The following is a 56105-nucleotide window of genomic DNA, read 5'->3' as shown; positions in this document are numbered from 1 at the left end:
CCAATTACGCCCTGATGCTGAAGAGTCGTTTGTTGGGTCAAAACCCTTGTAACGTTGAAAAAATCTTCAAAGAACTCAAGCAGTTTGGCGGACACGGGCGCGCTGCGGGTGGGGTATGTGGGGTAGAAATGGCCTTGTGGGATTTGGCAGGCAAAGCCTATAACGTGCCTGTTTATCAGATGCTTGGCGGAAAGTACCGTGACGAAGTTCGCCTCTATGCCGATACGCCCGAAATCAGCGACCCTTCTACTTTTGCCAAAAAACTCAAAGAAACCCGTCTGGACAAAGGTTACACTTTCCTCAAGATGGACTTTGGAATTGGGCTGTTGGCGGGCAAACCTGGGATGCTCATTGGGGACAATGTTTGGAAACTTTCGCAGCGTGACAACAAGACCAAAACCGTAGGAAACTATGGCATGACGAAACACCCTTTCACTCGGATTCAAATTACGGACAAGGGCTTGGAATACATTGCCGAATACGTCAGCAAAATTCGGGAAGGGGTGGGGTATAACATTCCCGTATCGGCTGACCACTTCGGGCATTTTGACGTAAACACGGCCATTCGCTTGGGAAAAGCCGTTGAAAAGTACCAATTGGCGTGGCTCGAAGACTTGGTGCCGTGGTTTTATACCGACCAATGGAAACAAATTTCAGACGCCATCGAAACGCCTACCCTCACGGGTGAAGATATTTTCTTGAAAGAAGAGTTTATCAAACTCATTAATGCCAAAGCGGTGGATATGATTCACCCCGATTTGGCCTCGTCGGGTGGAATTTTGGAAACCAAAAAAATTGGAGACTACGCCGAAGAACATGGTATCCCGATGGCGATGCACTTTGCAGGTAGCCCGATTTCATTTATGGCCAACGTACACTGTGCTGCTGCTACCGAAAACTTCGTGGCATTGGAACACCACGGCGTGGACGTAGAAGGGTGGGAAGACATTGTAACGGGCAACAAACCTTTGGTTGTCAATGGATTTGCTCCTGTTCCTAACAAGCCTGGTTTAGGGGTAGAGCTCAATGAAGAAGTAGCGAAGAAGTTTTTGATAAAAGACCAAAAATGGTTTGCTCCCACCGACGAATGGAACGCCAAAGATTCGTGGGACAGAGATTGGAGCTAGTTTTGGAGTGTCGAGTGGGTGAGGGCAGAATGTCGAATCCGTGCTGAGGGTTTCGTTCCGTGCTGAGGGTTGCTCACAACCCGAATTTGTGTATCGAAGGTTGCTCACAACCTGAATTTGTGTGTTGAGGGTTGCTCACAACCTGAGTCAACCTAATTAAACGTCGGTCGTTAAAAACGGCTGACGTTTTTTTTGTTTCCAACTATTGGGCTTGTTTAGGCGTCATCGGTTAAAAAATTGTGAAACTAATGAAAAATGTTGGTTGGGTTTTCTTTCTTGTTTTGGGTGTTTTTTCGTGCAAAGAAAAACAGCTTACGCCCGAAGAAATACAGCCGTTGGTGGGAAAATGGAAACTCGATGCTATTGAGCCAGCGGGAGATGTAAGAAAATGGGAGTCTGTAGCTTCTAAAGATGGCTATGTATTTGAAATTCGCTACGACGGGGTTATTCTGGATGCCAACGGCTTGCCTGCTTGCTGCGTTCCAAGCTACTTGGTATATCAGGGCAACAAGTTTACCATTGAACCCAAAGAAAAACTTGCCCCTAATCCCTCGTGCGCGTTGGTGTTGTGCATGGCTTGTGATACGTGGTATTTGGAACTAGAAAACGGTCAGTTGATAACAAATGCCTGTAATTCGGGTGGGCGAAACCGTTTTACCCGACTCTGATTATTAGCGTATTGTTCTGTTTAATTGTCGTAGATGGCTCAAATAAAAAATTGTGAAACTGATGAAAAATGTTGTTTGGGTTTTCTTTCTTGTTTTGGGTGTTTTTTCGTGCAAAGAAAAACAGCTTACGCCCGAAGAAATACAGCCATTGGTGGGAAAATGGCGAGTGACTGCCATTGAGCGAGCCGACAAAAAGGAATGGGAATATGTTACCCAAAGCGGTCAACACCAATTCGAAATCCGCTATGATGGTGTCGTTCTTGATTCAAAGGGTTTATCTACGTGCTGTGGCCCGCTGTATCTTACTATAAACGGCAAAAAATTTAGCATTGTCCCCAAAGAAACAGTTCCAGACAACCCGATGTGCGCTTTGATTAATTGTGTTTATTGTGAAACATGGAACATGGATTTGCAAGACAACGTACTAACGATTAGTTATTGTAATGGATTAGCACGGGTTCGGTACGTCAAGATTTGAAAAATATAAAGTGTTGAATAGCAAATAAATGAATCGATGAAAGCGAAAGGGTTACTGCTTTTTTTAGTGATGGTGATAGCATGGTCGTGTGATGAAAAGCGTCTCGCTCCTGACGAAATAAAACCTGTAGTTGGCAAATGGATGCTCAATGCCGTAAAGCAAGGGGACGATGCAAAACAATGGGAGCCAATAGCCCCCAAAGATGCCACCGTATTTGAAATCCGCTACGATGGAGTCATTCTTGATGCCAATGGCTTGCCTGCTTGCTGCGTTCCAAGCTACTTGGTATATCAGGGCAACAAGTTTACCATTGAACCCAAAGAAAAACTTGCTCCTAATCCTTCGTGTGCATTGGTGCTGTGCTTGGCTTGTGATACGTGGTATTTGGAACTAGAAAACGGCCAGTTGATAACAAATGCCTGTAATTCGGGTGGTCGAAAACGTTTTACCCGACTCTGATTATCGGTTGACCTCATAAATAGCGTGTTAGCTAAGTTTGTTTAACGTTTTACCCGCCGATTGGCGCAGATTGAGAGCCGCAGATGTTCGCTGATTAATGGCTTCATGAAATCCTTTTTCGGAGGGTAAAATAATGCAATTATTTACTGAGCAATGGTAACTGCAAATGGGCTATTACTTATCGTAACATGAAGGATATGGGCAAATTATACTGGACCCGTACTTTTTTGCCACGATACACGCCTGGTTCCCATTTACCACTCATTTCTTTCACTATCCGTAGCGCTTCTTCGTCGCAGCCGCTTCCGATGCCTTTTAGTATTTCGTAATCACACAAAGAACCATCTTCACAAACGACAAACGTTAGATATACTTTTCCCGAGACATTTCTACGAGACGCTTCTGCGGGGTAGCGTAGGTTTTGGGATAAAAACTGACCCAAAGCAGGAACCCCTCCTTTAAATTGAGGATTTTTGCGAGCTTCCGTGTATGTTCGTACCTCGCCTTTGTCATAAATTGTGCCTTTGGTCAACACTCCTGCAGAGTAAAATTCGTCAATGTATAGCGTACTATCGGCCAGTTTTGAAACCCATCTTCCTTCTTTTTTGCCATTGACTAACTGCCCCTGACTCGTCGCTTCGTTCTCTTGTTTTACCGCCCAGCCGTTGCCATCTTTGACGTGTTGCTGTCCTGTTCTTGCCCAGAGGCCCACGATTCGTTCTTCCGTTTGCGTCATTGCTTGAGGACGTTCGCGTTGAATCACTTCCGCAATTTGGCCATTGTCATACCAGAGTACCAACATTTGGTTAGCGCCATCCGCCATTAGTTGTTCTTTCAATATTCCGCTGGGGTAATAGTGTACATGACTTACTTCTTGAAAACCTCCCCCTTGGAACTCTGTTGTCGAAAGCAACTGCCCATTGGTTTGAACTATCATTTCGGGCACGTACGAATTCCAGTTTTGGTCGCGAGCGGTGATACGGTACGCAGGCAACGAATCAATCTTATTTCCGTTTTCAACTTTGTACATCATCGGCTTTTTGGAATACGTTGCCGACATATACGGTTTCCACTCTTTTTTCTTGAATTCTTCAAAAACTACGTCCGCAGCTACTACCCCGTTGTTATCGACAGGAATCAAGCGGCGGAAGTGGTATTCCTTTGGTTCTTGGGTATATTGAAATTTGTCGTTGAAATAATCAACCAAGCTGTGCGAAGTGCTGTCGTAATTGGTGATAGGGTTATCGGGAAAAACGACCGAGTAATTAAACGCTTGTCGTACGGGTTTACTGTCTTTGACAGCTGGCTGCCACGCGCGGTACAGACCCACTACCCGCAATGCTTCTTGATCGGCTTGGGGCTGAAGTCCTCTAGTCACTTTTAACTCCGACACACTTCCGTCGGGTTCTATTACCCCGCTCAGAAATACGCGTCCTTTTATCCCCGCTGCGCGCGTGGCAAATGGCACTTGTAAATTGGCCTTGATGTATTCTTGAAACAATGGGATACCCCCTTGCGGAGTAGCGGCTTTATCGACTTCTTGGGCCTGAAAGATGGTTTGGGCGTTGGCTGCTAGGTTTACGAAGCATAGGAAGGCGAAGGCTATTTTTTTCATACGTTTGATGACTGTTTGAATGTAAAACTAACACAACAGTAATAATGTGCCAAATTTTTCTTGATGGAAGGTGTTTGGGGGTATGAGTAATTTATACTTTTATTGCGGTGATATTTACGGACTGGAGGTCCGTATCACCAACATTACCCATGAAAATCGGATTTGTCGTTTCTTTTTTTGATTTCCGCAACGATGTGCGGCGAGTTATTACGGAAGTTGCCCAACAACACGAAGTTACCATCTTTGGTCGTCCTGAGAACAAAGAGGAGATTTTACGTCACTTGCCTGCGGGCGTGAAGTTTCGACTTATCAATGAAAAAAAGGGAGGCTGGTGGAATAGCCTTTGGATAAAACTCTACATCCTTTTTCGACAAATCCCCGAAAGCCGTCACAATTTCTTTTTGATGGAGCTTTTTAAAGCATCGCTTGCTACGGACGCTGCTGTGCTGAAAAAAAACCACCAAATTTTGGCGTGGGTACGTCGGTTGCCCAAAATCATTTCCTACGATTTTTACTTGAACCGACTTCAGTACCGAGCCCAAACCGACCTCACGGGCATCGACCAATTTGTGTGTTTTACGGCCATTGCCGACGATTTTTTGATGGCGCGTTTGGTTCACGAAAACCACCCTGTGAAGGTCTATGTCTATAGCTGGGACCACGCCTGTAAACATACCTGTTTTTCGTCGCGCGCGACCTACGTGTGTTGGAACGAGCGCATCCGCGAAGATTTGATTCATCTACAACACGTATCGTCCTCGCGGGCAAGCGTGGTAGGAGCCAGTCAGTTTGCCTACATTGACGAATACCGCCAGGTAGCGGCTCAGTTGCCCCGTACGTACGATTTTCCTTATGTCTATGTCGGCTGTGCGATTGGCGTCGTGGACCTTGTTCGGGACGAAGTGAGTGTGGTCAAACAAGTGGCCGAAACCCTGCAACAAGCTCGCCCTGATTTGAAGCTGGTGGTTCGGCCGTATCCTGTGCAGGGCAATTGGGAATTATACGCACCGCTGCGCAGCCTGCCCAACGTGGTGATGGACGATGGGTTCCGAACGTTGGATTTGTCGGTCAAAGACAGTCATATTTTGGAGAAATTTGAGAAAATCGCTAATGCCGATGCCTTTTTTCACATGGGAACCACCATGGGCTTGGAGGCTTGTTTTACCGATACACCTTCGTTTATGCTCGACTTTGGCTATACCTCCACCGACGGCTTGAGTTTGTATGGTTTTATTCACCAATACCAAAACGACCGACATTTAATTGAACTCGCTCCTCAAAACGATGTACGTTCTACGGAGCAACTGGCAGACATCTTCAAAAACTTGTCTTCACCTACCTACCGAGCCCTTAATCGTTTGGTGCAAAACCAATACCAAATTAAGTCCTTTAAGGAGTTTGCAAATGACTTAATAGCTGTATAACTTTACTGACTATCAAACCTTAACCAATCATATGAACCTTCTGACTTTTTTTCGGACGTCGGCGTTTGTGGCGTTGACGACCGTAACGGTATTTGCCCAAACAGGCACCCAACAAAAACCCCCTTTACTGACTGCCGCTGCCCCTGAAACCGTTGGGATGTACAGCGAACGTCTCAATCGTATCGATGGCGTTTTGCAGTCATACATCGACAAAGGAGCATTTCCTGGCGTGGCAGCGATTGTGGTTAGAGACGGAAAAATCGTTTACCACAAAGCCTTTGGGAAAGCTGACCTCGATGCCAACAAGCCTTTGAGCAAAGATGCCATGTACCGCATCGCGTCCATGACCAAGGCCATCACGTCGCTGGCGGTGATGATGCTCCACGAAGAAGGCAAAATCATGCTCGACGACCCCATCAGCAAGTACATTCCTGAGTTTGCTAAGCCCGTCGTTATGGATCAATTTAACCCCAAAGACAGCACCTTCACGACTGTTCCTGCCAAACGCGAAATTTCGGTTCGGCATTTATTGTCGCACATGTCGGGGATTAATTACAACGCCATCGGGAGCGACGACCGCATCAAGGCCGTGTATTCAAAGGCGGGAATTGTGGATGCCTTTACGACTAAAAAACTGACCATTGGCGAAAACATCAAAAAATTAGCCAAGCTACCTCTCACGCATCAGCCAGGTGAAAAATGGACGTACGGCCTCAGCTCCGACGTGTTGGGGTACTTGGTAGAAGTGGTTTCTGGAGAAACGCTAGAACAGTATTTTCAAAAGCACATTTTTGAACCATTGGGCATGAAAGACACGCATTTTTATTTGCCCGATGCCAAAAAAGACCGCTTGGTTCCGATTTATTCCGAAACCAAAGAGAAAACCCTTGTTAAAGGCTCCCTCGATAACCTTGGAAGCGACCCCGACTACCCCATCAAAGGAGCTAAGTCGTATTTTTCAGGCGGAGGCGGGTTGACCAGCACGGCTTATGACTACGCGGTTTTCTTGCAAATGCTACTCAATGGAGGCACTTATAACGGCAAGCGCTTATTGAGTCGCCGAGGAGTAGAACTATTCACCAATACCAACCAAAGTGGTACGCTATTTCCCGACCCTCGTAATTATTTCAGCTTAGGTTTCAGTGTGATTAATGAAGCAGGGCGCGCCAACGATATTTACAGCAGCGTCGGCACATTTAGCTGGGGCGGGGCCTTCAGTACGCATTATTTTGCCGATCCCAAAGAGAAAATTTGTGCCGTATTAATGAAGCAAATGTGGCCTACCAGCATGGGCGGGGAACTCGACCGCAAGTTTGATTTAATGATTTATCAAGCACTAGACGATAAGTGAAATTGGCAAGGGGCAAGTGTGCAATAAGCAAGTTTGTATGGGGCAAAAGGCAAGCTTGCTTATACTGGCAAACTTGCCCTTTGCTAACTAGTTTTAGGGTGCTTTTTGTTGCCAGTGGTATTTCGCGGTTAACAGATAACAGATAACAATTAACTCTGCACAAGCATTTAAAACTCTTCTTCGCGTAAATCGGTGCGGGGAGTGTCTGTTTTGCCGATATTGTCGATGGCGTCGAGGATGCCTGAGCCTTCGCGGCGCTCGACTAAATTGTAGTATTGAAATACGATGGCGATTAGTACCAATGATCGTACCAGTCCACCTCCAACGGTGGCAATGACCCCGCTAATGGTCATCAATACTTCGGTGTTTGCCAACTTAACCTGCAACGAACTCATGATTGTCAGGATAAGAGTCGGAATTTGGAAAGCGTATCCAATGATGGATGACACAATGCCCATCACAAAGAGAAGTCCAAACGTGGACCACCATTTATCTTTGATGAGGTAAAAACAGCGACGGAAAGTATCACCCAAATCGAGGTTTTCGCGCATCAATATCATGGTCATGAGCGAAAGCGTAACGCCCAGATAAATGCCAGGAAGTAAGAAAAACACGATGCCCGCTACAACGGCGATACCCATCACAAAGTTGAAAATGAGCGCTTTGCCGATATAGCCTTTCAAACGATTCCAGACGATTTCGGGTGTGATGTTTCGATTTCCAGCTTCGTATTCCAAAAAATAAGCCCCAATGACGAGAGATGAAATAATGTTGGCCAAAATCAAAAAGAAGCTCAACAAAAACACGGTTCCTACCATTTGATAGATACCATCAAAAGAAGAAGAGCCACTTTCGAGTACGCTTTTTTGCATTTCTAAGATACCCGATTGGTAAGAGCCCATAAAAAAACCACCCACCAGCGAAAGAGGGCCTGCGATGTATAAAAGGCTAATGGCCAATGGTTTGAAGTTTTGAATAACAAAGTCGAACGTTGCGTTGATTTTTTGTCCAAAATCGCGTTGTTGGAGAAGGATAACAGGTGGTTTCATTTGTGCTGAGAGAGTTGTCGAGGATAAATTACAAAATACCAAACAATAAATACGGCCGAAACTAAAATAATGCTTCCGCTAACAAAAGCGGGCAAGGTGAGGCGTGTGACAAAACTTTCGAGAAAGCCTGCGGTGACAAAAATAGGTACCAGACCAATGACGATTTTTACCCCTTTTTTTGCACCTTGCTTGAAAGATTCGAGTCGGCTGTAGGTGCGTGGAAACAACAAACTGTGACCCATCACCAAGCCTGCCGCTCCTGCAATTACAATGGCCGAGATTTCGAGTGTCCCGTGAATCCAAATTTTTAGTACGGAGGTAAGCAGTAGCCCACGTTCAAAGAAAAAGAACTGAAAAGCACCAAGCATGACCCCATTTTTGAACAAAATGACAATGGTACCAAACGAGTAAACAATGCCTAATACAAAAGCTACGAAGGAAACCCGAATGTTGTTAAACGTAATTTGTAAAAACATACTCACTTGGCCCGTATGGCCATAAATGGCCAATGGGTCACCATTGTTGATGTTTTCGAGGGTTTGATTGACGTAAGCATCGCCCAAAATAAGCCGAACGAAGGTGTCATCGTTGGCCGCCGACACCCAACCCAACACGCAAGCACCCATGAAAAACACAAACGAATACAAGAGCTTAAACCGCGATTCGTACATGAGCAGTGGCAGCTCTTCGCGCCAAAAACGAGCAACACGGTTGCGGTCTTCGCGGCGGTTGGAATAAAGTTTTTGGTGAAACTGGGCCGTGATACCGTTGAGGTAACGCGTTACGTTTGCCTTGGGGTAAAACGTCCGAGCGTACGAAAGGTCGTCGGTCAGTTCGATAAACCGTTCGGTGAGTTGGTCGGGGTCGTGGGTGGGCGTCGATTCGTACGCTTGCCACTTTTCGGTATTACGTTTTACAAATACGGCTTCTTTCATGAAAAATGCGCAAATGAAGTAGTAACTAACTGCCTGATTTTTCTATTTTGCGCAAAAGTTAGGAAAAACTCCTCACTCATTCGCTAATTGTTTACACACTCTTTATAAAAATATGTCTGTCAGAATCCAAACCTCCCAAAATGTCGATTTAGAGTATGAGCCTGCGAGCATTGGTGAACGTATCGCTGCCAACCTTATCGACCGCCTTATTTACATTGGTTGGGTGATTGCTTGGATAGTCGCCTACGGTGCAATAGGCAGGGGGAGCGGCACAAGTACGTTTGTGATGATTGTAATCGTTGTTTTGCCAATCATGTTGTACCCCATTTTAACAGAATATTTTTTGAATGGTCAAACCCTCGGTAAACGCGCCATGCGAATCAGGGTCGTGTTGCTTGATGGAAGCCCTCCCACGTTGGGGGCGTATCTCTTGCGATGGTTGTTGATATTGGTCGATACCGAAATCTTGACGCCATTGGTGGCCATTATTACGATTGCAGCCAACGGAAAAGGACAACGAATTGGGGACATTGCGGCGGGGACAACCGTCGTCAAAACCACCAAGCGCGTTACCCTTAGTCAGGTGGTGTACCAAGACCTTCCTGACGACTACTTGGTGACCTATACCACTGCCAACCAACTCAAAGATACCGACATCGAAACCATTCGTCAGGTGTTGCGTACATCAAACGATGAATTGTTGGAACGGACTGCTGAAAAAGTAGCCGAAGTTTTGGAAATAACGTCTCCGTTAGAATACCGTACATTTTTGCTGACAGTAGTCAACGATTATGCACATTTGGCAAACAAAGAGGAACAGTAAAACGGTTTTTTAAAATACATTATGTACTTCAACATTGATGCCAAGCAGGCAAATCAGTACGATGCCATTGTGATTGGGTCGGGCATTTCGGGGGGCTGGGCGGCCAAAGAATTGTGCGAAAAGGGGTTGCGTACGTTGGTGCTCGACCGAGGGCGCAACGTTGATCACGTGACCGATTATCCCACGGCCATGAAAAACCCGTGGGAGTTGCCGCATCACAATCGACTGCCTCCGTCGTTTCGAGAAAAAAATCCGATTGTAAGCCGCTGTTATGCACTAGATGAAGCTACGCAACAGTTTTTTACCAAAGATGACGAACAACCTTACATCCAAGAAAAACCGTTTGATTGGATTCGGGCGTATCAGGTAGGAGGCAAGTCGCTGCTGTGGGCGCGGCAGGTGCAGCGCTGGGCTAAATACGATTTTGAAGGCCCCGCTCGCGACGGCTTTGCGGTGCCCTGGCCTGTCACTTACGACGAGCTCGCGCCTTGGTACAGCTACGTAGAGCGTTTTGCGGGAATTTCAGGAAATAAAGATGGGTTAGAAGGGTTGCCCGACGGCGAGTTTTTGCCTCCGTGGGAGCTCAATTGCGTAGAGAAACACCTGCAGCAGTCGTTCAAAAAACATTATACCGACCGTCATTTGATCATCGGTCGATGTGCGCATTTGACCAAACCGCAACCTTGGCATACGGCCTTGGGGCGGGGGCAGTGCCAAGCGCGGCATTTGTGCTACCGTGGCTGTCCGTTTGGGGCGTATTTTAGTTCGCAGTCGGCCACGTTGCCTGCTGCTCGCAAAACGGGGAAACTGACCATTCGTCCGCATTCGGTCGTGCATTCTATTATTTATGATGAAAAAGCAGGAAAGGCAAAAGGGGTGAGGATTGTAGATGCTAACACGCTCGAAACCATTGAGTATTACGCAAAAATTATTTTTCTAAATGCGTCGTGTTTGGCCTCAAATCAAATCTTGTTGAATTCTACCTCAAATCGTTTTTCCAATGGACTTGGCAACGACAACGGTATGTTGGGGCACCATGTAGCTTTTCATAATTACCGAGGCCATGTGTATGCCGACATCGACGGTTTTGAAGATAAATACTATTTCGGTCGCCGACCCACGTCGGGTTTTATGCCGAGGTATCAGAATGTGCACAAACAAGAAACCGACTTTTTGCGGGGTTACTTGGTAGCGATGAGTGCAGCAAGAGGTGGCTGGGGAAGCGCTGCTGGCGAAGAGGGTTTTGGGGTAGCTTGGAAAGAGGCCAATGCAAAACCTGGCCCTTGGCATTTGTCTGTGCAGATTCAGGCCGAAACCATTCCCAAGTACGAAAACCACGTGCGTTTGAGCCAAGATAAAAAAGATAAATACGGTATTCCGCAGTTAATTACGTCGATTGGCTACGATGATAACGATGAGAAAATACTGAAACATTTTTGGGAAACCAACGTTGAAATGCTAACCAAAGCAGGTTGCAAAAACATTCGGACGATTGATACCAAACAGTCGCCTGGATTAGATATTCACGAAATGGGCGGTATCCGAATGGGCGCCGATCCCAAGACGTCACTCGTGAACAAGTGGAATCAGCTTCATGCTTGCAAAAACGTGTTTGTGACCGACGGTGCTGCGATGACTTCGATTAGTACGCAAAATCCCTCGTTGACGTTTATGGCCTTCACGGCGCGAGCCGCAAATCATGCCGTTGCAGAATTAAAAAAGAAAAATTTATAAACCATCTCTTATGAAAACCATCTCTCGTTTTACCCTAATTGCAGCCCTACTGACGCTTTGGGTATGTAAAAGCTACGTGGTTTGGTCGCAAACTTCGACCGAAACTGCCGTTGCTACCATTGAAAAAGATCGTTTTGCTGCGCTGGTAAGCAAAGACTACGCTTATCTCGACAAAGTACTCGCCGAAGATTTATATTATTGTCACTCTAATGGGCTGATTGATACCAAAACGTCGTTTGTACAATCCATCAAAGACGGAAAACTTACCTATCAAGAAATGGTACCTGAAGATTTGAAGGTGCGTGTTTATGGTAAGACGGCTGTTATCACGGGTATGTGTGCGGCAAAAGTGCTGAGCAATGGCCAACAGCTCAACACACGCTTTCGATTTACGGACGTGTATGTAAAAAACAAAGCGGGGTGGCAAATGGTGAGCTGGCAGTCGCTGAGAATACCGTAATTTATTTTTTGAATAGATTACAACCCTAGCGCTGTGGTTTACGTCTTTATTGAAACCCAGGTCAGACGATAGTCAGACCGAAACTGAAAATAAAAAGCGACTACTAGTCGAACCAACGACGTCTGACTACCGTCTGACGTTGCAAATAGGTCAGACGATAGTCAGACCGAAACCGAAAATAAAGAGCGACCAATAGCCGAACCAACGACGTCTGACTACCGTCTGACGTTGTAAATAGGTCAGACGGTAGTCAGACCGAAACCGAAAATGAAGAGCGACCAATAGCCGAACCAATGACGTCTGACTACCGTCTGACGTTGCAAATAGGTCAGACGGTAGTCAGACCGAAACCGAAAATGAAGAGCGACCAATAGCTGAACCAACGACGTCTGACTACCGTCTGACGTTGCAAATAGGTCAGACGATAGTCAGACCGAAACCGAAAATAAAGAGCGACTACTAGTCGAACCAACGACGTCTGACTACCGTCTGACGTTCAAAATAGGCGGTTAAACGTAGCTTTTACCGCAAAAACTTGCAGATTTTTCAAAAAAAACTGATATTCGAGCGCAATATTTAAGCTTTGGCTTAGGTTTTGTATGTATTGAGGTAGAAAGACAATGTTGTTTTAACACATAGCAAAGAAAACATGACACGCATTTGTACATTCGTAGGAGCTGTAGTGGTAGGAATTTTCCTGATGTCGGGGTGTAAACCTGGTGCCAAACCCCTTAGTGAAATCATCGGAAGAGTGTGGAGCGCTCAGACCGTAAAAGAAGGTTCTACGACAGTTTATACCAAAGGAGGAGCTAGTAATGCGAAAGCAGGCTATGTCAACTTCCGCTTGGATTTGAGCAGCCCAACGGCAGCGACTTACAAAGAATTTGACGGAAATACTTTTACAGGTCAGTGGGAAGTACAAGAAAGCGCAGCTGGAAATACCCTGACACTTAAAAGTTTGACACCTCAACCTACAGGGACTTCGGGCACGATTCAGTTTACGATTAATTCTGCTTCTGAAACAGAATTGGTACTTACTCGCACGACTGCCAGCCAAAAAACGGGCGGAACAATCAACAACTACGCCTTGGTATCTCCTTAGGATTTGAAAGAAACATTCGTTAAGCCGCACTGAAAGTGCGGCTTTTTTTGTATTGACGCATCCACAACGCTCTCTTTTACGTAGATGTAGCTACATATATTTTACTACCCTACTTAATTGAAAACTTATGAGAAAAGTGTTACTTCTGGCACTGCTGTGCCTGACAAGCAGCGCCTACGCCCAACTAAGTCTGACCGACACGCTGTTGGTGGACATCAAAGACAGCTTACAATCTCCCGTTCTACTTCCGCAAAAAATGATTTTCACCCAAAAAATGCTTTGGGGACATCATGGTTTGATGCGCCACTGGATGCCGCTCAACCGCCAAAATCGCCAGCAAGAATTTAAAATCCGACGGACTATGTTTAATATCCACCAAGCGGCGGGTTTACTGACCTTTGCGGGGATGGTGGCACAAGGAGTGGTAGGAGGAAAAATGTACAAAAACTACAGTGACGACCTCCGCGCTACCCACCGCGCCCTTGCCAAAGGCGTGAATATTGGTTATACTCTCACGGCAACGATGGCGCTTACTGCTCCTTCGGCTATCGTCCATCGAAAAGGGTTTAGTAGCGCCAAAGTGCATCGAATGTTGGCCATGGTGCATTTATTGGGCATGATAGGTACCAACGTTCTAGGCCACCAAATTTCCAAAAATCCTGAGCTAAAACCCTATCACCGCGCGGTGGCCTACACTACCGTGGGAGCTTTCACAGCCAGTATTCTGGTTTTTCAGTTCCGCTGATTGGTTTTATTGTATCTCTCCTAACCATGTAAATTAGTATGAAAAAGATCATATTTTATGCCTTGGCAGCTATGGCCGTGCTGTCGGGTTTTGCCTTTGGGCCTAAAACACTCAAACGTAAATTATTCAGTAATAAAGCTAGCTCATGGATTAGCTACGAAGGGAAACATCCATTACACTCGTGGAAGGCTGTATGCCGCGAAGTGGACTGCGTGGTGACGTACGACGAAGACGAGGCGAAACTCGAAACGGTCGCCATTAGTGCCAAAGTAATGGCGTTCGACAGTCGAAATACCAACCGCGACTCGCACGCCTTGGAAGCGCTGGAAGCACTGACGTACCCTAAAATCAATTTTACCAGCGCCCAGCTCTCGCGAAATGAATCGAATTTAATCATCAATGGAAGTCTCAACTTTCATGGCGTGACCAAACCGATGAGCATCACGACAAAAACCTACACTGAAGGAAATACGATTCGGGTAGAGGGAGCTTTTCCCGTAAAGCTATCGGAGTTTAAGGTTGAGCGGCCGTCGTTGCTCTTTGTAAAGGTTGAGGACGAAATCACCATTCATTTTTCGTTTACTTTTCGGACGCAGTAGCGGATAAATTGAAATAAAAAGTTGTCAAAGCAAGATTTTTTGATGTCGTCTGCTAACAAGCGGGCGACATTTTCTATTTTTGTTCGACACTTTCGTTTCGTCAACACTAATTAAAAACCTAACAGTCACCCATGTCCAAATCCTTTCTAGTCTTGGCGTTATTGTCCGCCACAGCTTCTGCTCAAATGATATACCCAACCACCCGCAAAGTAGATCACGTGGATGAATACCACGGAACTAAAGTAGCCGACGCCTACCGCTGGCTCGAAGACGACCGCTCGGCCGAAACAGGCGCGTGGGTCAAAGCCCAAAACGAGGTGACGTTTGCGTATTTGAATAAAATTCCGTTCAAAGGGAAGATATTCAGTGATTTAGAAAAAGCCTATAATTACCCTAAGTATTCGGCTCCCCGCAAAAAAGGCGAGTATTTTTATTTCTACAAAAACGACGGTTTGCAAAATCAGTCGGTGTTGTATCGCCAAAAAGGGCTTAATGGAACGCCTGAATTGGTCATGGATCCCAACAAGCTTTCAGCCGATGGTACGACGCGCTTGACGGTTTTTAATTTATCCAAAAATGGAAATTATGCCGTTTGTGGCTTCTCAAAAGGAGGCTCAGATTGGCAAGAATACCAAATCATGGACATGAAAACCCTCCAAATGCTTTCTGATAAGATTGAATGGGTAAAAGTATCGGGGGCTTCTTGGCAGGGCGATGGCTTCTACTACAGCCGTTATCCCAAACCTGAAGGAAGCGCTTTGGCGGCCAAAAATGAAAACCACCAAGTGTTTTACCACAAAGTAGGAACCGCACAAGCTGCCGATGAATTGGTGTATGAAGACAAAGTAAATTTACAGCGTTTTCATGGGGTGTATGTGAGTGAAGATGAGCAATTTGCCTTCTTAAATCTCTCAGACCGTGGAAAAGGAAAAGACGGAAATGCGTTGTTTTATCGTGCCAAAGGCCAAAAGGAATTTACGCCGATTGTAAGCGAAATTACCAATTTTAGTTACAGCGTGGTTGACAACGTAGCGGGCGGATTTTTGATTAATACCAACGAAAATGCACCCAACGAAAAAGTAATGCTTTACGAAACCGCCACCAAAAAGTGGAAACCGTTTTTGCCCGAAAAACCTGAACCATTGACGGGTGTTGGTACGGCAGGTGGTAAGTTGTTTGCATTGTATTCAAAAGATGTCACAACGCGGGTATATGTCTATAACATGAAAGGCCAATTGGAAAACGAAGTTCCGTTGCCAGGCTTAGGTTCGGCAGGTGGTTTTGGGGGTGAAAACGACGACAAGTTTGTGTTTTATACCTACACTTCGTTTAATTATCCTCCTACGATTTTCCGCTACGACATTGCCACCAAGAAAAGCACGGTATTCCGCGAGCCTGAGGTAAGTTTCAAACCTACTGACTACGAAACCAAACAAGTATTTTATACCAGCAAAGACGGTACTAAAGTGCCGATGTTTATCACCTACAAGAAAGGGTTAAAATTGGATGGTACTAATCCTACGGTTTTGTACGGTTACGGTGGCTTTAACATTAGCTTGACGCCCTCATTTAGTCCAACGCGAATGCCGTTTTTGGACCAAGGCGGGGTGTATGCTCAAGCCAACTTACGCGGAGGAAGCGAGTACGGTGAAGAGTGGCACAAGCAAGGAATGAAACTCAAAAAGCAAAACGTATTCGATGATTTCATCGCGGCGGCTGAGTTTCTTATCAAAGAAAAATATACTTCTTCGGCGCGTTTGGCGCTTCAAGGGGGCTCCAATGGGGGCTTGCTGGTAGGAGCTGTGATTAACCAACGTCCAGACTTGTGCAAAGTGGCGTTTCCTGCGGTGGGAGTAATGGACATGCTCCGTTTCCATAAGTTTACCATTGGTTGGAACTGGATTGCCGATTATGGCAGCAGCGACAATGCCGAAGAATTCAAAGCGTTGTATGCGTATTCACCTTTGCACAACATCAAAACAGGAGTGAATTATCCTGCCACGCTCGTAACTACTGCCGACCACGACGACCGAGTAGTACCCGCTCACTCGTTTAAGTACGCCGCCGAATTGCAAGAAAAAGCGGGAAAAAGCAGCACCAATCCGTTATTGATTCGGGTGGATGTGAACAGCGGCCACGGGGCAAGTAACACCAAAAAAGCGCTTGAAACTACTGCCGATACGTACGCGTTTATGTTCCAAAACATGGGACTTACGTGGAAGTAAATGTAGTTGATAGTCCATGGTCGATGGTTAATAGGGTAGGGAAATTATTAACTATTGACCATGGACTTTTATAAAAAACTTCAAACCAAATAGAATCATGGCTACTGGATTTTTTAATGTACCAGCCCCCAAAAACGAACCTATAAAGTCGTATGCGCCCAATTCGTCTGAAAAAGCAGCCTTAAAAGCTGCTTTGGCAGATGCACGGAGCAAGCAAATTGATATTCCGATGTACATTGGAAGTGAGGAAATTATGACGGATGAAAAATACGCCGTAACTCCCCCTCACGACCACCAGCACGTTTTAGGGTATTATTCGTTGGGTGATGCGTCGCACGTGCAAAAGGCGATTGAGGCTGCTTTGGGTGCGCGCGAAAAATGGGCCAACTTGAGCTGGGAACACCGTGCTAGTATTTTCTTAAAAGCGGCAGATTTGTTGGCAGGCCCTTACCGCGCGGAAATCAACGCGGCAACCATGCTTGGACAATCAAAAAATGCGTACCAAGCCGAGATTGATTCGGCCTGCGAAATGATTGATTTTCTTCGCTTTAACGTTTATTACGCTTCTCAAATTTATAAAGAACAACCACAGTCGTCGGATGGCATCTGGAATCGCCTAGAACACCGTCCACTCGAAGGCTTTGTGTTTGCGTTGACTCCGTTCAACTTTACGGCGATTGCTGGAAACTTACCTACGTCGGCCGCATTGATGGGCAACGTGTGCGTGTGGAAACCCGCCTTGACGCAAGTATATGCGGCCAATGTTTTGATGAAAGTATTCAAAGAAGCAGGTATCCCCGACGGGGTCATCAACCTCATTTACGTGGATGGCCCCGTGGTGGGCGATGTGATTTTTAGTCACCCCGATTTTGCAGGAATCCACTTTACGGGAAGTACAAAAGTGTTTCAGCACATTTGGAAAACCATTGGCGATAACCTCCCGCGTTACAAATCGTTTCCAAGAATTGTGGGCGAAACGGGAGGAAAAGACTTTGTGGTAGCCCATTCGTCGGCTGATGCCAAGGCGGTGGCAGTAGGATTGGTGCGTGGAGCGTTTGAGTACCAAGGCCAAAAATGTTCGGCTGCGTCGCGGGCGTATTTGCCTTCAAATCTGTGGGAAAGCATCAAAAACTACATGGTGGAAGACCTTGCCACGATAAAAATGGGCGGAACCGAAGATTTCTCCAATTTTGTGAATGCCGTAATTGACGAAAAATCGTTTGATAAAATTGCCACTTACATCGCCAACGCTAAAAACGACCCTCGGGTGACGGTCATTGCGGGCGGCAATTGTGATAAATCGAAGGGGTATTTTGTTGAACCCACGGTACTTCTAACCACTGACCCGAACTACACGACCATGTGCGAAGAAATCTTTGGCCCCGTGTTGACCATTTATGTCTATGAGCCAGAGAAATTTGAAGAGACATTGGCATTGGTAGATGCCACATCGCCGTACGCGTTGACGGGTTCTATTTTTGCCCAAGACCGCTACGCGATTGAGTTAGCCAGCAAGAAATTGGTAAATGCTGCGGGTAATTTTTACATCAACGATAAGCCAACGGGCGCCGTGGTAGGACAGCAGCCGTTTGGTGGAGCGAGAGCGTCAGGCACCAACGACAAAGCAGGTTCTATCCTCAACTTGTTGCGTTGGGTATCGCCTCGTACGATTAAAGAAACCTTTGTGTCGCCTATCGACTACCGCTATCCTTTCTTAGGAGAAGCTTAAAAATAAGTGGTCGGGGTTGCTAAATATGTGCCTGTGGTTGCTCACAACCCCAGGCTTCGTGGGTCGGGTTGTGAGCAACCCGCCCACACTACCCGACCCACGTTAGTTAGTCCATTTTCTTCTCTTTAAGCAGTTTCTCGTACTCCCGCTCAGTCGCTTTTCTGGCGTCGAATGAAAAGTAGGCAACGATGCCGTGAACGGCTAAGCCCAATCCCCACGATAGCCATAGCTCTATAGGAAGCTTACCGTCAGAAAATAAACAAAGAGCTGAAATAAACGTATTTACAATAAGGTAAACAAACGCGTGCGTCTGGAAACCTACCCGACGGCGAGCAGCTTTCATCAAAAATTCATCGTAGTTGTTTTGATTGGCGGAAGTCATGTTAGTGTTCATGGTTGTAAGGATGTTTATAGTTTAGATGATTAACGAGTTTGTGTTTTCTGGCTGTTTTGATGATTCAAAGGTACAGCACCAGAAAGAACTCTCTAGTCCTTTCCCGATGAAGCGTAGGTTTGGGCAGATGGAGTTTTTTGTTGAATGGATGAAGGGATATTACCAAAAAAGCCTCAAGACTTGGTCCTGAGGCTTTTTTGTAATAGAGTGGTTTTTCAGATTAAGGAACGTCATTCAATAACCTAACTAACTCAACATCTGAAATATCTGACTGTTCTGATTTGTCATAAATTGCGTTTTGCTTCTCGCTCAAAGTTTTTGATCGTTTCTACCTGATAGCTCATAGCTCTTGCAGAAATTGACGAGCTGGACGGCTTTTCGTTTCCCCTTTCTCCACGCTTCGTACTTCCTTAATACCCTCGCGAATGTTTTCTAGTACCTGCTCGTCGCTATCCTCATCGGGGTGAACTTCTTTCATTTTTACAAAGGGTAGATTCTGAAGAAGTTCTTTGAAAAACTTCAATTTTTTATCTTCTATTTCAATAAGGAGAGTTGCCATGTCAGTTTTTTTAGTAAATGTACTAAAAAAATCCCCCTTTCGTCAATCTCAAATTTTCGAAAAGAGGATAAAAATCATTCCTAAAACTTCAACCCTAAACTCACTAAGAAGTTGCGTCCAGCTAGTGGATAGTAGAAGTTCTCAGTGGTAGTTTGACCGCCATAGACGTAGCTATAGGTGTAGCCGTTTGATTCGTACAATTCATTTAAAACGTTGTTGGCCAACGCACTTATCGTGATTTCGTTGAGCCATTTAGGCTTGATGCGATATACCAAACGCAAATCGTTGGTGAAATACGCATCTAATCGACGAGTTTCGTTAGAGGTGTTATCGAGGTATTGCTTGCCTACGTATTTGCTCAACAAAGCCAATTCAAAATTTTTAGCAGGTGTAAAGACCAACTGACTTCCTACCACGACGTTGGGTGAAAAAGCGATGGTTGAGTTGCCATGATTCGTTACTTGGTAGCCGCCATTTTCGTCGTCGTAGTTGATGACGTATTCGGTGAAATTCTTGATTTTGTTGCGGCTAAATGTCGCGTTTAGGTTCCATTTCCATTGCTTGTGAAGTTGAGCACCTGCTTCAAGTTCAATCCCAGCGCGGTAACTTTCGGGAACGTTGATTTTGATGGGATTACCCACGTCGTTCAATTGTCCCGAAACCACCAATTGGTTTTTATAATTCATGTAGTACCCGCCAATCGAAGCCGCTACCCGACCTTTCTGAAAACGATAGCCTAATTCCAAATCTTGCAACGTCTCAGGTTTGGGTTGGATTTGTTGCGTTGATTCCGTAAAGTCATCGCGGTTGGGTTCGCGGTGGGCAATGCTAAACGAAGCAAAAGCCGTGCTGCTTTCCGATATTTGGTATGTCAGGCCCGCTTTGGGGTTGAAGAAGTTGTAATTAACGTCGTGATTTTGCTGACGACGTTGGTTATCATCTCCTTTTACAAAGTAACCAATCGTGCGTAGTTGGGCATCGCCAAATACGTTGAGTTTGTCGGTAAGTTGGTAATATACTTTTCCGTACAAGTTAAAGTCCGTTTTTAGCCCAACGTTCTCATAGTAACGCTGACGAATGGCGCTGGTACTGGCGTAGCGTGCCCAAATAACCTCCCCAAAGTGGTTGCCGTCGTATTGGTTCCAGCCTCCACCGATGTTGGCGGTAAGCTTTTTGAAACTGTTGTAATCCAATGAAAAGGTTGTTCCGTAAAATGAGTTGTCCAACCAACGACGACGCACCAAATCGCTCCGACTAATGGTTTGACTTCCTACCACAACGTTGGGTAATTTATAGTTGCTCAGTTTATCGTTGTCACGGAATTGCTCATAAAAACCGCGTCCTTTCACCATAAAACCATTGAGGTTAAAAGTCCAGTTTTTAGAAAGCGTATGCGACGAAATCAACTGATAATGATCTTGTTGGTAGTTGTCCACTTGGTTGTCGTAGAGGTACAAATTGTAGGTGCGGCTGTTGGAATTGAGCAAATTTTGGGCGTCGCGGTCGTTAAGGCCGTTGCGGTCGATGTAGGCCAAAATCCCTTCACGGTCGCCTTTAAGGCGGGCTTCTGGTGTTCCTTCCCACGCTTGGTAGGTGATTTCGCGTCCTGAAAAAACATTGAGACGGACAGAACTCTTTTTACCAAAATAAGCCCCCGACAAGTAAAACGATTTCAAGTCGGATTTGGCGCGGTCGATAAAGCCATCGGAGGTGATTTTCGACAAACGAGCATCTATCGTAAAATGGTTGTTGATAAGACCCGTTCCTGCCAATACGGTGTGCTTGAAGGTGTTAAACGAACCCGCCGAGTTGTTGATTTCGGCGTAGGCTTCTTTTCTAAATTCGTTGGTATTGACGTTGACGGTGGCCCCAAAAGCGGCAGCCCCGTTGGTGGATGTCCCCACACCGCGCTGGATTTGTACGCTACTTACCGACGAGCCAAAGTCGGGCATGTTGACCCAAAATGTCCCTTGACTTTCGGCATCATTGTACGGAATTCCGTTGATAGTCACGTTGATACGCGTTGCATCCGTTCCTCTGATGCGCATTCCTGTGTAGCCAACTCCCGCACCTGCGTCGGAAGTAGTGACAAGCGACGGCGTGAAGTTGAGCAAAATAGGCAGGTCTTGCCCGAGATTCTGTTTGCTGAGTTCAAGTTTGCCAACATTTGTAAAAGCCACTGCCGATTTCGCGTTGGCACGAGTCGCACTGATGACGACTTCGTCTGCGTTGAAAGTGCTACGTTGCAGTTTAATCACTTTGTCAACGTCCTGAACTTTAATAAAATTAGCTTCATAGCCAACGTACGAAACCTCCAATAAATCAGTGTCTTTAGGTAAATCTTTGAGAGAGAACTCGCCTTTTTCGTTTGTTACCGTTCCCCTAAAACTTCCTGCCCGAACCGTAGCTCCTGGCAAAGGTTTTCCGTCTTCCGCGTCAACGATTTTGCCCGAAACGCTAAGTTGGGCGAGTGCAGGCACGCAAAGCAACACTCCCGTTGCTAGGGCCAAAAACCAAGATGTAAATTTTCGCATTGTAACTTCCCTCCGCTGGCATTACCCAGATCAGGTTTTAGGGTATGATCTCAGCCCGTCATTTTGGGGCACCCCTTTTTGAGATATGCTTTTGCGCAAAAGCAACGCAAAGGTAAGCGCATAACTTAGAAAAATGCAAATCTGAACGTTATTTTGCTTTCCGACGTAGCCATTTTTGTTGGATTTTGTACATCAACCACGCACTTGCAGCTCCTGTGACCGCTCCTGCCAAAACATCACTGGGGTAGTGAAGTCCCAATCTCATGCGTGAATACCCCACGGCACTGGCCCAAGCGTAGGCAGGAACCGCTACGTACCATTTTGGGTAATGTAAAGTCAGGGTAGTAGCGGCGTTGAAGGCCGTTGTAGCGTGCCCCGAGGGGAACGAATAGTTGAGGTCTTCTTCTGGAATGCGCGCGGTAAATCGTTGGGGTTCAGCAACGAATGGTCGTTCTCGCAATACAATTCGTTTGGTAATTTGGGTAATGGAACTGGCCACGACAAAACTCCCCAATGCGTGCCAGCCGTGTTGTTGTAAGGTTTTGTTTTTGGTGGCAAAACCAGAGGCTAAATAAACCACAGGAAGGCCGAGCCCGATGGGCGTAGTGGTAGAAGAAATGAATTTCTCAAACCGAACGTCGGCAGGCTGTGGTGAACCATATACTTGTTCCAAAAGGCGAGAATCAAGCGTCTGGGCGTGGAGCTGGGAGGCAATTAGCCAACAAAATAAAAAGAGCTTTTTCAACTAATGTGGTATTTAGGAGAGACTTTCCAAGTTTATTTTCGGAAACTTGGAAAGTCTCGTTTGACGATAAATGATAGACTTTCCAAGTTTAAATTAGCGTTGTCGTCTTTTCGGTAACTTGGAAAGTCCCGTTTGGCGATGAATGATAGACTTTCCAAGTTTAAATTAGCGTTGTCGTCGGACTTTAAAGAGCTTTACCAGCGGCCCAACGTAGTCCGCCTTGGAATCGATACCGACGTAATTGATGTCGTTTTGCCGAGAAAATTGTTCCATTTTTTGCCCCAATTGTGAAAACTCGTGGCGTATCCGTTTCCGAAACCAAGGCGAAGAGGTGTTCACCCACGTAGTTTTATTAGTTTCAGGGTCACGCATCGGGATGATACCCAAAGGGGGCAAATTAGTTTCGCGTTGGTCGCGCAGGTGAATCATCACCAAATCGTGTTTACGAGCAAGGGCACGCAAGCTGTGTTCGTAGTTGGTGTCAATAAAGTCAGAAATGAAAATGACAACACTTCGGCGTTTCAGTACGTTAAGTGTAAATAAAATGCCGTCGGCAAGATTGGTTTTGGTCGATTGGGGCTTCAGTTTGTAAAGTTCCGTAATGAACTGATAACCGTGTTTCATGCCGTTGGAGGGGCGAATGTATTTTTCTTTTTGGTCAGAAAAACACAACAATCCCACGTGGCTAGCCTCCTGAATCGCCGATAACGCCAACACCCCGCAAATCTCTTTGGCCGTATTGAGTTTTGACTGGGTGGCGTCGCCTACTTGCTGTGAGCCACTGACATCGAGCAGGAAAAACACGGTTTGTTCTTTTTCCTCGCGGAAGATTTTTACAAACGTCCCGTGGCCTTTGGCCGACACGTTCCAGTCAATCGTCCGAACGTCGTCGCCGTATTGGTATTCGCGAAGGTCGGTAAATTCCAGACCAGACCCCTTAAAAACCGAACGGAAACTGCCTCGCATGTCGGCATTGACCGCTTTGCGAATCCGAATTTCGTACTGGCGAATCTTCGTTATAAATTGCTCAATCATTCGTAATTTTGTCGCTGTAACTGTTCAAAAATACAAAAATCGGCCATGATACCTCGCCTTTTATTTTCTTTTTTGCTGCTTGGAGCTTTGCTTTCTGGGTGCAAAGACGAACCTCAAGTTCCCGAAGGGACGCTTTCGGAAGAGAAAATGTCACAAATCTTGACCGATATTCACTTGTTAGAAGCAAGAATTGGGCGACTCAACATGCCTTCGCTCGATTCCTCTACGGTGATTACGGAGTATTTGAAAGGCAAAATTTTTAAGAAATACGGGACAGATTCCGTGGCGTACAACCGCAGTTATAAATTCTATTCTACCAATCCAGCCTTTATGGAGCGTATCTACGGCGAGATTGTGAAGGAGTTAGAGAAACGACAGAAAAAGAAAAATTACAAAGGAATATAACTTCAGAAGTGAACTTCCCGAAAGTTTCAGACTTTCGGGAAGTTCACATTCTATAAACAGTTAAAGAGAGTTAGCAGATGGCGCTGGAAGACGAATTGAAGAGGGCTATTGTAGCCATGCCCCAAAAAGAAAAAGACAAACTCTTGTTGCGCTTAGTGGCAAAAGACGATATGCTGGTCAAACGGTTGGAGTTTGAATTGATAGAACAAGGAGATACCGTTCAGGAGCGCCGCGACGATATCAAACGACGGATTCTGAAAGTAGCCAAAATGACCCACGATAGCCCAGGTTGGATGATGATGGACATGCGGACTTTTAGCGGGGACATAAGCCAGCATATTAAGATTACGAAAGATAAATACGGCGAAATTGAACTGACGATTTATTTGTTGCTCACGTTCTTTGAGTATCAGTCCGAGATGTTACGCGTTCATAACAGTAAAAGCGATTCGTGTGCGGAGTACATTGCGAAGAAGGCCGACGGTTTGATGAAGAAACTGGCTAAATTTGACACGGATTATTACGTGGACTTTGAACGAGATGTGCAGCAGCTACTCGATTATATACACAGCCACTGCCCCAGAAGCTACGCGCGAACGCTAGATATCCCGAAGCAGTGGCCGTAAAGTTTTAAATCTGGTACTTATTTTTTGACCGCCATCACCATTTTGATGTCGAGTTTGGCACCGATGGCCAACACATCTACCAGGTCTTGCACCGAAACCGTTTGATCCACTTGTAGAATGACCGTTTTATCTTCTACACCGTTAAAAATAGCGGCGAGTTGGGTCTCTAGTTGGTCTTTGGCTACGGGGTTGCGGTCGATAAAATAGTTCTTTTCAGAATCGACCGCCACGGTGGTTTGTTTTTTCTGCATTTGTTGGGCCGCCGACGCCTTGGGCAACATGAGCTTAATGACGTTGGGGTTGACCATGGTCGAAATAATGAGGAAGAACAACATCAAGAAAAACATGATGTCGTTCAAAGAATGGGTAAATACCTCGGGGGCAAATTTACTTTTACGGCGTATTTTCATGATAGCAATGCGTTTGACAAAATTAGCGAGTGATTGGCTTTTGCAACACATCCAAGAAATCAAACGCGCCTGATTGCAATTTAAGCGCAATGCGGTCGATTTTCATGTTCAACAAGTGATAGCCCATGTAGGCAATCAAACCCACAATCAAACCTGCTCCCGACGTTACCATTTTTTCGTACATACCGCTTGCTACGGTGCTGATATTGAAGTCGTTTGATTGAGAAATGCTGTAGAAAATATTGATGATACCCGAAATCGTTCCGACGAACCCTAACATGGGTGCAATACCTGCCACAACCCCCAAATAAGAAAGGTTGCCTTCAAGGCGAGACAACTCGATTTGGCTGGCGTTTTCGATGGTGCTTTCGATGTCTTTGATCGAATAACCGATGCGGCCAATGGCTCTTTCAAAAATACGACCTGCTGCCGAACGTTGATTACGACAAAGCGATTCGGCCGATTTGATGTTTCCCTGTTGAATAAAATCCTTTAAATTATCAATAAAGCTTTCGTCGAGTTTGCCGTTGGCGTTGATGGCGAGCCAGCGTTCAATGATCAAAAACAACGTCAGGAAAAACATGATGAGGAGGGGAATCATTACCCAACCACCTTTCATTACTAAATCAAATAGAGAAATTCCTTGTGCGGAGGCTGCGGTAGCTACGGAGTCAACGGCGGTTTGCGCTTGAAGTAGGATCATTACTGTTGGTTTTTTGCTGTGTCAAAAACGGAATGGAATAGGAGAATATTGTTTAGTGGCATCAAATATACGAATTTCTAGCAGATGTGGCTTTTCCTGTACCGAAAGCCAATAAATAGCAGCCGTTAGGCGCAGTGATTGCTATGAAAAATACGGTATTTTTAAATTCATTGTAGCTTTTTAGGTCATCAACCTATTTGTACTCAGTTCCATGCTCGATTCGTTCCCCGCTCGTTCTGCCTCTTCGGCTATTGCACAATTCCGCGATGCCTCTGCTAGTCCTCATTACCACCAAGGGGAGGTTGGTTTACTCAATTCGGTCGATTGCGTCATTTTTGGATTTTACGGCACTGAGCTGCACGTGCTGTTGCACCGCTTTTTGTACGATCCATTCAAGGGCTATTGGGCGTTATTGGGCGGGTTTGTGCATCCTGAAGAAAACATTGATGACGCCGCGCGCAATACCGTAGAGCGTCTCACGGGGCTTGATAATGTCTATATGGAGCAGGTATATACCTTTGGAGCGGTGTATCGCGTGCCTACCGAGCGCGTAATAACGACCTGCTACTATGCCCTCATCGAAGTAGAACCAACCTTGCCCAAGTTGTCGCACGAGTATGGCGCTACTTGGCATCCTATTTCCCAAATACCGCAGCTTGACTTGGTCTATGACCACCTCCAGATGTTTCAAAAAGCCCTCGAACAGCTCCGCCGCAAGGTGCGTTACCAGCCAATTGGGTTTGAGCTTTTGCCTGATAAATTTACCATGCTTGAGCTGCGAAATCTCTACGAGTCGATTTTGGGACGGCCGTTAGATAAACGAAATTTTAGCAAAAAGATTCTGAACATGAACCTGTTACAGAAATTAAAAGAGAAGCAGAAAGGGACGTCGCGGAGAGGAGCGTATTATTTTCGTTTTGATGAAAAGCGTTATCAAGAATTAGCCGCTAAAGGTTTTTTATTTGAGATTTAGCCGCTAATTCTATCTAACACATTATGCTTGCAGCTGGCGGTTTATTTTTAGCAAAACAGTTGGCCCCAGTTGTCTTGAATGTCGTTGGCTTTGTCAAACGAGGCAACCCATTGAATAAAAAGCAATCGAAAATCTTCGATGGCTTCGCGTAATACTTCAAGGTAATGTACTTCCTTGAAATCCATCATTTCAAGGCCATAGGTGTGAGCTTCTAAGCTCCGTGCGTGAATTTTAACAAGAACAGCATTTTCCATTCGTAGGCTGTACAAATCAGCCCCTTCCGCTGCGGCAATTTTTGCGCGAATCAAGGCGGCATCCTGAAAAATGGTTTCGCGGTAGTGATCCATGAAACAGCCGTCGTCTTCAATAAGAGACATAAGCGAATCTACAATTTTGTAGATTTCACGGGCTTGTTTCATAATGGGAAGGCTTTCTACACGGCTTCTTTCTTGTTCATAGTTGTGTTTGGCTTCCTCAGGGTCGAAGTTCTCTTCAAAACTGAAGTTTTCATCATCGTTAAAATTAGACATGCTTATGTTGTGGAGTAGGGTTATTAGCTTGCAATTTGTAAAACTTTTCGTTTGGAAGCAAAATTCATGTAGATTAAGACAGATTAAAATTATGGTCAGAAGGGTGAGTTTGCTGAAAGCATTGAGAGGGTATTTTTACGGAACGGGAAAGCCTACTATCAGTAATAAAATACTTTTTGTAACTTGAAACCCGAAATATTCACCTTAGCACTTCTATGAACAAACTTTCCTATTTTTTGGTAGCAGCTACCTTCGTTAGCTCACTTTCTTTGGCACAAGATGTGAAAGAAAGTAAAGGGTTTTACCAGTTCCTGACCGAAGACCCAACTCAAAAGCCTTTTTATTCTGACCGCCAAGGAGTTATCGCCTCCAATGGCATGGTGGCATCCGCGCATCCAGAAGCTTCTAGGGTAGGGGTTGAAATTTTAAAAATGGGTGGCAATGCCGCCGACGCCGCTGTTGCGGTTCAGTTTGCCTTGGCAGTGGTGCATCCTGCGGCTGGAAACATCGGCGGTGGGGGCTTTTTTGTGTATCGCACCAAAAAAGGCAAAAATTATACCCTTGATTTTCGGGAAAAAGCCCCGCTCAAAGGCCATAAAGACATGTACCTCGATGCCGACGGGAATGTGATCCAAGGACTAAGCTTGTCGGGACACTTGGCAAGTGGTGTACCTGGGTCGGTGGACGGAATGGTGGAAGTCCACAAAAAGTTTGGGAAACTTGCGTGGGCTACGTTGCTCCAACCTGCCATTGATTTGGCCGAAAAGGGAGTTGTACTGACCTTAAAAGAGGCTACGGGACTTAACCGAATTAAAAATGACCTTAAAAAACTAAATACTGATACGACGTATTTTCGCCGACCTGATGGAAAAGATTGGGTAGAAGGAGATTTGTTGGTTCAAAAAGACCTTGGACAAACCCTGCGCCGTATTCAACAAAAAGGCCGTGCAGGATTTTACGAAGGTGAAACGGCGGCTTTGTTAGTGGCCGAAATGGAACGGGGCAAAGGCATTATTTCGGCCGAAGACCTTCTTCAATACCATGCCACTTGGCGTGAACCTTTAGTGGGGAACTTTAAAGATTATAAGTTGATTACGATGCCGCCCGTATCGAGTGGGGGAGTGGCGTTGTTGCAATTGATGAAGTTTGTTCAGCCATATCCACTCAAGCGTTGGGGCTGGCATTCCGATTCTACGATTCAGGTAATGATTGAAGCCGAACGTCGCGTGTATGCCGACCGAGCCAAGTTTTTGGGAGACCCTGATTTTGTAAAGGTGCCTATCAAAGAATTGACATCAGACGAATATTTAAAAAATCGCTGGAAGGATTTTACGTTTAATAAAGCCACCAACAGCAAAGAAATTGACGGGGGGCTTATTCCTGGGTACGAAAGCTTAGAAACAACGCACTTTTCGATTGTGGACAAGGAAGGGAATGCGGTATCCATCACGACAACCCTCAATGGAGGCTATGGAAGTCGGGTTATTGTAAAAGGCGGTGGCTTTTTGATGAACAACGAAATGGATGACTTTAGCATCAAACCTGGCGTTCCAAATATGTTTGGCCTGATTGGCAACGAAGCCAATGCCATTGCGCCCAGCAAACGAATGCTTTCATCAATGACGCCGACGATTTTGGAGAAAAATAAAAAACTGTACATGGTGGTAGGAACTCCAGGTGGCTCAACGATTATCACGTCGGTGTTTCAAACGATTTTGAATGTCATTGAACACGGTATGACCATGCAGCAGGCCGTCAATGCCTACAAGTTTCACCACCAATGGCTGCCCGACAAAACGACGTTTGAAAATGGCGCGTTTACGGAGTCGGTCATAAAACGTTTGCAGGAAAAAGGGTATATTCTTGAAATGCAACGAAATACCATTGGCCGAATGGATTGCATTTTAATCCGTCCCGACGGGACATTGGAAGGTGGTTCTGACCCGCGTGGCGATGATACAAGCATCGGATACTAATCATTCTAAACCTTACAGGTTTCCAAAACCTGTAAGGTTTGTCCACGGACATGGCCCCAAAGTTATGTTCGCCTTCCACGGCATTGGCCAAGACCACCGTTGTTTTCTTCCCTTGGTCGAAGTCTTAAAAGAACAATATACCTTTTACCTTTTTGACCTACCTTTTCATGGTCAAAGCCCCGCCCTGACGGATGAAAAACTGTCGATGGAGGCGTGGAAAGCGTACATCGACGAAGTATTGTCGGAGCAAGGTATTGAGCGATTTTCGGTGATGGGTTTTAGTATGGGTGGAAAGTTTGCCTTAGCGACGCTTCAGCTGTTGGCTCCTCAGATAGAATCGTGTTGGTTATTGGCCCCCGACGGCATCACCGAAAGCCCGTGGTACCGTTTGGCAACGCGCTTTTGGGTGACAAAAAAGCTGTTCTCTTTTTTTGTTCATAACCTCTCTTCCTTCAAAACCTTGGCAGATGTCTTGATAAAAGTGGGTTTAGTGAACAAAAGTGCCGTCAAATTTGCTGAATCTACACTCGCAACTCCCGCCCAACGTGAGCGAGTCTATCGTTCGTGGATTGGTTTCAGTACGATTCGCCCCGATTGTGCGCTGATTGCGGAATTGGCAAAAAAGTATGACGTAGATGTACGGATTTTCTTGGGAAAGTACGATGCTCTTTTGCCACAAAAATACATTTTACCCCTCACCAAACGCCTCCCTTCTATCCCTGTGGTGGTATTATCCACAGGCCATCATCGACTTGTGGATAAAGTAGCGGAATGGTGGAAAAGTTAGCCATTCCAAGTTTTCAAAACTTGGAACGTCTTTTTATGGCGGAAAAATCAATCCTCTATTTCTCCTTAGGAGCAACCACTCGAAGCAATCCAACGACGGAAAGAATGACCAAGCCAATGATGATAACTCTACTTTCAAGTCCTTGGTTGGGGTTTTGAAGGAGTTGTTTGATTTGTTGGGCTTCCATCCCGACCCACACCGCAAGCGCCGTGCGGGGAATCATGCCTAAAAACCCTCCCCAAATGATGTTCCGAAAGCGTAGTCCCATCAACGCAAACATGAGATTGGTAAGGGCAAAAGGCAAGACAGGCGAAAGTTTGGTGAAAAATACAAAGCGAATTTCATCCCCGTGGATGCGTTGGAGAAAACGCGCTACTTTGGGAAACTGCGACAAATAACGCAACAAACTATCGCGGTTGAGGCGCTGCACGAAGGCGTACACCAACGCGATAGCGGCGAGGTTTAGCAAGATCAATGGTAACAACGCAATCCAACCTAGAAAATACCCAAAGACAAAGGCCAAAAGGGTAGGAGGTATGAGAGCCAAGGCACAAGCCAACGCGCATATCAACGACGCAATGAACCACTCGGTCGCGCTAAAACTCCGAATGTAACCCTCGTTCTGAACGAGCCACCAACCTACCGCCGAACTGGTAATAAAAGGCAGTACGGTCAAAAAAAATGCCGAGAGACTCGGCATTAGTAATTCTTTTGATGATTTCATCCCTTATGCGTAGGTATTGAGCATCACTGGCATCACGAGCATCAAAATCTCTTCGTCGTCTTCTTTTTCGAGCGGAACAACGATACCTGCGCGGTTGGGCGCCGACAACTCAAACGACAAGGAGTTTGAGTTAACGTTGTTGAGCATCTCAATCAAAAACTTCGCGTTGAATCCAATTTCCATTTCGTCGCCATTGTACTCACAAAGCAAACGCTCGTTGGCTTCGTTTGAGTAATCCAAGTCTTCGGCCGAAATGACCAATTCATTCGGAGGGGTCAATTTAAGACGGATTTGGTGCGTCGTGCGGTTTGAATAAATCGAAATACGACGGAGTGAGTTTAAGATTTCACCGCGACTGATGGTCAGTACGTTCGGGTTATTGGTTGGGATGGCGTTTTCGTAATCAGGGAAACGCTCGTCAATCAACCGACAAATCATTTTGATATTGGCAAAGCTAAAAAACGCGTTCGATTGGCTAAACTCTGCTTTGACAGGAACGTTGTCAGGCAACGATGATTTGAGCAAGTTGAGTGCTTTGCGCGGAATAATCATGGTTGTATCCACGGCCGATTTAACATCAAAGCGGCGGTAGCGAATCAAACGGTGGCCGTCGGTTGCTACAAACGTTGCGTGGTTGGCGCCTAGTTGCAAAAATACCCCCGTCATCGCAGGACGAAGTTCGTCGGTGCTAGTAGCGAAAATGGTATTTACAATGGCACTCATGAGGGAGGTAGAAGACAGCTCTACCGAAAAGGCGCGGTTGACCGATGGAATCTTAGGGAAATCAATCGGATTTTCGCCCGAGAGTTTATAGCGGCCGTTTTCAGACACGATTTCAATTCCAAACGTATCACTATCTACTTTGATGGAAATGGGCTGTTCTGGAAGACCACGTAAAGTATCTAAAAGTAATTTAGCAGGTATGGCAATCGCTCCTTTGTCCGATGACTCTACTTGGATTTCGGTAATCATTACGGTCTGTAAATCAGAGGCCGTAACGGTAAGCGAACCACCGTCGAGTTGGAATAAAAAATTCTCAAGAATCGGTACGATAGGGTTGGTTGAAACGACGCCGTTGATTGCGGCAAGTTGCTTTAGCAATACGGACGACGATACGGTAAATTTCATAGCAAAATGTACGTTTAATAAACAACAAATTTACGATAAAGTAGCATACTATCAAAAATTATGCCTAACGCTTTTATCGCGTAGATAAAAGTCAACTAGCACCAGCGCGGCCATGGCTTCGACAATCGGTACGGCCCGTGGCAGCACGCATGGGTCGTGGCGGCCTTTACCCTGAACCGTAATAGATTCACCGTTTTGATCCACACTTTCTTGGTCTTGCATAATGGTCGCGACGGGTTTAAAAGCCACGCGGAAGAAAATGTCTTCGCCGTTGGAAATTCCCCCTTGAATTCCTCCCGAATGATTGGTACGGGTACGAACGCGACCCGTTTCGTCGGTATAAAAAGCATCGTTGTGGGCCGAGCCTTGCAGTTCTACGCCAGCAAAACCGCTGCCGTATTCAAAGCCTTTAACGGCGTTGATGCTCAACATCGCCTTGCCCAATTCCGCATGAAGTTTGTCAAAAACGGGTTCTCCCCAACCTACGGGTGCGCCTGCGACGACACAACTGACCACACCGCCAATCGAATCTCCTTGTTTGCGAATGTCGTCGATGTAATCAAACATCGTTTGCGCCATTTCGGGGTCGGGGCAGCGCACGGCGTTGGTATCGGTAAGCGACAAGTCGAGTTCGTGGTATTCTTTGTCGAGTTTGAGTTTTCCTACTTGCGATACGTACGCTTGTACATCCACGCCGAGGTCTTTCAGGACCAATTTGGCCAGCGCACCTGCGGCTACGCGGGCGGCTGTTTCGCGGGCCGAACTGCGCCCTCCACCGCGATAATCGCGAACGCCGTATTTGGTTTGGTAGGTAAAGTCAGCGTGAGAAGGACGAAACTGCTGGGAAATGTGCGAGTAATCCTTGCTACGTTGGTCTTCGTTCCAAATCATCATGGCAATCGGCGTGCCTGTTGTTTTGTCTTCAAAAACGCCCGACAATACCTGCACGGTATCGGCTTCGCGGCGCTGGGTAGTGATGCGCGACTGGCCTGGTTTGCGGCGGTCGAGTTCTTGCTGGATAAAAGCCAAGTCGAAAGGAACACCCGCTGGGCAGCCTTCAACAACTACGCCGATGGCGGCGCCGTGTGATTCGCCAAAAGTGGCTATTTTGAAAAGTTTTCCGTAGGTACTACTCATTATTTCCGAAAGATAAGAAACATACTTATTAACATAAGGACGACCAAAACGTTGGCCACATTGCGAATGATTTTTTGGTAGTCAAACACAAACTTGGTGGTGTCCCAGTGTTCAATTCCGTTATAAATCGACTCCACCGTTTCCCCCGCTAGTTGGGTATTTTGAATGTTTTTTCCCGTAATGACCAGCTTTAAGGTCGAGTGCAACGTGTCGTATTTCTGCTTTTGAGGATTAAAAAATACCCAAAAAATGTTGTTGCTCAGGTCAAAAGATCCGTTTTGTTTGGGGATGATTTGGTAACGAAATGTTTTTTCGCCCGCAATTTGCCCCTTTTTTCGCAAAATATTATCCTCTACATCGGGCGGATAAACATCAAACAGGGCTTTGTTGGTAAACGTAGGCTCTTGAATCGACTTAATATTGCCGTCGCCAATGATTTTAAAATCATAACGGTAGCTTTTGCCCGTTTCTAGTTGAGTCGTGCTAATTTTTTCTTCAAGCCGAAAATTTCCTACCAATACCTGATTGCGAAGCGGGTGAGTAGGCAGGGTTTGGACTTGGATTGACACGGGCCGAGACGAGAAACTCAGAAAGGAAGGCGTTTTTCCTTCCGACGGATTTTTGGCCATTACGCGCATTGTCAGCGTCACGGCTGGAATCCGAATGGCTTGATTATTAAGGGGGAAAAATGACGCTTGGTAAATGCGGTATTCGGTAAAAGCTTTGCCGCCAATCAGAATTGGAATGGCGGGAATCTCTTGGATGCCAAAATTTTCTTCCCAACAGTTGGTAGGTTTGAGGGCTTTAAGAATTTTTTCGAGTTGTTTTTCTACCTCAAAAAAATCCATTTCAGTAGCATTACTTTCCGAAACAAGCAGCGAAAGCCGTAGGTTGAACCCTTCTTCGACATATACTTTGCGTTTATCTACCCGTACCGACAAGAACGCGCCCGTAGTCGCTTCTTGGGCCAATTCGGAATCTATGGCCTCCGTTTCGTCAGCCGATTCTTCCGAATTGGCGGTTTTTCCTACTACCACCGACGTTCCTTCCGAACGTAATACCTGTTTATTCACCAAAATTTCGAGCGGCCCCGTGAAGAATGTTCCCGTTTTGATGGGGTAGTAGTTTTGGGAAATGGTATAGGTGACAACGGTTTTTCCTCCAACTTTGCTTGTGAAGCTCGACCGCGAACTTTCTCGCTTTTGAAAGTTTTTGATGTTATCAGGAAACGAAATAAGCGGGATTGGGTCAATATCTGTGATTTTTACTGAGATGACAAAAGGTTCGTTAATACCTATCTCAGTCCCGCTAAATTCAACGGAAAAGGGGTTTTCGTCATTTTGCGCCCACGATGAAGATATAGTGCAAAAAAAAATTAAAAAAAGTATATATAAATTCCCCTGTTTCATCGTTATCTTTAATGCAAAATTAACACACTGGGCGTATAAAACCCCTAACCTTTGACGTTAATTTTGTGAAAGTACTTATTCCATCATTCTCTTAGCGTTCGTTAAAATCCTGTTATGATTATGGCAACTATGTTAGAGTTCATCAAAACCGTGCTTGTGAAAGTGAGTTTTGACAAGAAACTGTTTGAAAAAGAGTTACGTAAGGCATTAAAGGTGCTTTTGCCGGAAGATGTTAAGCAATTACGTGCTTGGTGCTATGAACGTTTTAGTGACAAGTACACCTTCATCCTTAACCAGTATTTTAGGAGGCGACGTTTGTCGCTTAACTAGCAAAAGAGCCGCTCTCGATCAGAGCGGCTCTTTTGTTTTATAAGGCTAACCCGTCGCGTTTTAGCATGGCGTTGGGTTTTGGTTCCCGACCTCTGAAACGCTTGTACAAGACCATTGGTTTTTCGGTACCTCCTTTTGAAAGGATATTGTCGCGGAACGATTTAGCGACGTCTTGGTTGAAAACGCCTTTCTCTTTAAAGGCTTCAAACGCATCAGCATCCAATACCGACGACCACATGTACGAATAGTATCCTGCTGAGTATCCTCCCGCAAAAATGTGCGAGAACGACGTACTCACCGCCGTACCAGGAACAATCGGATAAAGGTCGGTTTGCTCGGCTACTTTTTTCTCTACTTCAGCTACCGATGCGCCCGTAGGTTCGCCGTTGTGCCAAGCCATGTCGGTTAGGCCAAGGTTGATTTGGCGCGCCATTCCTAGACCCGAAAGGAAGTTTGACGAGGCTTTGATTTTCTCAATCAACTCATTAGGAATCACTTCGCCCGTTTGATAGTGTTTGGCAAAAAGTTTCAACACTTCAGGCTCAGTGCAGAAGTTTTCCATAAACTGGCTTGGAAGCTCCACAAAATCCCACGATACGCTGGTACCGCTCACGGTTTCGTATTTCACGTGCGACATCATGCTGTGCAACGCGTGACCAAACTCATGGAAGAGCGTTTGCACCTCACGGAAGGTCAACAACGACGGTTGTGAATCAGTTGGGCGAGTGAAATTACAAACGTTGACCACGTGCGGACGAACATCTTTCGTTCCTTCAAAATGCTGCGAAAGCGTGGTGTTGTTCCAAGCGCCTGCGCGTTTTCCTGCGCGTGGGAAGTAGTCGCCATACCATACCGAAAGTAATTGGCCTTTTTCGTCAAAAATTTCGTAAGCTTTTACTTCAGGATGCCATACGGGAATGTTTTTGTTTTCCTTGAAAGTAAGTCCGTACAATTTGTTGGTAAGCGTAAATAAGCCATCAAGAACGTTTTCGAGTTTGAAGTAAGGTTTCAACAACTCGTCGTTGATGCTGTATTTTTCTTTTTTGAGTTTTTCGGCATAATAACTCGCATCCCAACGCTGTAACACATCGTCCGAGAAGCCGTTTTTCTTGGCGTAATCGGTCAATTCTTTCAACTCACGCTGAGCGGCAGGTTTGGCGTAGCTGAGGATTTCGGTTTCAAAGGCCAATACTTTTTCGGGCGTTTCGGCCATGCGCTCTTCCAAAATGTAATTTGCCCACGTTTTGTACCCCAACAACTTCGCTTTTTCGTGGCGGAGTTTTACCACTTTTTGAATAATGGCTTGGTTATCGTTTTTGTCGCCGTTAAAGCCGCGTTTGTTGTAAGCCAACCAAAGTTTTTTACGAAGCTCACGGTTGTCGGCATATTGCATAAACGGCCCGTAGCTTGGCGCTTGAAGCGTAAATACCCAGCCTTCTTTGTTGAGGCGTTTGGCAGTAGCTTTGGCGCCATCTTTTACAAACGCAGGGAGGCCAGCAAGGTCTTTTTCGTCCGTAATTTGAAGCGCGTATTCGTTGGTTTCGGCCAAGTTATGTTCGCCAAATTCAATAGAAAGTTGTGATAACTCTTTGTTCATGCCGCGAAGTTTTTCTTTGTCGGCGGCGTTGAGGTTAGCACCGTTACGTGAAAACGACTTGTAACTTTTTTCGAGTAACATGGCTTCCTCTGTCCCAAGCTTGAGTTTGTCGCGTTGGTCCCAAACGGCTTTTACCCGAGCAAAGAGCTTTTCATTGAGCGAAATATCGTTGCCATATTCAGTCAACAGCGGACTAACTTCGCGAATGGACTTTTGGAGGTCGGGCGTAGTTTCGGCACCATTCAAATGGAACATAATGGGCGTAATACGGCTCAATAAGTCGCCTGCGCGCTCAAGCGCCACGATGGTATTGTCGAAAGTAGGCTTGGCAGGATTGTTGACGATGGCGTCGATTTCCTTACGGCCTTCTACCATGGCTTCTTTGATGGCGGGTAAAAAGTGGTCAACTTTGATTTTGTCGTAAGGGGGTGTCTGGTGCAGCGTTGGAAAAGGCTGCAAAAGTGGGTTATCACTCATGATTGGCGGATTAGTTTGCGCAAAGGCCATACTACTGACGAGCAGACCCGCGAGTAAACAGTTTGTTTTCATGGAACAAATAAAGTGGTTAGTTGAAAAAGTGTGGCAATTTAGGGCAGATTCTGTACAAATTTATCACCCAAAGTGAGGGATTAGCCCTTGAAAACTAGGCATCTTCTTTCAAGACATAGCCCATTCCTGACTTGGTATGAATAAGTTTGGTTTCAAAATCACGGTCAATTTTCTTGCGGAGAAAGTTAATATATACCTCAACGACGTTGGTGCCGCTGTCGAAATTCATGTCCCACACCTTTTCGGCGATGTCGGCTTTTGACACAATGCGGCCTTTGTTTCGCACCAAGTATTCGAGCAAGGCCAGTTCTTTGGGCGTGAGGTCAACCGTCTGGCCTGAGCGCGTAACGGCTTTGGTATCGACATTGATTTCGAGGTCGGCCACGCGAAGGGTGTTGCCGCCTGCAGGTTCGGTATCCGAATGGGAGCGTTTGAGAAATACGTTGACCCGTGCCAGCAATTCCCGAAAGTCGAATGGTTTGACAATGTAGTCGTCAGCCCCGACATTGAAACCCTCTATTTTGTCGTCGGCTTCACCCAGCGCCGTCAGCATCAGTACAGGGACGTTAGGGTTGCGTTGACGGATGTGTTTACAAACCTCGTAACCGTTCATCGACGGCAGGTTGATGTCGAGGATAATTAAATCAAAATGATTGGCCGACGCGATTTTGCTACCAATTAGCCCGTCGTAGGCTACTTCGGTATCAAAACCCTTTTCGCGCAGACCTTTGCTGATGTTCTGGGCAATGCGGGAGTCGTCTTCGACGATGAGTATTCTCTTTAAATCTGTATTCATTCAGTTAATTGAACTAGGCTAGGCAAAATGCAAATGAGCAATGTATCAAATCTTAACACAAAAGCCGTAAGGGAAATTCAAAATTGGGTAGTACGTCTTCGCCTGAGAGCGTTTGGTCAAAAGTACTTACTTTGCTAATGGTGCCGTCGGCTCGATAAATAAAAACGGTTTCGGAGCTGGGTTGAATCAACCAACCGAGTCGAACGCCATTTTCGATGTATTCGAGCATTTTTTCTTGGGCTTTTTTGAGATGATCACTGGCCGACATGAGTTCAACGACGAAGTCGGGCGCAATGGGCGGAAAACGTTCTTGCTCCTCGTCACTCAATTGATTCCAACGTTCGTCGCTTACCCAAGCGGCGTCAGGCGAGCGAGTGGCGAAGTTGGGAAGCTTAAATGCCGTTGATGAATCAAATACAATTCCTTTTTTGAATTGACGATTCCACAGAACTAATTCAAAATTGAGTTCTGAGTTTCTTTTTCCTGTTTTTCCTCCAGTGTTTGGCCTGATTAAGATAGTTCCGTCTGGATTACGTTCAAAGCGAAGGTGGTCGTTGCGGCGGCAAAACCGATAGAACGCCACATCGTCCATGTCGTCTTCTAACTCCAAGGTAAAAGCCTCAGTTTGTCCAGTCGTAAAGTCATTTACAAGTACCGCTTTCATCAGGAAGTAATTTTTATACGGTAAATATAACGAGTTTTGGGAGAATTTAGTTGTTTTGAGCCAATTACACCTTCACAAACTCATCCATCACTCTTATCCTTTTTTTGCACACATGAATTTACACGTGATTGACGCAGGACATTTTAAACTCGACGGCGGGGCTATGTTTGGCGTTGTACCCAAAACCATTTGGAATCGGTTGGTTCCTGCCGATGAAAATAACCTTTGTAGTTGGGACATGCGCTGCTTACTGGTCGAAGACGGCAACCGACTCATGCTCATTGATACAGGAATGGGCGACAAACAAGACCCCAAATGGCAAGCCTTTTACTATCGCCACGGGGAAGGAGAACTGGTGAAATCTATCGAAAAGGCAGGTTTTGGCGCACACGAGGTGACGGACGTGATTTTCTCGCATTTGCACTTCGACCACTGCGGTGGCGGCGTGAAATGGAATCGCGACCGAACGGGTTATGAACTTACTTTTTCCAAGGCCAAGTATTGGACGCATTCGGACCATTGGCAAACGGCTACCCAGCCAAACGCCCGCGAGAAAGCGACGTTTTTTAAGGAAAACATTTTGCCGATTCAGGAAGCAGGACAATTGTTTTTTTCGGATAAAATTGAAAACCCGTTTGGCTCCAACGTGCAGCCTGTTTACGTAGATGGGCATACCGAAAAGATGACGATGTTGAAAATTGCCTACAAAGGCCAAACGGTGGTGTTTATGGCCGATACCATTCCATCGCACGCGCACATTCCGCTGCCGTACGTGATGGGTTACGACGTGCGCCCGCTCGAAACAATGAAAGAGAAGGAACTATTGCTAAAAGAAGCCTTGGATGAAAAGTATATTTTATTTTTTGACCACGATCCACTGCACGATTGCTGTACCGTAGAAATGACCGAAAAAGGGATTCGAGTCCAGAACAAAGGCGCACTAGGGGAGTTTCTTTAGAAAATGTATGTGCCAAGGGTTGCTCACAACCCGACCTCCTGTGCCAAGAGTTGCTTACAACCCGATTTCCTGTGCCAAGGGTTGCTCACAACCCGACTGTTAGAGAAAAAAACAAAAAAGCGTCGGATAGCTAGGCCATCCGACGCTTTGAGTCAAGACTTTGGTAAGTGAAAATGGGTTATTGTTGGTTAAATTCGCCCAAGGCTCTTAGCTCAACTTCTTCACTAACAACTGCCGATGGCATACCGCCTACGCCAAAATCGGTGCGCTTGATCGTGCCTACTGCTTTAAAACCTACTTTGGGTTTTTGAGTACGGCCATCTTTGCCAACCCCTGTCAATGTAAGGTCAAGCGACACAGGTTTTGTTACGCCTTTGATGGTAAGATTTCCGTTCAATTTGTATTTTTTGTCCGCTACTTTTGAGATAGATGTGCTTTTGAAAGTCAACGTTGGGTGGTTAGCAACATCAAACATATCCGCTCTTTTTAAGTGCGCATCGCGGCCTTCATTATCTGTATTGGCAGTGGCTAAATCGGCCGTCAATTCAAAAGACGCATCGCTAAAATCTTCCTTAGATGAAGTGATAGTGGCGTCAAACGTTTTGAAGTTTCCATCTACTTCTGACATCAAAAGGTGGGTGACCGTAAACCCTAACTTTGCGTGTGCTTTGTCAACTTTCCACGTGGTTTGAGCAAAAGTGGCAAACGATACCAACAAGGCTGAGGCTACTAAAGTGATTCTTTTCATTGTGATTGAAATTGATTTGTGAGTCAAACGAATTTTTGGTTCGGGGCAAAACAAGAACAAAGAATTGACATCAAAGGGTAGATTTCGACGGTTATCCGAAAATTATCGGCTGTTCGGTTAGCGGGGCGGTAAGTCGGAGATGTAGAAAATTTGGGATAAATGGTCGATTGAAAAAGAAAGAAAGTAGAAAACTTAGCACAGCGAAAAGGGCAACTAAAAATAGCCGCTTATTTTTTCGGACTTTTTGCCGTAATTTTACTTTTCAATTCACACGCAATCTGTGTTCCTTCTTTCAATTAGATGATAAGTGTTACGCACTTTACCCTGCTCTGATGCAACCGTTCATTAAACGCTACCGAATCTTACTGCTACACCTTTCATTTTGGTGCGTTTACTTTTCGTTTTTCTTTTATCAAATCCGTTTCCCGATTCGGGGGCAAGAAGTGACCTTTTGGGATGCTTTCAAGAATACGTCCTTTGAGGTGTTGTTTATGATGTTGGTAGTGTATCTCAATTACTTTTTTTTCTTATCCCGTTATCTCAAGCACAAAAGCCTGCTTCGGTATATCTTGGAGTTTTCGGTACCGTTTGCGGTGCTGGTGCGGGCTTTTATTTTGTTAAAACGCCATTTAATCGACGGTAATACCCACAAAATCTGCTATTTCTACGAAGATAAGTTTACGGTAAACGTGGTGTTGACGACGCTCTTTATTGTGATTTTTGTCGGAATGCTCAAATTTGCGGAAGGCTGGCTTGAGCTCGAAGCAAAAAAGAAAGAGATTGAAAATGAGAAACTTACGTCGGAGCTTCGGTTTTTGAAGGCACAGATAAACCCACATTTTTTGTTTAATACCCTCAACAACCTCTATTATTTAGCCTTTACGAATTCTCCCAATACGACCGAAGTAATTGCGAAATTGTCGCAAATGATGCGGTACATGATTTATGATTCCAACCACCCCAAAGTGCCGTTGGTCAAGGAGATTGAGTACATGGAAAACTACATTAGTCTCGAAAAATTACGCCTCAACGAGCCGATTCCAATTCTTTTTGAGGTCAAAGGCAACATTGATGGCGTGCTGATTGCGCCTTTAATTCTAATTAGTTTTTTGGAAAATGCCTTCAAACACGGCGTGAGTAACAATTTTTCGGGGTCTTGGATCAAAGCCGATTTGGTGATAGAAGGCATGGCGTGTGTTTATACAGTGGCCAATAGCAAATTGCCCATCAATGCGACTCACTCCGACGAATCGTCGGGCATAGGGCTACAAAATGTAAAACGGCGTTTGGAATTAAGTTATCCCGATAACTTTGAATTAGAGGTCGAAGACACTACCGATGAGTATTGTGTACGCCTAAAACTGAATTTAGTATGACCCTTACCTGCGTGGTGGTAGAAGATGAGCCTTTGGCCCGAAACCTCCTGGAACAATACATCCTAAAATTGCCTCATTTGAAGCTTGTAAAGTCATTTTCAAATCCGCTGGCGGCGTTTGATTTTTTGCGGACAAATACGGTGGATGTCTTGTTTTCGGACATTCAAATGCCTGAAATTACGGGGATTTCGTTGCTGAAAATTTTGCCAAAAAAACCACTCGTCATTCTGACAACGGCTTATTCGGAATACGCGCTTGAAGGCTACGAACTGGATGTGGTCGATTATCTTTTGAAGCCAATTACGCTAGAACGTTTTTTGAAGGCGGTCGAAAAAGTGACGCAACGGCTAGGTACTTCGGTTTCACCAATGCCCGCGACGCTGCCCGAAACTGCGCCAGTGGCTGTTGAAACGCCTATTTTACCCTCAATTTTTGTCAAAGACGGGACAAAGCTGGTAAAAATTCGCCTGTGCGATGTGCTGTACATCGAGGGGCTCAAAGATTATGTCGCGATTTATACCAAAGAAAAAAAAATCGTGACGCTCCAAACCCTCAAGTCGCTCGAAGTACAGCTCAGTGCGCATCAGTTTATTCGGGTGCACCACTCGTATATTGTCTCTTTTGACGCCATCGAGGCGATTGACAAAGAGAAAATACAGATTGGTAAAAACTGGATTCCCATCAGTGACACGTACCGCAAAAGCTTCAAAGAATTTCTGGACAAACACCAATCTTAGCGCGACATCCGCATCGGTACGCCACGCTCGTGGAGGTACTGTTTTAAGGCAGGAATTTCGATTTCTTTGAAGTGAAAAATGCTGGCTGCGAGTCCTGCATCGGCATATCCTTCCGTAAAAACATCGTAAAAGTGTACCATCGACCCCGCTCCCCCCGAGGCAATAACAGGGATGTTGGCGTTTTTGGAAATAGCCGCCGTTAGCTCTAACGAAAAGCCATTTTTGGTGCCATCGGCATCCATCGACGTAAGCAAAATTTCGCCTGCCCCGCGCTCTTCCACTTCTTTGGCCCAGTCGAGGGTGTGGAGTTCGGTAGGTTTGCGGCCGCCGTGGGTGTGGACTAACCCCACCCCTAGCCCCTCCCCTCTAAGGGAGGGGGATGCAGAGTCCCTCCCTACAGGGGAGGGATTTAGGGAGGGGTTTCTTGTATCAATCGCTACCACAATACACTGACTCCCAAATTCTAACGCCAATTCGTTGATTAGGTCAGGGTTGCGTACGGCCGAGGAGTTGATAGATACTTTGTCGGCGCCTGCATTGAGAAGAGCCGATACGTCGGCTTTGGACGAAATCCCGCCGCCTACTGTAAAAGGAATATTGATGGTATGAGCCACGCGACGCACCAATTCAAGAAGGGTGCCGCGGCCTTCGACCGTGGCCGTAATGTCAAGAAATACCAATTCGTCGGCGCCTTGTTCGGCGTAAACGGCGGCCAATTCAACGGCGTCACCTGCGTCGCGAAGATTAATAAAATTGACTCCCTTCACGGTACGTCCATCTTTGACGTCGAGGCAGGGAATGATGCGTTTGGTAAGCATATTTGCTCTTTTGAATTAATATTTCGTAAAGTTAACTTTTTCCATCATGCGCTCAGGGCGGGCGAGGCTCTTAAAGCCGTATTGCTCGTACAAACCGTGGGCATCGGCGGTTGCCAACGTCCAGCGTCGGAAGCCTTGTAGTTCAGGGATTTGATTAAAAATGCAATCCATCAGCCACTTAGAAAGCCCTTGGCCACGATAGTCTGCCAAGATGAATACATCGCCCAAATACCCATACGTAGCAAAATCCGTAATGACGCGGGCAAAACCGATTTGGGTTTGGTGGTGATATACCCCAAAAGTAAATGAGTTCTGAATGGAGCGCTCGATGATGTCGAGTGGAATGTTTTCAGCCCAGTACGATTGGGTGGACAAAAAAGGAAGAATCACCGAAGTATCAAGCTTTGATTTGTCGGTCGAAATCAAAAAATCTTCTTTTTGAAATTCATAAACGAGGGTGTCGAGCAGCGCCATGGCGTATGAGGGTCATTGAGGCTGCAAATAACCGAAAAAATGGTGGTTTTTGTGCGGTTTTACTGGGAGAAGGCGGCCTAATTCGTTTTTACTTTTCCAAAATTTTGCACAAATCGCCCAAAAGGAGCACGGCATTCTTGGTAAGGATTTTTAGAAAGCCGAGCGGCGCATCCCAAATGGGTATAAGTAGAGTCAAGGACATTGTGACGGTGCGAAGGCGAATTCATCCATTCATCGACGGCGTACTGGGCAAAATCGAGGTAATTAAATCCTTTTAGCAAATGCTTATTGTCACAGTTAAAATACTCAAAACTTCCGTCGCGTTTTCGGCGACAACAATACTCGGGCGGACTATCAATCAATTGGTACTGGCCAATGTTTTCGGCCATTCGGCTGTACTCTCGGGTGAAGGTTTCAATACGCTGCGTGAGTTTCGCAAAAGAAGGACTGTAGAGGTGGACATGATTATAAAAACCCATCTGAATCATGTCGGAGGCAAATTGCTGGGCTGCTTGTTGCAATCCCAATCCATGTTGAAGTGGGGAGAGTCCGTGCGTACGACGGGCGATGTTGGTGGTATGGAAGATAGCCGCATCGAGCAACGCGTAGTTGGGGTGCTTAGCATTAATAACCTGATTGGCTTCGGGGAGTTTCAGAAAATCATCGGAGGACAACGCATAGTAGTTGACCGACCCCGTTTGGAAGCTAACCAACAAACCCAAAAGAAACAAAAAGCAAATGGCTCGATTCATGGTAGCGGTTAGAAGTAGTTCGATACTGAAAATAACAACTTCTTTACGAAGTTGTCAAGAGGTCCCGCAAGAAATGGGGTTTTTGTGGTAACTTTGCGGCCTCAAAAGAGTTAGCTGTTACTTGTAATGGATACATTGTCAGAACAGCAACGATTAACGGATAACCATTAACGACTAACATGTCAGTAAGAGTTCGCTTTGCACCTAGTCCTACGGGGCCGCTTCACATCGGAGGGGTTCGTACGGCATTGTATAATTATTTGTTTGCCCGTAAAAATGGCGGAAAAATGCTCCTTCGTATCGAAGATACCGACCAAAATCGGTACGTGCCTGGAGCGGAAGCATATATTTTGGAGGCGTTGAAATGGGTAGGAATTGAAATTGACGAAGGACAAGGTGTCGGCGGACCACACGCGCCTTACCGTCAGTCGGAGCGAAAAGAAATGTATCGCCAGTACGCCGACCAGTTGATTAACTCGGGAAAAGCGTACTATGCGTTTGATACGGCCGAAGAAATTGAGGCCATGCGCAAGCGTTTGGAAGAAGCAGGGGCCGATGCCGCTCAGTACAACGCCATCACGCGTTTACAAATGACCAACTCCCTTACGTTATCGGCCGAAGAAGTGGCTAGTCGGATAGCCAACGGCGACCCGTACGTGGTGCGTATCAAAATTGACCCGAAGCAAGACATTCGTTTCAAAGACATCATTCGTGAGTGGGTGGTAGTTCACGCATCGACGCTTGATGATAAAGTATTGTTAAAATCGGACGGAATGCCGACCTACCACCTTGCCAACATTGTGGACGACCATTTGATGGGAATTACGCACGTGATCCGCGGAGAAGAATGGTTGCCGTCGGCGCCGTTGCACGTGTTGTTGTACCAATATTTCGGTTGGACTGCTCCGCAGTTTGCGCACTTGCCGCTGTTGCTCAAACCCGAAGGAAATGGCAAACTTTCAAAACGTGACGCCGATTTGGGTGGCTTCCCGATTTTCCCATTGCAGTGGACCGATCCTAGCACGGGCACGGTGGCGCGTGGTTTCCGTGAAGACGGGTATTTGAAAGATGCGGTGGTGAACTTTTTGGCGTTTTTGGGCTGGAACCCAGGCACTGAGCAAGAAATGTTTACCATGGACGAATTGATTCAAGCGTTCTCGTTGGAGCGTATTCATAAAGCAGGAGCGCGTTTTGATATTACCAAAGCCAAGTGGTTTAACCAGCAGTATATCAAGCAATTGAGCGACGGGGCGTTAGCTGCGAGTTTACAGCTGACAGTTGATGGTTCAACCTCTCAACCCCAAACTGGAAACGGTAAATCGATTGACCTGTTGAAAGTCGTCCATTTGATGAAAGACCGCGTGACGTTCCCGCAAGAAATTTTGAGTGAGGCGTCGTTCTTAGTTGAAATGCCTGCGGAGTACGAAGAGGCCGTGGTAGCCAGTAAATGGAATGCCGATGCGATCAAGGCCATTACGGCTTATGTAGAAGACTTGAAAGTCTATGAAGGCGACTTTTTAGCGGAGTCGGCCAAAGCAATATGGGCTGCTGCGGCAGAACGAGTAGGAGTGAAAATGGGAAAAGTGATGCAGGCACTTCGCTTGGCCGCCACTGGCGCAGGCCACGGCCCCGATTTGATGCTTGCGATGGAAATTTTAGGCAAAGACGAAGTCATCGCTCGTTTGGAGAAGGCATTGGAGACGTTGCCACAAAAGTAAGAACCAGATGAACGAGTCTTATTATCCATTTGGTCAGCCTCAGATACAATATCGCTATGATTTTGTAAGTATAAGTCGGGAAAAGGAGGTGCTAAAGAGAGTACTATTTACATTGACAGATACCGAACAAGTGTATAACTTGGCTTTACTTGATGTGCTTCCTAACGGAGATGTTAGCGATATTACAGAGACAAAAAATAAAGATATGCGTGTAGTTTTAGCTACAGTCGTTCGCATAATCGTTGATTTTTTGAATAAAAATCCTCAGGTAATTGTTTTATTTCAAGGAAGCGATGAGAAACGACAACGCCTTTATAGAATCGTTATCAATAGAGAAATTGAAACAGTCTTGGAGCAATTTCGTATCTTTGGTAGTATTGATGATGAAATAGAGCCTTTTATCGCTAATCGCCCATACGATTTCTTTCTTATTATAAAACGATGAAAACGAACATTTCAAAAGAAACTACAGTGCGAAAAAGTAATGAGCAAGTAGTAGAAGAAAAGCTGAAGGCGGCGAATACGTTTTTAAAAAAAGCGGATTTGAGCATTGTTCGTAAAGCAATGCTCAAAGAAAAAATGCCGTAAAATCGTAAAGCTTAAAACTACTGAAGTGATAATCACCAATTACCACAGCCACAGCCATTATTGTGATGGCAAAGGCTCTTTAGAACAACAAGTACAAGGCGCGATAGCTCAAGGGCTTCGCGCCTTTGGATTTTCGTCGCATTGCCCCGTTCCGTTTGAAAACCAATGGAGCATGAAAGCCGAACGCCTCGACGACTACCTACGCGAAACCGCCGCACTCAAAGAAAAGTACAAAGGTCAAATTGAACTGTACATTGGCTTAGAAGTAGATTTCTTGCCCGAAACCCCACCCCCTGCCCCTCCCCAATTAGGGAGGGGTGAAATAACAGCACCTTTTTCCTCAGCAGGGATAGGGCCTAAAGACTTTCCGATGCTTGATTATTGCGTTGGTTCGGTGCATTATGTGGAGTTAAACCAATTTGGGCAGCCGTGGGAAATCGACGGTAGTTCGGTGGAGTTTTTGGCTTGTTTGGATACCCTTTATGACGGGAATATTCAGGTTGCTTTAGAAAAATACTACGGCATCATTCGACAAATGGTCGAAACCGATGCCCCGCCCGTTGTGGGACACTTGGACAAAATCAAAATGCACAACGAAGCCCGTCCGCTGTTCGACGAGTCGGAAGAATGGTACGTGGCTTTGGTGGAAGAAACGCTTCAAGCGATTAAAAAAGTGGGCTGTATTGTCGAAATCAACACCCGAGGCAATTACAAACGTGGGCTGGAGTTGTATCCTTCTCCGTGGATTATTGCGCGTATGAATCAGCTACAAATTCCCATTTGTATCAACTCCGACAGCCATCGACCCGAAGAAATTACGGCTTCGTTTCCGTTGGCATTTGAGGCGGCGCGGGCAGCGGGTTATACTCATCAGCGGGTTTTGTTGGAAGGAAAATGGCAAGATGTGGAGTTGAATTAAAATAATTGACGAGATTAGCGTCAGTATTATTTTCCTAAACTTCATACATTCCAAAAACCAATGTCAAAAGCACCTTTTATTGATGCGCTCTCGCTACCAGCAGTGGCAGCACCCATGTTTCTTATTTCTGGCCCCCAGCTAGTTATCGAATGCTGTAAGAATGGTATTGTGGGTACTTTCCCTGCCCTCAACCAACGTACCACTGAAGGTTTTGAAGAATGGGTGGTTGAAATCAAAGACGAATTGGCTCGTTTTGAGCAAGAAACGGGTAAAAAAGCGGCTCCTTTTGGGGTAAACCTCATTGTGCACCATTCCAATCCACGGGTTCAGGCCGATTTGATGGTGTGTATCAAACACAAAGTGCCGTTGATTATCACGTCGTTGGGCGCAGTGTCGATGTTGGTCGATGCTGTACATAGTTATGGTGGACTGGTGTTTCATGATGTCATCAAAAAACGTCACGCCGAAAAAGCGGCCGAAGCGGGAGTGGATGGGTTGATTTTGGTAGCAGCAGGAGCGGGTGGCCACGCGGGAACGATTAATCCGATGTCGTTGGTCGCCGAAATTCGGAGCTTTTTTGACAAAACTATTCTGCTCTCTGGCTGTATCAGTACGGGGCGCGACATTGCGTCGGCTTTGCAAATGGGAGCAGATTTGGCCTACATGGGCACTCGTTTTATCAACACCACCGAAAGCATGGCCGATGAAGCTTACCGCCAGATGATTATCGACAGCGGTGCCAGCGACATTGTTTACACGGCGGCGGTATCAGGCGTCAATGCTAATTTTTTACGGCCAAGCCTCGAAGCCATGGGCATTACCGAAGAACTTTGGGGGAAATCGAAAAAAATAGATTTTGGCGAAGAACTCGACGCCGCCAAGGCCGAAGCCAAAGCGTGGAAAACGATTTGGTCGGCAGGGCAGGGCGTGACAACCATCAAAGATAATTTGCCAACGGCGGAGTTGATTGCCCGTTTGAAAGCTGAATTTATAGAGGCACTTCAGCAGCAAGCCAAGGTGTTGGCCAAATACAGTTAAGCACTTTCATAAAACCCCACAAGATATTCTAAGCCTTCTTATACATCTTGTGGGGTAATTGTTATGCTCCCAAAAACTATTTCTTCAAAAACTCTTTCACCAGCTCCAACTGATCGGTACTTATGAAATCAGCGCCTGCTTCGCGGAGCTTGGCCCATACGGCAGGGTCTTCGGGGCACGCCCATAAGCGGAGTTTTTTACCTTCTTTGTGTACCCGTTGTACCAACGCCTGTAACTTCTGGAACTGCTCGGCGGGCATCTCGTCTTTCCCGCGCCACGTCAAATGATTGTTGTAGTTATCACTGACCACGGGCATGAGTTCTGGACTCAATTTTTTGCCCAAATCAGCAGGACGACCGTCGAAGGAAGCCAACCGCGTTTTGGCTTTTTGAAGCGTTTCGATGGGGCGATTTCCCGAAATAAAGACAGTGACAGCTCCTTTGGTAGGTGTGTTTCCCTTGTACGAGGTAAGGATACCTCGGTACGACTGCAAGAGTTTGTCCAAAGCTTTGTACGTACTTTCTGCTTCTGTCTTAAAATCAATCATCAAATAAACGGGGCCTTTGTAGTTGGGATAGACAAGGCCATTGTTTTGGCGAATATGCTCAGTAAGCGGTTTTAAGTACAAGTTTTCGAGCGTGGTGGCGGCGTTGTTGAAGCTTGGGCGTTCGTGCGAGACAAACAACGTATCATTGATGAGATACACGTCGGCTTCGATGCTCGTAAAACCTTGTTCCAGGGCATCCCACAATGGCCGCGACTGTTCGTAATCGTTGTGCGCATGGGCATTGGGCAACGCTACTACGTTGGGGTTGAGGGCAGGAACCTGCAAATGAGCAATCGGTTGAATCCAAGCCGTTTCGAGCTCGCCTGCGCTGTACGGATTGTATTTGGCTTTAGAAGAAATAATCTTGGCGCGCACCCATAAATCATCATCCGTTAGGGTATAGCTTGCTTCGGTGCCTTTGAATTCCCGCAAGATTTCCGCTCTGTCTTTTCCTTTTTTAAGGCCAATCAATTGGATGGTGTACGAAATGTCAGGTTCGGTTTTAATCCGAAACGAAAAGGACGCGGGGGTTTGGTGCAAAGAAACAAGTTCGACGCCCGAAGTAGCGTAAAAACGCCCTGCTTCCATGGCTTCGATGAGGGCGCGCGGCGAAAGTGAAGGTGCATTGACCATCACCCAGCCACGCCCTGTATTGCTGTATTCTAGTCCAAAAAACTGATAATTGTGGCTATCGTCGGTGGCAAGACCGTACATCAGCGGGCGGCCTTGGCGTACAAAATGCGTATTGATTTTATCCCACATCGACTCGGTTCCTTCGCGTTTGGCATCGCCGTAATTGTTGACGAGCGGGTGGCCGTTGTGTACCTCAAAAAAACGCTCGTGTCGTAGTTTCATGAGGTCGTCGGCAGTAATGGCGTAAAAGAAATTGGGGTGGTTGATGTGCGGAAACATCGGCTGACCCGTTTGGCGACGTTGCGCAACGAGTAGGTCGATGTTGTTTTGCATTACTTCGGCCACGCTATTGCCGCGTTGGGGACGAATGAGGTTTTGCACATTCGTCATGTTGATGTGAATCGGCTTGCTGTCGTAGCTGGTCGATACTTCCTCGCTCTTCAAAATGAGGAATTTGCCTGCTTCGTCGAAATACGAGCGGTATTCGCTCAGGTTTTTGAGCCGAACTTTAAGGGAATCATTCGGCCCTTTTTTATACTGCACCCAATCGGGGCCAAAGGTGCGAAGATAACGCTCAAACGTGCGTCGGCGCTCAGGAACGCGGGGAACATTGACCCATTTTTCGCCTTCTTGAAATGTATTGTGGTCAGACAAACCCACAAAATGATAGCCATTGTTTTTGTACCAATCCATGATCATTTCGGGGTAATCGTCGCCGTCACTCCAGAGCGAGTGCGTATGCAAATTGCCTTTGTACCAGTTTTGGGCGTAGCCAAAATGGCAACAACAGATAGCGAAAGAAAAAAGAAACAGACGCATGAGCAGAGAAAATAAGAGGTTTAGTACCATAAGAGACGAACCTCGATTTTCTAACACTACGCTATGGAAACACTGCTACCAGTTCGATTTCGATAAACTTGTCGGGATGGGTAAGTGCCATAATGCCCAGGGTAGAGCGGGTGGGTTTGGTGGGATTTTCTTTGGTGTCAAAATACTGAGCATACGCGTCGAACCAACCTTGATAATCGTGTTTGTTGCCTTTAAAATGGTCGGGAGTAATATAAATACGAAGCATCAAAACGTCTTTGAACGTAAGACCTTTGGCTTTTACAGCTTTTTCAAGGTTTTTTAAGATGTTGATAGCCTGCGTTTTAGTGTCTCCAAAACGGGCATAAGACCCTTCGGCCGCTGTACTGTCGGCTACTCCTGCGGTGACGCCACTGGTCCAGAGAAGCTGTTTGCCCGCGGGTACCACTGCCCCCGAAGAAATTGGAGAGGTCGGACTGCCATAAAAGGAGACCGTTTGGGCAATGACTGAAGACGTAAACAGACTGAGAAAAAGTAGAAGTAGAGAAGGTTTCATAAGGGCTAAAATTGGAGTGAATGGATAAAAAATTGTACGTTTTTTATTTGTAAACAAAATAAAATTTTTTGTTTATCGAAAATAACAATAAAATCATTTGAGATGCTTGGGTAAGATGTTATTTTTGTTTGGCCGCAACCACTGTCTAACTTTTCACACACTTCGACTATGATGAATCGTCGTCATTTTATCAGTGCGGCTGCCCTAACGGGGATGGGAGCTGCGTCCGCAATGGCCAGCTGTGCAACAAAACCCAGTACAACTACTACCTATCACTCGATTCCAAAACTCAAACTTTCTCTTGATCGTATTGTCAAAGAAACGGTGGGGTTGCGTCCTTTTCGGGCGTCAGGGCCTCGAATAGCCAAAGAAGAGCTAGGTTCAAAAACCATTGTGCACAACTACGGGCACGGAGGTAGCGGTTGGTCGTTGTCGTGGGGAACGGGTAACATGGCTCGGGAGCTAGTTTTATCGACGGGAGAGCGGAAAATAGCGGTCATTGGTTGTGGGACAGTAGGGCTTGCAACGGCTCGATTGCTCCAAGAAAAAGGGTATGAAGTAACGATTTATACCAAAGATTTACCTCCAAACGTCACCAGTAGCGTGGCGACAGGAACATGGTCGCCCGCCTCGCGCGTATGCGACCCCAAAGTAGCTAAGCCAGAATTTAAACAGGTGTGGGAAGAAGCTACCCGTTTTTCGTTTCGTACGTTTCAGTTTTTGTTGGGAATCAACGACATTGCTATGTGGGTGGACGAGTACAATGTGTTTCCCGAGCGCCAACTAGCTCCTACGGATTTGGCGCAGGGCGGGGAGGCGTTTCATTTGTCAGGCTTGATTCCCGAACGTCAAGAGCTTTCCGCTAAACAACATCCGTTTAAGGATAAATACGTCAGTTGGCGTTCCAATATGATGTTCAATATTCCGAGCTATCTACACCACCAAATGAGCACATTTGTAATGTTAGGAGGGAAAATTAAGGTGCACGAAATCAAGAAATTGGAAGATTTGGATGCACTTTCTGAAAAATGTATCGTAAACTGCATGGGATTAGGAGCTAAGCCCATTTTCAACGACGAAGAACTTACGCCGATTTCGGGGCAATTGGCGTGCCTGATTCCGCAACCCGAAATTAATTATAAGCTTACGACCAAAGGGGCGAGTATCATCGCGCGCAAAGACGGTATTTATTTGGGAGGAAATGGCCTCGTGGGTAACTGGGATACCACGCCCAAACGCGAATACACGGAGAAGTTTGTGGACGTACTTCAGCAGTTAATGAAAGAAATGAAGAGCTAGAGCGTAGTGCTCATTTTGATGTACGGAATGGTTCCTTTGTGAAAAACCTCACCTTCGGGTTTCATGCCAAAGCGTTCGTAAAAAGGCTGGGCATCGAGGCGGGCGTCGCACCAAAGCGTCGAAGCTCCTGCGGATTGTGCTCGTTCAAAAGTAGCTTTCAGTAATTGGCTGCCAATGCCCTTGCGTTGGATGTCGGGATGGGTGGCGAATTTTCGAAATCGCGCGATTTTGTGTTCATCCACAAACAACGAAATGACCGAAACCAGCTTTTCATCCAAAAAATAACCCAAATGAATCCCTTGCTCATCGTCGGGTACTTTTACAAACTCAACGGGTTTGTCAGGCCATAATACTTGGTGGCGAAGTGGGTAGGTTTGAGCGGGCGAAATTTCCTGAATCATAAAGGGCTTAAAAAAAGTCCCCCTCTCCTTATCAGGTGAGGGGGATTGAGAGGGTGAGGTAATTGGTGCCTCAGCCTTAATTTTGTGTGCTAAATATTCCCTGCGGGTCGCATTTTTTGGCCAGCAGTTCTCGCATAAACTCGTAGTCGAGCAATTCAATATCGAGTAGTCTTGTCTTATGAAGATTAGCCCATGCAGCGTCATAGTTGCCTTTATGAAATTCCAAGACCGATAATTTAAGATAAACATTGGCCGAAGCGGAATCTAATTTTGAAGCCCGTTTTAAGATTTGTTCCGCTTCTATAAGTTCCCAATTTTCTTTGGTTTCTTTGAAGTGAATCAAATCAACGGTGGCCAAATCCACTAACAACCCTACGTTGGTTGAATCAATATCAGCTCCTTTGCGAAGCATTCGTTCGGCATCGGTAAGATGTCCTTTTTGAAAACAGACGACTCCCAAGCCCCAAAAACAATCGCTGTTTTTGTTGTCGAGCAAATAAGCCAAATTAAAACGATAACAAGCCGTATCCAAATCGCCTTCTTGCAGGTATTCCCATCCTCTTGCCGAGAAAAATTGGCTTGCTTCGGCGCGGTTGGTAAAGTTTTGATCACACTCGCTCAGGAAATTAATCTCAAACTCGATGTGTTCAATGCTCTTGCTGGTTTCCCCAAAAAGTGGCATTAAGTGAAGATTCTTCACCACCGTAGTGGCCTCGGTTGAGCTTTTTGTGCTTGTGTCGGCAGGTCGGTTGCTACTTACAAATTGCATCGTCTGCGCCTCGGCCCAAAATGGAACCAACATCACCACGAATGACCCAATAACTAATTGACTAAATGACAGTATCTCTTTCATCGCTACCTTCTCGTCGGAACGTCATTAAAAACGCTCATTGTTAATCTGTTATTGTATGGACTGTTACTTTTTTCGTCGGTCGTACTTTTTATGCTTCTTTGTGGGTGTGGATGTCTTCTTTGTGGGCTTCGAATTTACAACTTTTTTGTTTTTCTTTTCATGAAAAGCGCCCTTAAATGTGGGGTCTTCTTTTTTACGTTGTGCGTCGATTTCGCGTAAATATTCCTGTTGTTCTTCAAAAGGCGTTTCGGGAACGTCAATTTCGGCAGGAAGTGGCATACGCGGAATCTTCATCCGAATAATTGTTTCGATTTTGGCAATGTGGTATTCGTCCGCAATCGTCATAAACGTAATCGCGTTTCCTTCCTGATTGGCTCGGCCTGTGCGTCCAATGCGGTGAACATAATCTTCGTAAATCAGCGGCACGTCAAAATTAATCACGTGGCTTACCTGAGAAACGTCGATACCGCGGGCGGCCACGTCGGTGGCAATCAGGAGGCGAACGTTGCCATCTTTAAAAGCCTCCATCGAGTTGATGCGCGTATTTTGGCCTTTGTTGGCGTGAATAACGCGTACCTCTTCTTCATTAACGACTTTACGCTTCAAAAACTTATAAATGTTCTCCGCAGTTTCGCGGGAACGGGCAAAAATGATGACGCGCTGAAACTCTTCGGCATGTTGGGCAAAATGCTCTACGAGGTTGATTTTAGTCCTAAAATTAGGCACCTCGTACATGACCTGCTCCACCCGCGAGGCAGTGGTAGCCTGAGGCGTTACTTCAACGCGTACTGGGGCTTCGAGGAAGTTTTCTGAAAGGCGTTCTACTTTGGGAGGAAAGGTCGCCGAAAATAGCAAGTTCTGACGTTTGCGCGGAATCACCTCCAAAATACGGTTGATTTGGGGCATAAAGCCCATATCCATCATCTTATCGGCTTCGTCGAGTACGAGTACCGAAAGTTGCTTAACTCCAATTTCACCTCTCAGGTACAAATCCAAGAAGCGCCCTGGGGTCGCGACGATGATGTCTATTCCTTTTTGAAGCGCTTCGATTTGGGTTTTGGGGCCGAGGCCGCCGTACAACGCCAAATGGCGCAAATCGGTATATTTGCCTAACTCCGCAACGGCAGCATTAATCTGCATCACTAGCTCGCGCGTGGGAGCTAGAATAAGCGCACGAGGTGTTTCTCCTTGCGCGTATTTGATTTTCATTAGGATAGGCAACAAATAAGCCGCTGTTTTTCCCGTGCCCGTTTGGGCAATTCCTAGCACGTCATGGCCTTGCAATACCAGCGGAATCGCCTTCTCTTGGATGGGCGAAGGCGTCTCGTAACCTGCATCGGCGATGGCGTTGAGAAGTTGGCGGTTGAGGTTAAATTCTTCGAAAGTCACTATAAAACGATTGTTTGTATTGTCTTTTAACGCACTCCTTTTGAAATACATTCAAAGTTACGTGAAGTTTTGTTATCAATCACCCACTGAAAACCGTAACTTTGCAGCAGCAAGTTAATCACTCATCTGCTCAATCTATTCGATTATTCTATGAAATTCGGCGTAGTAGTTTTCCCTGGTTCCAATTGCGACGATGATACCGTGTACACGCTGCGGGTCAATTTAGGACAAGAAGTTATCAAACTCTGGCACAAAGACCACGACCTTCAAGGGTGTGATTTTATCATCTTGCCAGGTGGATTTTCGTACGGCGATTACCTTCGTACGGGCGCTATTGCGCGTTTTTCGCCCATTATGAATGAGGTTATTGCCCATGCCAATCGCGGAGGCTATGTGATGGGTATCTGCAATGGTTTTCAGATTTTGGCGGAAGCAGGGCTTGTACCGGGCGTATTGCTTCGCAATAGTTCTCAAAAATATATTTGTCGTAATGTGTATTTGCAATCTCAAAGCCAATCGGCATTGCTGACAGCTGGCTTGGAGCCTAAAGCCTATAAAATTCCGATTGCACACGGTGAAGGACGTTATTTTGCAGATGCCGATACGCTCAAAAGCCTCAACGACAACGACCAAGTGTTGTTCCGTTACTGCGACGAAAATGGCCTTATCACAGACCTCGCTAATCCAAATGGTAGTTTGGAAAATATTGCGGGCGTTACCAACGCGGGTAAAAACGTATTTGGAATGATGCCTCACCCTGAGCGCGCTTCGGACGAAGCCCTTGGCAACATCGACGGGCGTTTTATTTTGGAGCAACTCGTAGCTGTTACAGCTTAGCTTTTAGACCAGACCTGTGAGGTTTTGAAAACCTACCCGATATACACATCTTTTTAAAGTTCTTTGACATATTGTATCTTAGTGATAAAAATGGTTGTTGAAAAACGGTTAGACTTTCAATAT

The 56105-nt window shown here is 45.9% G+C and carries 57 protein-coding genes and 1 riboswitch (1 of these 58 running past the window's edge); of the genes, 30 read left to right on the top strand and 27 right to left on the bottom strand.

Annotated elements, in window-relative coordinates:
- From FHS57_RS12910 to FHS57_RS12895, 4 genes are all read left to right on the top strand, one after another.
- On the top strand, window positions 1–1127 hold the 3' portion of the coding sequence (locus FHS57_RS12910; RefSeq protein WP_183974250.1) for a mandelate racemase/muconate lactonizing enzyme family protein. 307 nt of this gene lie to the left of the window's left edge; the window shows 1127 of its 1434 coding nt (coding positions 308–1434); its start codon lies beyond the left edge, outside the window; its stop codon occupies window positions 1125–1127.
- Between the two features lie 248 nt (window positions 1128–1375).
- Window positions 1376–1795, top strand: a complete 420-nt coding sequence (locus FHS57_RS12905) for a hypothetical protein (RefSeq protein WP_183974248.1) — start codon at window positions 1376–1378, stop codon at window positions 1793–1795.
- Window positions 1796–1856: 61 nt separating this feature from the next.
- Window positions 1857–2273, top strand: a complete 417-nt coding sequence (locus FHS57_RS12900; protein WP_183974246.1) for a hypothetical protein — start codon at window positions 1857–1859, stop codon at window positions 2271–2273.
- A gap of 36 nt (window positions 2274–2309) precedes the next feature.
- On the top strand, window positions 2310–2732 hold the full coding sequence (locus tag FHS57_RS12895) for a hypothetical protein (RefSeq protein WP_183974244.1): 423 nt from the start codon (window positions 2310–2312) through the stop codon (window positions 2730–2732).
- A gap of 178 nt (window positions 2733–2910) precedes the next feature.
- On the opposite strand, the gene FHS57_RS12890 is transcribed toward FHS57_RS12895, so the two are convergent.
- Window positions 2911–4347, bottom strand: a complete 1437-nt coding sequence (locus FHS57_RS12890; RefSeq protein ID WP_183974242.1) for an energy transducer TonB — start codon at window positions 4345–4347, stop codon at window positions 2911–2913.
- A gap of 149 nt (window positions 4348–4496) precedes the next feature.
- Here FHS57_RS12890 and FHS57_RS12885 point away from each other — a divergent pair, with 149 nt between their 5' ends.
- Window positions 4497–5771 carry a hypothetical protein gene (locus FHS57_RS12885; RefSeq protein WP_183974240.1) on the top strand — a complete coding sequence of 425 codons (1275 nt, stop codon included), beginning with the start codon at window positions 4497–4499 and terminating at the stop codon, window positions 5769–5771.
- 31 nt (window positions 5772–5802) lie between these two features.
- Window positions 5803–7122, top strand: a complete 1320-nt coding sequence (locus FHS57_RS12880; protein WP_183974238.1) for a serine hydrolase domain-containing protein — start codon at window positions 5803–5805, stop codon at window positions 7120–7122.
- A 167-nt stretch (window positions 7123–7289) separates the two neighbouring features.
- On the opposite strand, the gene FHS57_RS12875 is transcribed toward FHS57_RS12880, so the two are convergent.
- A complete protein-coding gene (locus tag FHS57_RS12875) occupies window positions 7290–8171 on the bottom strand; it encodes a hypothetical protein (protein ID WP_183974236.1) in 882 nt (293 codons plus the stop codon).
- On the bottom strand, window positions 8168–9106 hold the full coding sequence (locus FHS57_RS12870; protein WP_183974234.1) for a stage II sporulation protein M: 939 nt from the start codon (window positions 9104–9106) through the stop codon (window positions 8168–8170). The genes FHS57_RS12875 and FHS57_RS12870 overlap by 4 nt, the downstream gene beginning before the upstream one ends.
- Before the next feature lie 112 nt (window positions 9107–9218).
- Here FHS57_RS12870 and FHS57_RS12865 point away from each other — a divergent pair, with 112 nt between their 5' ends.
- The 8 genes from FHS57_RS12865 to pruA all read left to right on the top strand — a co-directional run bounded on the left by FHS57_RS12865 (window position 9219) and on the right by pruA (window position 18523).
- Entirely contained in the window at window positions 9219–9929 is a 711-nt protein-coding gene (locus FHS57_RS12865; protein ID WP_183974232.1) for an RDD family protein, read from the top strand.
- Window positions 9930–9950: 21 nt separating this feature from the next.
- Window positions 9951–11663, top strand: a complete 1713-nt coding sequence (locus FHS57_RS12860; protein WP_183974230.1) for a GMC oxidoreductase — start codon at window positions 9951–9953, stop codon at window positions 11661–11663.
- Window positions 11664–11673: 10 nt separating this feature from the next.
- Window positions 11674–12123: a nuclear transport factor 2 family protein gene (locus FHS57_RS12855; RefSeq protein WP_183974228.1), complete on the top strand. Its 450-nt coding sequence runs from the start codon at window positions 11674–11676 to the stop codon at window positions 12121–12123.
- Window positions 12124–12772: 649 nt separating this feature from the next.
- Window positions 12773–13225, top strand: coding sequence for a hypothetical protein (locus tag FHS57_RS12850; protein ID WP_183974226.1), 453 nt, complete (start codon window positions 12773–12775; stop codon window positions 13223–13225).
- A gap of 127 nt (window positions 13226–13352) precedes the next feature.
- A complete protein-coding gene (locus FHS57_RS12845) occupies window positions 13353–13970 on the top strand; it encodes a hypothetical protein (RefSeq protein ID WP_183974224.1) in 618 nt (205 codons plus the stop codon).
- A gap of 38 nt (window positions 13971–14008) precedes the next feature.
- Entirely contained in the window at window positions 14009–14569 is a 561-nt protein-coding gene (locus FHS57_RS12840) for a YceI family protein (RefSeq protein ID WP_183974222.1), read from the top strand.
- Between the two features lie 131 nt (window positions 14570–14700).
- On the top strand, window positions 14701–16794 hold the full coding sequence (locus FHS57_RS12835) for a prolyl oligopeptidase family serine peptidase (protein ID WP_183974220.1): 2094 nt from the start codon (window positions 14701–14703) through the stop codon (window positions 16792–16794).
- Window positions 16795–16891: 97 nt separating this feature from the next.
- Window positions 16892–18523, top strand: coding sequence for an L-glutamate gamma-semialdehyde dehydrogenase (pruA, locus tag FHS57_RS12830; RefSeq protein ID WP_183974219.1), 1632 nt, complete (start codon window positions 16892–16894; stop codon window positions 18521–18523).
- A gap of 106 nt (window positions 18524–18629) precedes the next feature.
- Here the strand turns inward: pruA and FHS57_RS12825 are convergent, their stop codons facing one another.
- The 5 genes from FHS57_RS12825 to FHS57_RS12805 all read right to left on the bottom strand — a co-directional run bounded on the left by FHS57_RS12825 (window position 18630) and on the right by FHS57_RS12805 (window position 23790).
- A complete protein-coding gene (locus FHS57_RS12825; protein ID WP_183974218.1) occupies window positions 18630–18917 on the bottom strand; it encodes a 2TM domain-containing protein in 288 nt (95 codons plus the stop codon).
- Window positions 18918–19257: 340 nt separating this feature from the next.
- On the bottom strand, window positions 19258–19476 hold the full coding sequence (locus tag FHS57_RS12820) for a hypothetical protein (RefSeq protein WP_183974217.1): 219 nt from the start codon (window positions 19474–19476) through the stop codon (window positions 19258–19260).
- A gap of 80 nt (window positions 19477–19556) precedes the next feature.
- Window positions 19557–22010, bottom strand: coding sequence for a TonB-dependent receptor (locus FHS57_RS12815; RefSeq protein WP_183974216.1), 2454 nt, complete (start codon window positions 22008–22010; stop codon window positions 19557–19559).
- Window positions 22001–22096, bottom strand: a riboswitch (TPP riboswitch). Its footprint overlaps the gene before it by 10 nt.
- Before the next feature lie 62 nt (window positions 22097–22158).
- Window positions 22159–22755, bottom strand: coding sequence for a phosphatase PAP2 family protein (locus tag FHS57_RS12810; protein ID WP_183974215.1), 597 nt, complete (start codon window positions 22753–22755; stop codon window positions 22159–22161).
- 165 nt (window positions 22756–22920) lie between these two features.
- Entirely contained in the window at window positions 22921–23790 is an 870-nt protein-coding gene (locus tag FHS57_RS12805) for a DUF58 domain-containing protein (RefSeq protein WP_183974214.1), read from the bottom strand.
- Between the two features lie 45 nt (window positions 23791–23835).
- On the opposite strand from FHS57_RS12805, the gene FHS57_RS12800 reads away from it, so the two are divergent.
- The gene (locus FHS57_RS12800; RefSeq protein WP_183974212.1) at window positions 23836–24195 is read left to right on the top strand and encodes a DUF4296 domain-containing protein; all 360 of its coding nucleotides are present in this window, start codon (window positions 23836–23838) and stop codon (window positions 24193–24195) included.
- 77 nt (window positions 24196–24272) lie between these two features.
- Window positions 24273–24821, top strand: coding sequence for a hypothetical protein (locus FHS57_RS12795; protein ID WP_183974210.1), 549 nt, complete (start codon window positions 24273–24275; stop codon window positions 24819–24821).
- Window positions 24822–24838: 17 nt separating this feature from the next.
- Here FHS57_RS12795 and FHS57_RS12790 read toward each other — a convergent pair whose 3' ends face one another.
- Complete coding sequence (locus FHS57_RS12790) at window positions 24839–25231, bottom strand: ExbD/TolR family protein (protein ID WP_183974208.1); 393 nt, start codon at window positions 25229–25231, stop codon at window positions 24839–24841.
- Window positions 25232–25253: 22 nt separating this feature from the next.
- Window positions 25254–25934: a MotA/TolQ/ExbB proton channel family protein gene (locus FHS57_RS12785; RefSeq protein WP_122933559.1), complete on the bottom strand. Its 681-nt coding sequence runs from the start codon at window positions 25932–25934 to the stop codon at window positions 25254–25256.
- A gap of 211 nt (window positions 25935–26145) precedes the next feature.
- Here FHS57_RS12785 and FHS57_RS12780 point away from each other — a divergent pair, with 211 nt between their 5' ends.
- Window positions 26146–26907: an NUDIX hydrolase gene (locus tag FHS57_RS12780; protein ID WP_183974206.1), complete on the top strand. Its 762-nt coding sequence runs from the start codon at window positions 26146–26148 to the stop codon at window positions 26905–26907.
- Between the two features lie 47 nt (window positions 26908–26954).
- Here the strand turns inward: FHS57_RS12780 and FHS57_RS12775 are convergent, their stop codons facing one another.
- A complete protein-coding gene (locus FHS57_RS12775; protein ID WP_051398100.1) occupies window positions 26955–27437 on the bottom strand; it encodes a hypothetical protein in 483 nt (160 codons plus the stop codon).
- Between the two features lie 215 nt (window positions 27438–27652).
- On the opposite strand from FHS57_RS12775, the gene ggt reads away from it, so the two are divergent.
- Together ggt and FHS57_RS12765 are read left to right on the top strand one after the other, a co-directional pair.
- Complete coding sequence (ggt, locus tag FHS57_RS12770; protein ID WP_183974204.1) at window positions 27653–29413, top strand: gamma-glutamyltransferase; 1761 nt, start codon at window positions 27653–27655, stop codon at window positions 29411–29413.
- Window positions 29414–29477: 64 nt separating this feature from the next.
- On the top strand, window positions 29478–30200 hold the full coding sequence (locus FHS57_RS12765; protein ID WP_183974202.1) for an alpha/beta fold hydrolase: 723 nt from the start codon (window positions 29478–29480) through the stop codon (window positions 30198–30200).
- Between the two features lie 55 nt (window positions 30201–30255).
- On the opposite strand, the gene FHS57_RS12760 is transcribed toward FHS57_RS12765, so the two are convergent.
- Genes FHS57_RS12760 through FHS57_RS12745 form a run of 4 tightly spaced genes read right to left on the bottom strand, consistent with a single transcriptional unit; the run spans window position 30256 to window position 34598 of the window.
- On the bottom strand, window positions 30256–30924 hold the full coding sequence (locus FHS57_RS12760) for a TVP38/TMEM64 family protein (RefSeq protein WP_183974200.1): 669 nt from the start codon (window positions 30922–30924) through the stop codon (window positions 30256–30258).
- Window positions 30925–30927: 3 nt separating this feature from the next.
- A complete protein-coding gene (gene dnaN / locus FHS57_RS12755) occupies window positions 30928–32052 on the bottom strand; it encodes a DNA polymerase III subunit beta (protein WP_183974198.1) in 1125 nt (374 codons plus the stop codon).
- 51 nt (window positions 32053–32103) lie between these two features.
- On the bottom strand, window positions 32104–33189 hold the full coding sequence (gene aroC / locus FHS57_RS12750) for a chorismate synthase (RefSeq protein ID WP_183974196.1): 1086 nt from the start codon (window positions 33187–33189) through the stop codon (window positions 32104–32106).
- Complete coding sequence (locus FHS57_RS12745) at window positions 33189–34598, bottom strand: BatD family protein (protein WP_183974187.1); 1410 nt, start codon at window positions 34596–34598, stop codon at window positions 33189–33191. Before FHS57_RS12745 ends, aroC begins: the two co-directional genes overlap by 1 nt.
- A gap of 120 nt (window positions 34599–34718) precedes the next feature.
- Between FHS57_RS12745 and FHS57_RS12740 the strand changes: the two genes are divergently transcribed.
- Window positions 34719–34928, top strand: coding sequence for a hypothetical protein (locus FHS57_RS12740; protein WP_028524930.1), 210 nt, complete (start codon window positions 34719–34721; stop codon window positions 34926–34928).
- A gap of 37 nt (window positions 34929–34965) precedes the next feature.
- Here the strand turns inward: FHS57_RS12740 and FHS57_RS12735 are convergent, their stop codons facing one another.
- The 3 genes from FHS57_RS12735 to FHS57_RS12725 all read right to left on the bottom strand — a co-directional run bounded on the left by FHS57_RS12735 (window position 34966) and on the right by FHS57_RS12725 (window position 38534).
- On the bottom strand, window positions 34966–37074 hold the full coding sequence (locus FHS57_RS12735; RefSeq protein ID WP_183974185.1) for a M3 family metallopeptidase: 2109 nt from the start codon (window positions 37072–37074) through the stop codon (window positions 34966–34968).
- A gap of 94 nt (window positions 37075–37168) precedes the next feature.
- Window positions 37169–37870: a response regulator transcription factor gene (locus FHS57_RS12730; RefSeq protein WP_183974183.1), complete on the bottom strand. Its 702-nt coding sequence runs from the start codon at window positions 37868–37870 to the stop codon at window positions 37169–37171.
- Window positions 37871–37922: 52 nt separating this feature from the next.
- Window positions 37923–38534 (bottom strand): Uma2 family endonuclease, encoded by a 612-nt coding sequence (locus FHS57_RS12725; RefSeq protein ID WP_183974181.1) that lies wholly within the window; start codon window positions 38532–38534, stop codon window positions 37923–37925.
- A gap of 112 nt (window positions 38535–38646) precedes the next feature.
- Here FHS57_RS12725 and FHS57_RS12720 point away from each other — a divergent pair, with 112 nt between their 5' ends.
- Entirely contained in the window at window positions 38647–39492 is an 846-nt protein-coding gene (locus FHS57_RS12720; protein WP_183974179.1) for an MBL fold metallo-hydrolase, read from the top strand.
- Window positions 39493–39670: 178 nt separating this feature from the next.
- Here FHS57_RS12720 and FHS57_RS12715 read toward each other — a convergent pair whose 3' ends face one another.
- Complete coding sequence (locus FHS57_RS12715) at window positions 39671–40240, bottom strand: YceI family protein (protein WP_122933573.1); 570 nt, start codon at window positions 40238–40240, stop codon at window positions 39671–39673.
- A 332-nt stretch (window positions 40241–40572) separates the two neighbouring features.
- On the opposite strand from FHS57_RS12715, the gene FHS57_RS12710 reads away from it, so the two are divergent.
- On the top strand, window positions 40573–41616 hold the full coding sequence (locus tag FHS57_RS12710; protein WP_122933574.1) for a sensor histidine kinase: 1044 nt from the start codon (window positions 40573–40575) through the stop codon (window positions 41614–41616).
- Window positions 41613–42353 (top strand): LytR/AlgR family response regulator transcription factor, encoded by a 741-nt coding sequence (locus tag FHS57_RS12705; RefSeq protein ID WP_183974177.1) that lies wholly within the window; start codon window positions 41613–41615, stop codon window positions 42351–42353. The genes FHS57_RS12710 and FHS57_RS12705 overlap by 4 nt, the downstream gene beginning before the upstream one ends.
- Here FHS57_RS12705 and hisF read toward each other — a convergent pair.
- The 3 genes from hisF to FHS57_RS12690 form a co-directional block, all read right to left on the bottom strand.
- On the bottom strand, window positions 42350–43171 hold the full coding sequence (gene hisF / locus FHS57_RS12700; RefSeq protein ID WP_183974176.1) for an imidazole glycerol phosphate synthase subunit HisF: 822 nt from the start codon (window positions 43169–43171) through the stop codon (window positions 42350–42352). The genes FHS57_RS12705 and hisF overlap by 4 nt on opposite strands.
- Window positions 43172–43186: 15 nt before the next feature.
- Entirely contained in the window at window positions 43187–43645 is a 459-nt protein-coding gene (locus FHS57_RS12695) for a GNAT family N-acetyltransferase (RefSeq protein WP_183974174.1), read from the bottom strand.
- A 77-nt stretch (window positions 43646–43722) separates the two neighbouring features.
- On the bottom strand, window positions 43723–44397 hold the full coding sequence (locus FHS57_RS12690; RefSeq protein ID WP_183974172.1) for a CAP domain-containing protein: 675 nt from the start codon (window positions 44395–44397) through the stop codon (window positions 43723–43725).
- 179 nt (window positions 44398–44576) lie between these two features.
- On the opposite strand from FHS57_RS12690, the gene gltX reads away from it, so the two are divergent.
- From gltX to FHS57_RS12665, 5 genes are read left to right on the top strand one after another with little or no spacing between them, the layout of a single operon-like run.
- Window positions 44577–46115, top strand: coding sequence for a glutamate--tRNA ligase (gene gltX / locus FHS57_RS12685; protein ID WP_183974170.1), 1539 nt, complete (start codon window positions 44577–44579; stop codon window positions 46113–46115).
- Between the two features lie 7 nt (window positions 46116–46122).
- Window positions 46123–46560 carry a DUF6934 family protein gene (locus FHS57_RS12680; protein WP_183974168.1) on the top strand — a complete coding sequence of 146 codons (438 nt, stop codon included), beginning with the start codon at window positions 46123–46125 and terminating at the stop codon, window positions 46558–46560.
- Window positions 46557–46703, top strand: coding sequence for a hypothetical protein (locus FHS57_RS12675; RefSeq protein ID WP_164490218.1), 147 nt, complete (start codon window positions 46557–46559; stop codon window positions 46701–46703). The genes FHS57_RS12680 and FHS57_RS12675 overlap by 4 nt, the downstream gene beginning before the upstream one ends.
- A 25-nt stretch (window positions 46704–46728) precedes the next feature.
- Window positions 46729–47622, top strand: coding sequence for a histidinol-phosphatase (locus FHS57_RS12670; protein ID WP_183974166.1), 894 nt, complete (start codon window positions 46729–46731; stop codon window positions 47620–47622).
- 60 nt (window positions 47623–47682) lie between these two features.
- Complete coding sequence (locus FHS57_RS12665; protein WP_183974164.1) at window positions 47683–48660, top strand: NAD(P)H-dependent flavin oxidoreductase; 978 nt, start codon at window positions 47683–47685, stop codon at window positions 48658–48660.
- A gap of 76 nt (window positions 48661–48736) precedes the next feature.
- Here FHS57_RS12665 and FHS57_RS12660 read toward each other — a convergent pair whose 3' ends face one another.
- Together FHS57_RS12660 and FHS57_RS12655 are read right to left on the bottom strand one after the other, a co-directional pair.
- Entirely contained in the window at window positions 48737–50689 is a 1953-nt protein-coding gene (locus FHS57_RS12660; RefSeq protein WP_229601338.1) for a histidinol-phosphatase, read from the bottom strand.
- A gap of 31 nt (window positions 50690–50720) precedes the next feature.
- Window positions 50721–51203, bottom strand: coding sequence for a RidA family protein (locus FHS57_RS12655; protein WP_183974160.1), 483 nt, complete (start codon window positions 51201–51203; stop codon window positions 50721–50723).
- A 168-nt stretch (window positions 51204–51371) separates the two neighbouring features.
- Here FHS57_RS12655 and FHS57_RS12650 point away from each other — a divergent pair, with 168 nt between their 5' ends.
- A complete protein-coding gene (locus FHS57_RS12650; protein ID WP_229601337.1) occupies window positions 51372–52502 on the top strand; it encodes an FAD-dependent oxidoreductase in 1131 nt (376 codons plus the stop codon).
- Here FHS57_RS12650 and FHS57_RS12645 read toward each other — a convergent pair.
- The 3 genes from FHS57_RS12645 to FHS57_RS12635 form a co-directional block, all read right to left on the bottom strand.
- Window positions 52499–52903, bottom strand: a complete 405-nt coding sequence (locus FHS57_RS12645; protein ID WP_183974158.1) for a GNAT family N-acetyltransferase — start codon at window positions 52901–52903, stop codon at window positions 52499–52501. The genes FHS57_RS12650 and FHS57_RS12645 overlap by 4 nt on opposite strands.
- Window positions 52904–52979: 76 nt before the next feature.
- On the bottom strand, window positions 52980–53756 hold the full coding sequence (locus FHS57_RS12640; RefSeq protein ID WP_183974156.1) for a tetratricopeptide repeat protein: 777 nt from the start codon (window positions 53754–53756) through the stop codon (window positions 52980–52982).
- Window positions 53757–53819: 63 nt separating this feature from the next.
- Window positions 53820–55196, bottom strand: a complete 1377-nt coding sequence (locus FHS57_RS12635) for a DEAD/DEAH box helicase (protein ID WP_183974154.1) — start codon at window positions 55194–55196, stop codon at window positions 53820–53822.
- A gap of 99 nt (window positions 55197–55295) precedes the next feature.
- On the opposite strand from FHS57_RS12635, the gene purQ reads away from it, so the two are divergent.
- A complete protein-coding gene (gene purQ, locus FHS57_RS12630; RefSeq protein ID WP_183974152.1) occupies window positions 55296–55982 on the top strand; it encodes a phosphoribosylformylglycinamidine synthase subunit PurQ in 687 nt (228 codons plus the stop codon).
- The last annotated feature ends 123 nt before the right edge of the window (window positions 55983–56105 follow it).

Origin of the sequence: Runella defluvii (assembly GCF_014195535.1) — a bacterium.
Classification (GTDB): Bacteria; Bacteroidota; Bacteroidia; order Cytophagales; family Spirosomataceae; genus Runella; species Runella defluvii.
Note: the sequence above shows the minus strand (reverse complement) of the source record. Positions and strands in the feature narration are given on the sequence as shown.

Excerpts from the sequence above, each read along its gene's own strand:
- FHS57_RS12735 (WP_183974185.1), bottom strand. The coding sequence starts at position 37,074 with ATGAAAACAAACTGTTTACTCGCGGGTCTGCTCGTCAGTAGTATGGCC.
- FHS57_RS12645 (WP_183974158.1), bottom strand. The coding sequence starts at position 52,903 with ATGATTCAGGAAATTTCGCCCGCTCAAACCTACCCACTTCGCCACCAA.
- FHS57_RS12780 (WP_183974206.1), top strand. The coding sequence starts at position 26,146 with ATGCTCGATTCGTTCCCCGCTCGTTCTGCCTCTTCGGCTATTGCACAA.
- FHS57_RS12900 (WP_183974246.1), top strand. The coding sequence starts at position 1,857 with ATGAAAAATGTTGTTTGGGTTTTCTTTCTTGTTTTGGGTGTTTTTTCG.
- purQ (WP_183974152.1), top strand. The coding sequence starts at position 55,296 with ATGAAATTCGGCGTAGTAGTTTTCCCTGGTTCCAATTGCGACGATGAT.
- FHS57_RS12820 (WP_183974217.1), bottom strand. The coding sequence starts at position 19,476 with ATGGCAACTCTCCTTATTGAAATAGAAGATAAAAAATTGAAGTTTTTC.
- dnaN (WP_183974198.1), bottom strand. The coding sequence starts at position 32,052 with ATGAAATTTACCGTATCGTCGTCCGTATTGCTAAAGCAACTTGCCGCA.
- FHS57_RS12800 (WP_183974212.1), top strand. The coding sequence starts at position 23,836 with ATGATACCTCGCCTTTTATTTTCTTTTTTGCTGCTTGGAGCTTTGCTT.
- FHS57_RS12765 (WP_183974202.1), top strand. The coding sequence starts at position 29,478 with ATGTTCGCCTTCCACGGCATTGGCCAAGACCACCGTTGTTTTCTTCCC.
- FHS57_RS12715 (WP_122933573.1), bottom strand. The coding sequence starts at position 40,240 with ATGAAAAGAATCACTTTAGTAGCCTCAGCCTTGTTGGTATCGTTTGCC.
- FHS57_RS12775 (WP_051398100.1), bottom strand. The coding sequence starts at position 27,437 with ATGTCTAATTTTAACGATGATGAAAACTTCAGTTTTGAAGAGAACTTC.
- FHS57_RS12760 (WP_183974200.1), bottom strand. The coding sequence starts at position 30,924 with ATGAAATCATCAAAAGAATTACTAATGCCGAGTCTCTCGGCATTTTTT.
- FHS57_RS12745 (WP_183974187.1), bottom strand. The coding sequence starts at position 34,598 with ATGAAACAGGGGAATTTATATATACTTTTTTTAATTTTTTTTTGCACT.
- FHS57_RS12660 (WP_229601338.1), bottom strand. The coding sequence starts at position 50,689 with ATGGTACTAAACCTCTTATTTTCTCTGCTCATGCGTCTGTTTCTTTTT.
- FHS57_RS12875 (WP_183974236.1), bottom strand. The coding sequence starts at position 8,171 with ATGAAACCACCTGTTATCCTTCTCCAACAACGCGATTTTGGACAAAAA.
- FHS57_RS12850 (WP_183974226.1), top strand. The coding sequence starts at position 12,773 with ATGACACGCATTTGTACATTCGTAGGAGCTGTAGTGGTAGGAATTTTC.
- FHS57_RS12890 (WP_183974242.1), bottom strand. The coding sequence starts at position 4,347 with ATGAAAAAAATAGCCTTCGCCTTCCTATGCTTCGTAAACCTAGCAGCC.
- FHS57_RS12665 (WP_183974164.1), top strand. The coding sequence starts at position 47,683 with ATGTCAAAAGCACCTTTTATTGATGCGCTCTCGCTACCAGCAGTGGCA.
- FHS57_RS12675 (WP_164490218.1), top strand. The coding sequence starts at position 46,557 with ATGAAAACGAACATTTCAAAAGAAACTACAGTGCGAAAAAGTAATGAG.
- FHS57_RS12690 (WP_183974172.1), bottom strand. The coding sequence starts at position 44,397 with ATGAATCGAGCCATTTGCTTTTTGTTTCTTTTGGGTTTGTTGGTTAGC.
- FHS57_RS12680 (WP_183974168.1), top strand. The coding sequence starts at position 46,123 with ATGAACGAGTCTTATTATCCATTTGGTCAGCCTCAGATACAATATCGC.
- FHS57_RS12640 (WP_183974156.1), bottom strand. The coding sequence starts at position 53,756 with ATGAAAGAGATACTGTCATTTAGTCAATTAGTTATTGGGTCATTCGTG.
- FHS57_RS12655 (WP_183974160.1), bottom strand. The coding sequence starts at position 51,203 with ATGAAACCTTCTCTACTTCTACTTTTTCTCAGTCTGTTTACGTCTTCA.
- FHS57_RS12720 (WP_183974179.1), top strand. The coding sequence starts at position 38,647 with ATGAATTTACACGTGATTGACGCAGGACATTTTAAACTCGACGGCGGG.
- FHS57_RS12725 (WP_183974181.1), bottom strand. The coding sequence starts at position 38,534 with ATGAAAGCGGTACTTGTAAATGACTTTACGACTGGACAAACTGAGGCT.
- FHS57_RS12790 (WP_183974208.1), bottom strand. The coding sequence starts at position 25,231 with ATGAAAATACGCCGTAAAAGTAAATTTGCCCCCGAGGTATTTACCCAT.
- FHS57_RS12730 (WP_183974183.1), bottom strand. The coding sequence starts at position 37,870 with ATGAATACAGATTTAAAGAGAATACTCATCGTCGAAGACGACTCCCGC.
- gltX (WP_183974170.1), top strand. The coding sequence starts at position 44,577 with ATGTCAGTAAGAGTTCGCTTTGCACCTAGTCCTACGGGGCCGCTTCAC.
- FHS57_RS12845 (WP_183974224.1), top strand. The coding sequence starts at position 13,353 with ATGAGAAAAGTGTTACTTCTGGCACTGCTGTGCCTGACAAGCAGCGCC.
- FHS57_RS12710 (WP_122933574.1), top strand. The coding sequence starts at position 40,573 with ATGCAACCGTTCATTAAACGCTACCGAATCTTACTGCTACACCTTTCA.
- hisF (WP_183974176.1), bottom strand. The coding sequence starts at position 43,171 with ATGCTTACCAAACGCATCATTCCCTGCCTCGACGTCAAAGATGGACGT.
- FHS57_RS12880 (WP_183974238.1), top strand. The coding sequence starts at position 5,803 with ATGAACCTTCTGACTTTTTTTCGGACGTCGGCGTTTGTGGCGTTGACG.
- FHS57_RS12860 (WP_183974230.1), top strand. The coding sequence starts at position 9,951 with ATGTACTTCAACATTGATGCCAAGCAGGCAAATCAGTACGATGCCATT.
- FHS57_RS12870 (WP_183974234.1), bottom strand. The coding sequence starts at position 9,106 with ATGAAAGAAGCCGTATTTGTAAAACGTAATACCGAAAAGTGGCAAGCG.
- FHS57_RS12815 (WP_183974216.1), bottom strand. The coding sequence starts at position 22,010 with ATGCGAAAATTTACATCTTGGTTTTTGGCCCTAGCAACGGGAGTGTTG.
- FHS57_RS12635 (WP_183974154.1), bottom strand. The coding sequence starts at position 55,196 with ATGTATTTCAAAAGGAGTGCGTTAAAAGACAATACAAACAATCGTTTT.
- FHS57_RS12865 (WP_183974232.1), top strand. The coding sequence starts at position 9,219 with ATGTCTGTCAGAATCCAAACCTCCCAAAATGTCGATTTAGAGTATGAG.
- FHS57_RS12895 (WP_183974244.1), top strand. The coding sequence starts at position 2,310 with ATGAAAGCGAAAGGGTTACTGCTTTTTTTAGTGATGGTGATAGCATGG.
- FHS57_RS12885 (WP_183974240.1), top strand. The coding sequence starts at position 4,497 with ATGAAAATCGGATTTGTCGTTTCTTTTTTTGATTTCCGCAACGATGTG.
- aroC (WP_183974196.1), bottom strand. The coding sequence starts at position 33,189 with ATGAGTAGTACCTACGGAAAACTTTTCAAAATAGCCACTTTTGGCGAA.
- FHS57_RS12740 (WP_028524930.1), top strand. The coding sequence starts at position 34,719 with ATGGCAACTATGTTAGAGTTCATCAAAACCGTGCTTGTGAAAGTGAGT.
- FHS57_RS12905 (WP_183974248.1), top strand. The coding sequence starts at position 1,376 with ATGAAAAATGTTGGTTGGGTTTTCTTTCTTGTTTTGGGTGTTTTTTCG.
- FHS57_RS12795 (WP_183974210.1), top strand. The coding sequence starts at position 24,273 with ATGGCGCTGGAAGACGAATTGAAGAGGGCTATTGTAGCCATGCCCCAA.
- FHS57_RS12825 (WP_183974218.1), bottom strand. The coding sequence starts at position 18,917 with ATGAACACTAACATGACTTCCGCCAATCAAAACAACTACGATGAATTT.
- FHS57_RS12805 (WP_183974214.1), bottom strand. The coding sequence starts at position 23,790 with ATGATTGAGCAATTTATAACGAAGATTCGCCAGTACGAAATTCGGATT.
- pruA (WP_183974219.1), top strand. The coding sequence starts at position 16,892 with ATGGCTACTGGATTTTTTAATGTACCAGCCCCCAAAAACGAACCTATA.
- FHS57_RS12785 (WP_122933559.1), bottom strand. The coding sequence starts at position 25,934 with ATGATCCTACTTCAAGCGCAAACCGCCGTTGACTCCGTAGCTACCGCA.
- FHS57_RS12840 (WP_183974222.1), top strand. The coding sequence starts at position 14,009 with ATGAAAAAGATCATATTTTATGCCTTGGCAGCTATGGCCGTGCTGTCG.
- FHS57_RS12695 (WP_183974174.1), bottom strand. The coding sequence starts at position 43,645 with ATGGCGCTGCTCGACACCCTCGTTTATGAATTTCAAAAAGAAGATTTT.
- FHS57_RS12650 (WP_229601337.1), top strand. The coding sequence starts at position 51,372 with ATGATGAATCGTCGTCATTTTATCAGTGCGGCTGCCCTAACGGGGATG.
- FHS57_RS12705 (WP_183974177.1), top strand. The coding sequence starts at position 41,613 with ATGACCCTTACCTGCGTGGTGGTAGAAGATGAGCCTTTGGCCCGAAAC.
- ggt (WP_183974204.1), top strand. The coding sequence starts at position 27,653 with ATGAACAAACTTTCCTATTTTTTGGTAGCAGCTACCTTCGTTAGCTCA.
- FHS57_RS12855 (WP_183974228.1), top strand. The coding sequence starts at position 11,674 with ATGAAAACCATCTCTCGTTTTACCCTAATTGCAGCCCTACTGACGCTT.
- FHS57_RS12835 (WP_183974220.1), top strand. The coding sequence starts at position 14,701 with ATGTCCAAATCCTTTCTAGTCTTGGCGTTATTGTCCGCCACAGCTTCT.